The following is a 51,671-nucleotide window of genomic DNA, read 5'->3' as shown; positions in this document are numbered from 1 at the left end:
ACCAGTGTTCGGTGGCGGCAAACAGGCGCAGTACGTTGTGGTGCGCGAGCAACGCGCCCTTGGGCTTGCCGGTGGAGCCGGAGGTATAGATCACATAGGCCAGGTTGGCAGGGTCCAGCGAGAGTGCCGGGTTGTGCATGGCGAAGGCGCCGAAGTCATCGTCCAGCAGCAACGTGCGCACGCCTTGCGGAACTGGCAGTTGCAGGTGCGACTGGGCCAGCACCACGCTCAGGCCGCTGTCCTCCATCATGTAGGCCAGGCGGTCCTCGGGGTACGCCGGGTCCAGTGGCACATAGGCGCCGCCAGCCTTGAGGATCGCCAGCAGACCGACCACCATTTCCAGGCTGCGCTCGCAGGCCAGGCCCACCAGCACCTCAGGCCCGATGCCCTGGGCAATCAACGCATGGGCCATCTGGTTGGCACGCTCGTTGAGTTCGCGGTAGCTGAGCTGGGCGTCACCCAGGGTCAGCGCGATGGAGCCCGGCGCACGCGCAGCCTGGGCTTCGATCAGTTCATGGAGGCAGCGCTGGCTGGCGAACTGCGCAGGCGCCGGGTTCCATTGCTGGAGGTTGGCCTGTTGCTCGCTGGCGTCGAGCAACGGCAGTTCGCCGACGCGCTGTTGCGGGTCAGCGACAATCGCCTGCAGCAGGTTCTGCCAGTGCCGGGCCAGACGCTCGATGGTCGCGGCGTCGAACAGGTCGGTGGCGTAGACCAGAATCGCCGAAAGGCCATCGGCCGTTTCCGTGGTGTCCAGCGTCAGGTCGAACTGTGCAGTGTGGTTGTCCCAGTCCAGACGCTCCACCTCCAGGCCCGGCAGTCGCTCGATGGCGCGCAGTTCACCGGCATCTTCGCTGTGGTGGTTGAACAGCACCTGGAACAGCGGGCTGTGTGACAGGCTGCGGCCCGGTTCCAGGGCTTCCACCAGTTGCTCGAACGGCAGGTCCTGGTGGGCCTGGGCCTGCAGGGTGGTCTGGCGCACCTGCTGCAGCAGTTCGGCGAACGACAGATCGGCACCAATCCTCGCCTCCAGCACCAGCGTATTGACGAAGAAGCCGATCAGGCGCTCGGTTTCAAGACGGTTGCGGCTGGCCACCGGCACCCCGACCCGCACCTGCGCCTGGCCGCTGTAGCGGTGCAGCAGGGTCTGGAACGAAGCGAGCAACAGCATGAATGGGGTCACTCCTTCGCGCTGGGAAAGCGCGCGCAGGCTACGGGCCAGTGCGGCATCGAGCACGATGTTCAGCTTCGCGCCCTTGAAGCTGCGCGTGGCCGGCCGCGGTCGATCGCTCGGCAGCTCCAGCACCGGCTGCTCGCCGCCCAGTTGCCGGCACCAGTAACCGAGCTGGCGCTCGCGCTCGCCGGCCTCCATCCACTGGCGCTGCCACTGGGCAAAGTCGGCGTACTGGATCGGCAGGGCCGGCAACTGAACTTCGCGCCCCTGGCTGTAGCCCGCATACAAGGCGATCAGCTCGTCGACCATCACCTGCATCGACCAGCCATCGGAAACGATATGGTGCTGAACCAGTACCAACACATGGTCTTGCGCCGCCAGCCGCAGCAGCCTGACCCGCAGCAGCGGCCCCTGGTCCAGGGCAAACAGGCGGCCGTTCTGGGCCTCGATACAAGCCTGGATCTGCGCCGCCGGATCGTCCCCTGCATACAGCACCTGGAGGTCGATATCGACACGGGCCTGCTCGGCAATCAGCTGACGCGGCTCGCCCTGCACCTCGACGAATGTGGTGCGCAGGCTTTCGTGCCGCGCCAGCAGGCTGTCGAAACTGCGCTGCAGCGCCGCAACGTCCAGCGCCCCGCGCAGGCGCAGGGCGGCCGGCAGGTGATAGGCACTGCTCTGCGGGTCCAGCTGCCAGAGGAACCACTGGCGCTCCTGGGCATACGACAGCGGCAATGGCCGGCCGCGCTCGACACAGGTGAACGCGGGCTCGCCGGCGGTCTGCCGCCCCCCCAGCGCTGCCACGAAGTCGCCCAGCCGGCTGCGCTCGAACAGGGTACGCAAGGCAACCTCCAGCCCCAGCACCTGACGCACCCGCGACACCACCTGGGTGGCCAGCAACGAGTGCCCGCCGATCTCGAAGAACGCATCGTCCAGCCCTACCCGCTCCAGCTTGAGCACGTCCTGCCAGATCGCCGCCACCTGTTGTTCCAACGCGCTTTGCGGCGCCACGTAGGTGTGCTGGGCCTGGCTGGCATCGACCGGTGGCAAGGCCTTGCGGTCCAGCTTGCCGTTGGGGCTCAGCGGCAAACGCTCAAGAAACAGCAGGTACGCCGGCACCATGTAGGCGGGCAGCACCGCGCGCAAGTGTGCGCCGATCGCTTCGCGCAACGCCGCCTTGGCCTGCGCCTCCAGTGCCTGGCGGCTGTCGCCGGGCACCACATAGGCAACCAGCTGCAGGCCGTCGGCAGCGGGCTGGGCCAGCACCACCGCCTCGCGAATGCCCGGTTGTTCGAGCAGGCGCGCCTCGACTTCGCCCAACTCGATGCGAAACCCGCGAATCTTGACCTGATGGTCGATACGCCCGGCGTACTCGAGCACCCCTTCGGCATTGAAGCGGGCCAGGTCGCCACTGCGGTACAGGCGCCCACCCGGCTGCGCGGCGAACGGGTCGGGGATGAAACGCTCGGCCGTCAGGCCCGGGCGGTTGAAGTAGCCACGGGCGAGCAACTCGCCGCCGATCACCAGCTCCCCCACCACCCCTACCGGCGTCGGTGCGCCGCTTGCATCCAGCACATGGAGGCTGCGCCCGCCGAGCACCCGACCGATCGGCATGCTCAACGGGGTGCTGCGCACACCGCTGACATAATCATCGCATTCGAGGGTGGTGACACAGACCGTGGCCTCGGTGGGGCCATAGGTGTTGAGCAGCGCCACCTGCGACAATCCGGCCTGGCGCCAGGCTGCCACCCCTTCAGGTGGCATTGCCTCGCCGCCGATGTGCACGCGCCTGAGCTTGCCGTAATCGCGTGGGCCAGCGGCGGCAAAGTCCTTGGCCAGCAGGTTCCAGTAGGCGGTGGACAGATCGGAAACGCTGACCTGCTTGTCGATGACCTCGTGGTAGTAGCGTTCGCTGTCCCAGAGTTCCTGGCCGCGCAGCACCACGGCAGCGCCGCAGATCAGCGCAGGGTAGAACTGCTCGACGAAGGCATCGAAGTTGAAGGTGGCAAACTGCAGGATCCGGTCGTCCGGCCCGAGCCTGGAGAACTCACGCGCGACCTGCGCATGCCCGGCCAGCGCCAGGTGGCTGATGCCCACCCCCTTGGGGCGCCCGGTGGAGCCGGAGGTGAACATCACATACGCCAGGTTGTGCGCATGGGCGGTATTGGCCAGGTCGCTGGCGTCGAGCTGGCGCCAGGCCGCATCCTGGTCCAGGCACAGGCTGCGCACCCCGCACGGCAGGCCCAGGCGCGCCAGCAACGGGGTCTGGGTCAGCACCAGCGGCGTGGCGCTGTCCTCGATCATGCACAGCAGGCGGTCCTGCGGGTACTGCGGGTCCAGCGGCACATAGGCGCCACCGGCCTTGAGCACCGCCAGCAGCCCGACGATCATGTCGATGCCGCGCTCCACCGCGATGCCGACCGGCACCTCCGGCCCTACCCCGCACGCCACCAGGTGGCGCGCCAGGCGGTTGGCACGCTGGTTGAGCTCGGCATAGCTCAGTTGCGTCGACTCGAAGATCAGCGCCAGGGCCTGCGGGCGCTGCGCCACCTGCGCCTCGAAACGCTGGTGCACGCGCAGGTCGGGACAGGTCAGCGGTGCACGCCCCCATTGCTCGAGCAGACACTCGCGCTCCTCGCTCGAGAGCAACGCCAGTTCGTCGAGGCGACACGTCGGGGTGGCGACCACGGCCTGCAGCAGGGCCACCCAGTGGCGTGCCATGCGCTCGATGGTCGCGGCCTTGAACAGGTCGCTGGCATAGGTCCAGGCCACCTGCAACTGGCCGCCCTGCTCGTAGGTGTCCAGGCTCAGGTCAAACTCGGTGGTACGGCTGCGCCAGTCGAGCATCGACAGTTGCAGGCCCCCGGCCAGCTTGAGCGCGGACACATCGGCCACGTGCGGCTGGTGGTTGAACATCACCTGGAACAACGGCGAATGGCTCAGGCTGCGCTCCAGTTGCAACCCTTCGACCAGGCGCTCGAATGGCAGGTCCTGGTGCGACTGCGCGCCGCTCACCGTGTCGCGGGTAGCCTGCAGCAACTCGAGAAAACTCATGTGCCCTGCCAGCGGGGTGCGCAACACCTGGGTGTTGACGAAGAAGCCGACCAGGCCTTCCAGCTCGCTGCGATTGCGGTTGGCCACGGGGCTGCCGAAGCGCACGTCGGTCTGCCCGGTGTAGCGATAGAGCAGCACGTTGAAGACCGCCAGCAGCACCATGAACAACGACACGTTGTGTTGCCGGGCAAAGCCACGCACCTGCTCGGCCAGCCCTGCGTCCAGCGTCAGGCAATGGCGCTCGCCGTCGAAGCTGGGCGACGAGGGGCGCGGGCAATCGAGCGGCAGTTCCAGCACCGGATGCTCGTCGCCGAGTTTTTCACGCCAGTACGCCAGTTGCCGCGCCTGCTCGCCGGCCTCCAGCCAGCGACGCTGCCACAGGCCGTAGTCGGCGTACTGGATCGGCAGCGCCTCGAACTGCGGCGCAAGGCCTTGGGCACAGGCGTCATAGCTGCGCGCGAACTCGTCGATCAGGATATTCATCGACCAGCCATCGGCGACGATGTGATGCAAGGTCAGCAACAGCACGTGCGCCTGTTCATCCAGCTTGAGCAGGCGCAGGCGCAGCAGCGGGCCCTGTGCCAGATCGAATGCACGCAGCGACTCCTGCTGCGCCTCGTGCTGCAGCCGCGCTTCACGCGCAGCGGCCGGCACCGCGCTCAGGTCCAGTTGCTCCAGGCGCACCGCATGCTCCAACGGCACCTGCTGCACGCTGCCATCGGGCTGCGAGCGGAACACCGTGCGCAGCACCTCGTGACGCGCCACCAGCAGGCTGAACGCACGCTCCAGGGCCGCCACATCCAGCACGCCGTTCAGGCGTACCGCACCCGGCAGGTTGTAGGCGCCGCTGTGCGGGTCCAGCTGCCACAGAAACCACATGCGCTGCTGCGCATAGGACAACGCCTGGCGGTCCGGCACCTGGACCCCGGCAGGAATCGGGAACTGCGAAAAGTCCAGGCCTTCCTTGCTCAGGGCCTGCAGAAACAGGCTGCGCTTTTCCGGCGCCAGCTCGATGAAACGACAGGCCAGTTGGAGGGACTTCTCAGCATTCATCGAATGGTTTCCGTGCAGGGTGGATAGCGGGCAGCGCCCCGGTTATCCCTACGAAACGGATACACCCCAGGAAAAATTAAACACCGCCACGGCCCCCGTTCATTGCTCGCGGCTAAATCAGCCGTGCCGCTAGCCGTCTATCTAGGGAACCCGTAGCAAGAAGGTGCATGCCATGACTTCCGCCTCCTCCCTGACCCGCGCCGTCGGGCGCGGCCTGCGCAAGCTGGCCGGCGCACAGCCCGAGCGCGCCTACCGCCTGTTCGATGTCACCCTCAAGCAACGCATCCAACTGAGCCCGTCGCTGAGCCGCCTGGTGTTCACCGGCCCGGACGTGGCCCGGATGCACACCCTGGCTGCCGATCAACGGGTCAAGCTGTTCTTCCCCGCCGCCGACGGCAGCCCGCCCGAACTGCCCAACGACCTGCACTGGAATGAAGCCCGCCGCGCCCTGGCCGAGGCCAGCCGCCCGCCCATGCGCACCTACACCATCCGTGCCCTGCGCCGCGAACAGGCCGAGGTGGATATCGATTTCGTACTGCACGGGGTCAACGGCCCCGCCTCGGCCTGGGCCACCCACGCCCGCACAGGCGACCGTCTGCAGATCCTGGCACCCAACCTGGCCTTCGCCGGCGACCCCGGGGGCTACGAATGGAACCCGCCCGCCGGGGTGCGCAACATTCTGCTGGTGGGCGATGAAACCGCCTTGCCAGCCATTGCCGGCATTCTTGAAACCCTCGCCGGGCAAGATGACCAGCCCCAGGTCGAAGCCTATGTCGAGGTGCCGCTGCAACAGGACTGCCTGGCCCTGCGCTGCAATGCCAGCACCACCTTGCACTGGCTGCCACGCGACCAGCAACAGCGCATCCAGGGCCAGGCCATGGTGCATGCCGTGACCCAGCTGGCCACCCTGCCCGCCAGACGCCCGCCCGCCGACACGCGCCTCGAGGAGGTGGACATCGACCAGCAGATCCTCTGGGAACGTGCCAGCGCCAGCCACCAGAGCTTCTACGCCTGGGTGGCCGGGGAATCGGCTGCGGTGATGCAGATCCGGCGCTTTCTGATCAACGAACAGGGCCTGGACCGCAACGCGCTGACCCTGATGGGCTACTGGCGCGCCGGGCGTACGTTCGAGTAGCGCCAGCGGGGTTCAACAGGGCTCCCGGCGGCAGGTCGGGAGCCTTGGAAACATTTGCTTGCATTTTTTAGTGCAGGATTTCTGCTTCTCATTCGTCCTAACAATTACCACTGCACCCTTTCGAGCGAGCCTGAGCCCAGACACCCCGTGCTCCGGAACCTCATGCTCACCACACTCCGAATCGAAGTTGCCTGCCCAATGTCGAAAAAGTCACGTTCAAAACTCTGGTTTCTGGTCCACAGCTGGCTAGCCCTGCCGATCTGGTTCTTCGTGCTGATCGTCTGCTTCACCGGGACGCTGGCCGTGGTCAGCCAGGAAATCGTCTGGCTGGCGCAGCCCGAGGTCCGCGCCTCCAAACCCGACGGCGACCCGCCGATGCTGGGCTTCGACCAGGTGCGCGCCGCCGTCGAGGCCGCGCAGCCGGGGGTGTATGTCAGCACCATCGTGCGCCCGGACGAATCGCATTTCGCCCTGACCGTCAGCGTCACCTACCCCGACTCGCGCTCCACCACGCTCTACGTCAACCCGTACACCGGGGTGGTCCAGGGCGAGGCGGCGCAGTTCAACTTCCAGGCCTTTACCCGCGCCCTGCACGGCTGGTGGCTGGTGCCGTTCACCAATGGCTACAGCTGGGGCTGGTACCTGGTGTCGCTGCTGGGGCTGCCGATGCTGGCCTCGCTGGTCACCGGGCTGGTGGTGTACAAGCGCTTCTGGAAGGGCTTTCTCAAGCCAACCCTGCGCCTGAAGCACGGTGCGCGGATTTTCTGGGGCGACTTCCACCGCCTGAGCGGGATCTGGTCGATCTGGTTCATCGCGGTCATCTCGATCACCGGTACCTGGTTCCTGATCCAGGCGATTCTGTTCGACAACCAGATCTCGATTTCCAGCAACCAGGTGCTGCCGGTGATCGCCCGCGAGAACGTGCCCACCGCGCCCGCCGGCCAGCCGGCCCCGGTGCTGAGCCTGGATGCCATCGAAAAGATCGCCATCGAAAAGATCCCGGGGCTGGACGTGAGCTTCATCAGCCTGCCGAGCAACGCCTACAGCCACACCTCGGTGGGGGGGCGCAGCTGGTACCCGCTGATGTTCCAGACCGCATCGGTCAACCCCTACAGTGGCGTGGTCGAGGCCCATGAGCTGCTGTCCGACCGCAGCAAGCTCGAATTCGTCACCGAGTCGATGCGCCCGCTGCATACCGGCGATTTCGGGGGTATCTGGATCAAGCTGATCTGGTTCGTGTTCGGCCTGCTGCTGAGCATGATGGTGCTCAGCGGCCTGCTGATCTGGACCAAGCGCACCGCCATCGCCACGGCCACCGCCCTCAAGCGCAGCGAAAAACCGGCACGCGCCAAGCGCGCCGCCGCTGCCACCCCTACCCCTTCGGAGAGCCAGGCATGAGCAAGGCAATCGCTGCACAACCGCCTTCGCGCCTGCGCCAGTTCTGGCTGAAATGGCGTTTTCACATCAACATACTGCTGTTGTTGGTACCGCTGGGTTTCATGCCCAAGTACTTTGCTGATGCGGCCTTGTTTCGCGGTGACGTGGGCCTGGGCGAACGCGAGATCGGCGAGGTCCAGGTCGGCCCCTGGAGCCTGAAGCTGGCCGAGCTGCGCAACGAGGCACCGCGCCTGGATGGCGCAGCCGGCTACATGAAGAGCTTCAACGCCAGCCTGTGCGAAGCCTGTATCCCACAGGTCAAGGCCACCTACCTGCGTATTGGCAAGCCGCGCAGCCTGCGCGCCGCCGGCGGGATCTTCTTCGGTTCCCCTTACCGCATGGGCGCCACGGTGCCAATGCCGCTCAAGACCAGCCCCGACGCCGAACTGTGGGTGACCATGGAAGGCTGGGACGGCAGCATGCACCAGGGTTCGGTCCCGCTCAGCAAGGCCTCGCCAAGCACTGTCGCCTGGCTTCAAAAACAAGGAGGCAAATGATGCCTGTTTCTGACCTGCTGCGTCGCCTGGGTGGCGCGGCACTGCTCACTTCGCTCGCCACCTTCAGCAACCTGGCGCTGGCCCACAACCCGATCTGCGAATGCAAGCAGATCGAAGGCGGCCAGATCCAGTGCACCGGCGGCTTTTCCGACGGCAGCGGCGCCCCCGGCGTAACCCTCGACGTGATCGGCTACGACGAAAGCATCCTGGTGCCCGGCAAGCTGGGCGAAGACTCCAAGCTCACCTTCAAGCGCCCCGATGCCGAGTTCTACGTGCTGTTCGACGCAGGCCCCGGTCATGTGGTGGAAATCGACCAGGCCGACATCGAGGCACCATGAGCACCCCGACCACGACCCAGACCATCCGCCCGGCCGGTGCCGGCCATGAAACGCTGTATGTGCTGCTGTTTTGCGCCCTGGTGCTGCTGGTGGCCGGCGCGGTGGTCAGCTGGCGCGGCGAAACCACCGAAACCAGCGAAGTGGCGGCCCATCAGTTCGATGCGCGCCGCGACCTCACGGCCGGCGAGCAAGGGATATACGCCGACCTGCGGGTTACCCTGGAGGAGATCCAGCTGCGTCAGCAGGAAGAACAGCGCCTGCCCACCCCGGCCGAGCTGGATGCCGAGGGCTACGCCCCGTTCGCCCGCGACGCCAGCGCCGTGAGCCGTGGCGGCCACACCTGGCAGTTGCTCGAAGGCGGCGCCTACCTGGGGCTCAGCCAGGCCAGCGAAGTGGCCGGCTCGTTCCTGATGCGCCTGGGCGCACAGCCCGACAGCCCGGCCGATATCTGGCTCAACCGCAGCACCGACCTCACCGCCCCCCACGACCTCAGCGACGCCGCCTTGAGCGCTGCGGGCTGGCAACAGGTCGTCGCGCAATTCGATGCCGGGGTCACTCGCCAGCATCGGCACTGAACCCACGGATACACCTGAGAGAAGACCGCCTGCCCATGTCTATTTCATCGTTTCTGGTCAACCGCCGACGCATCCTGGCCGGCGTGCTCGCCCTGTGCCTGGCGCCCCTGGCGCACGCCGAAGAGGCCAAGCGCCTGCGTATCGGCATCACCCTGCACCCCTACTACAGCTACGTGGCCAACATCGTCGGCGACAAGGCCGAGGTGGTACCGCTGATTCCGGCAGGCTTCAACCCGCACGCCTACGAGCCACGCGCCGAGGACATCAAGCGCATCGGCACGCTGGACGTGGTGGTACTCAACGGCGTGGGGCATGACGATTTTGCCGACCGCATGATCGAGGCCAGCGAAAAGCCTGGCGTGGCCACCATCGAGGCCAACGCCAACGTGCCGCTGCTGGCGGCCACCGGCATCGCCGCACGCGGCGCGGGCAAGGTGGTCAACCCGCACACCTTCCTGTCGATCAGCGCCTCGATCGCCCAGGTCAACAACATCGCCCGCGAGCTGGGCAAGCTCGACCCGGCCAACGCCAAGGCCTACACCGCCAATGCCCGCGCCTATGGCAAGCGCCTGCGCCAGCTGCGTGCCGAGGCCCTGGCCAAGCTCACCAGCGCGCCCAATGCCGACCTGCGCGTGGCCACCGTGCACGCGGCCTACGACTACCTGCTGCGTGAATTCGGCCTGGAAGTCACCGCCGTGGTCGAGCCCGCCCATGGCATCGAACCGAGCCCCAGCCAGCTGAAGAAGACCATCAACCAGCTGCGCGACCTGGACGTGAAGGTGATCTTCTCGGAGCTCGACTTCCCGTCCACCTATGTGGACACCATCCAGCGTGAGTCCGGCGTGCGCCTGTACCCGCTGTCGCACATCTCCTACGGCGACTACAGCGCCGAAAAGTACGAAAAGGAGATGACCAGCAACCTCGATACCGTGGTGCGCGCGATCCAGGAGGCCGGGGCATGAGCGCCATCGAGCCGATCACCCTTGCCAGCCAGGGCCCCGGCGTGGAGTTCGACGCCGTTGGCCTGACCCTGGGCCGCACCACCATCCTCGACCAGGTGAGTTTCAAGGTGCGCCCTGGCAGCGTGCATGCGCTGGTGGGGCCCAACGGCGGCGGCAAGAGTTCGCTGATCAAGACCCTGCTCGGCCAGATGCCCCACCACGGCCGCCTGAACCTGCACTGGGCCGGCGCCCCCGGCTGCATCGGCTACGTGCCGCAGGCCCTGGAATTCGACCGTGGCCTGCCGATGACCGTGGACGACTTCATGGCCGCCATGTGCCAGCGCCGCCCGGCGTTCCTGGGGCTGTCGCGCCACTACGCGGCGAGCATCGGCCAGGCGCTGGAGCGCGTGGGCATGCAGGACAAGCGCAAGCGGCGCATGGGCGCCCTCTCCGGCGGCGAGCGTCAGCGCGTGCTGCTGGCCCAGGGGCTGATTCCGGCGCCGCAACTGCTGGTGCTGGACGAACCGATGTCGGCGCTGGATGAAGCCGGCATCCGCATCTTCGAACAACTGCTGCTGGACTGGCGCGCCAGCGGCACCACCGTGCTGTGGATCGAACACGACCTGGAGGCGGTGAAACGCCTGGCCGATCACGTCACCGGCCTCAACCGGCGCATCCTGTTCGACGCGCCGCCCGAGCAGGCCCTGCGCCCGGAGGCGCTGCTGCAACTGTTTTCCACCCACCCGCGCAGCGCTGCGGTGACCGGGAGCCACGCCTGATGAACTATGAAGAATTTCGCCTGATGATCCAGGGCCTGGCGTCCTCGGGCTACCTGCCCGAAGCCCTGGCCTATGGCTTCGTGGTCAACGCGCTGCTCGCCGGCCTGCTGATCGGGCCGGTGCTGGGCGGGCTGGGCACGCTGGTGGTGGTCAAGCGCTTTGCGTTCTTCTCCGAGGCGGTGGGCCACGCGGCCCTGACCGGGGTGGCCATCGGCATCCTGCTCGGCGAACCCTATACCGGCCCCTACGGCAGCCTGTTCGGCTATTGCCTGCTGTTCGGCGTGCTGCTCAACTACCTGCGCAACCGCACCGGGCTGGCCCCGGACACCCTGATCGGGGTGTTCCTGTCGGTGTCGCTGGCGCTGGGCGCAAGCCTGCTGCTGATACTGGCGGGCAAGATCAACGTGCACATCCTGGAGAACGTGCTGTTCGGCTCGGTGCTGACGGTCAACGGCAACGACCTGCTGGTGCTGGCCATCGTCGGCGCGCTGGTGCTGGGCCTGAGCCTGCCGCTGTACAACCGCATCATGCTGGCCAGCTTCAACCCGCAGCTGGCGGCAGTGCGCGGGGTGGCAGTGAAAACCCTGGACTACCTGTTCGTGGTGCTGGTGACGCTGATCACCGTGGCCGCGGTGAAGGTCATCGGCGCGATCCTGGTGGGCGCACTGCTGGTGATCCCGGCCGCTGCCGCCCGCCTGCTGAGCCAGTCGCTCAAGGGGTTTTTCTGGACCTCGGTGGTGATCGCCACCCTCAGCACCCTGAGCGGCATCCTGCTGCCGATCGTGTTCGACCTGCCGTTGCCTTCGGGCGCCGCGATCATCCTGGTCGCCGGCATGGCCTTCGCCCTGGCCGCCATCGCCCGTGGCACCCTGCCCAGCCTGAAAGGAAACATCGGATGAAGCCGACATTTCGCCAACTGACCCTGGTACTGGCCCTGAGCGGCGCCTTCAGTGTTGCCGCACAGGCCGCCGAAGCCGCGCGCCCGGTGCAGGTACTGGCGTCCCTGCCCATCACCTACGGCCTTGGCCAATTGCTGCTCGACGGCAGCGAGGTGAAGCTGCAACGCGCCGCCGCGGCCAACCTGCCCGGCTCGCGCCAGACCGCCTACTTCAGCGGGCGTGGGGCGCCGGCCCTGCAGAAGCTGGCCGTGAACGCCGATGCGGTGATCGGTCTGCGCTCGGTATGGGCGGACGACCCGCTGTACCCGATGGCGCGGCGCAGCAATATCCGCATCGTCGAAGTGGATGCCGCACGCCCGGTGGATGGCAGCCTGCCCGGCATTGCGGTGCAGCCGGGGGCGCCAAAGGACGGCCTGAACAGCCAGCCGTGGCTGTCGAGCAACAACCTGGGGCGCATGGCCGACGTGACCGCCGCCGACCTGGTGCGCCTGGCGCCGGCCGCCAAGCCGAAAATCGAGGCCAACCTGGCCACGCTCAAGCAGCAGTTGCTCAAGCTCAGTGCCGACAGCGAAGCGCGCCTGGGCGAAGTCGACAACCTCAGCGTGGTAAGCCTGTCGGAGCGCTTCGGTTACCTGATCGGCGGGCTGAACCTGGAGCAGGTGGCCTACAGCGTACCCGCCGAAGACCAGTGGACCCCCGAGGCACTGCAACAGCTGACCGCCCTGCTCAAGGACAACGACGTGGCGCTGGTGCTCGACCACCGCCAACCGAGCGAGGCGGTAGCTGCGGCAGTCGCCAAGGCCGGCAGCCGCCTGCTGGTGCTGGAGGGCGGCGGCGAAAACCCGGTGAGCGAACTGCAGGGCAGTATCGATGAAGTGATCAAGGCACTCGCCGCGAAGGCCTGAAGGCCGGTAAAAGCAAAGCCCCAGTGCGCAACGCCTGGGGCTTTTCAGTTGCGCCGAACGCCAGCGTGCGCGCGATCAGCGCGCCGGCAGCGGTTGCGGCACCGGCAGCGGCCTGCCAAGCAGCACACCGACCACCACGGCGAACACCAGCGCCGCCACCCCGGCGCTTTGCAGCACCGTCTCGAAGCCGCCGATGAAGGCGTGCTGCGCCAGCGGCGCGAGGGTTTCGCGCAGTGCCGGGTCGACCATAGCCAGCGCTGCCGGCAGGTCACCGGCGGCAACCCGGGTGGCCATGTCGCCGACCTTGTCCAGTTGCCCAGGCGCCACCCCTGCCACCGCCTCGCGCAGCAACTGCCCGCTGCGCGCCGCCAGGATACCGCCCAGAATGCCGATGGCCAGCACGATGGCACCAAAGCGCGTGGTAGTGCTCAGGCCCGAGGCCATGCCGGTGCGTTCTCGCGGCACGCAGGCCATGATGTTCTTCTGCGTGTCACCGTTGAGCAGACCGGCCCCGGCGCCCAGCACGATGCTGGCCAGGGCGAAGCTCAGGTAGCCGCCATAGCTGGCCGCCGCGCCGCACAGCAGGTTGCCCGCGCCCACCAGCAGCAGGCCCAGGGCGAACACCTGGGCGCTGCTCAGCCGCGCCGACAGGCGCATGCCCAGGCGCGGGGTCAGCAGCATCGCCAGGGCAAACGGCAGCATGCCCGCGCCGGCGGCCAAGGCCGACAGTTGCAGGCCGTTCTGCAGGTACAGCGGCAGCAGGGTCATCATCACCTGGGCGCAGGCGGCGTAGGCGAACATGCCCAGCAATGCACCGATGAAGCGTGCGCTGCGCATCAGTTGCAGGTCGATCATCGGCCGCGCCTGGTTGCGCTCCACCAGAATGAACAGGCCGAACAGGAACGCTGCGATCACCAGGCGCCCCAGGGTCTGGGCACTGCCCCAGCCGACCTGGTTGGCATCGATCAGCGCCCAGATCAGGTAGCCCAGGCTGCCGGCGAAGGTCAGGCTGCCAAACGGGTCCAGCCGCGCGGCGGCGCTGTCGCGGGACTCCTCGACACTGCGCCGCACCATCACCGCCAGCACCGCCACCAGCGGCAGGTTGATGTAGAAGATCCAGCGCCAGCCCAGGGTGCTGGCGATCAGCCCGCCCAGCAGCGGCGCGAAGGTGATGGTCGCGCCCATGCACGCGCCCCAGAACGCCCAGGCCCGCATGCGCGCCTCGGGCTCGTGGAAGCGGTGGCCGATGGCAGCCAGTGCCGAGGTCAGCAGCAACGCCGCGCCCACGCCCTTGGCGGCCCGTGCGATGTCGAGGAACACCAGGGTGGGCGCCGCGCCGCAGGCCAGCGAGGCGAGGCCGAACAGGCCCAGGCCCAGTTGCAGCATGCGCCGGCGCCCGAAACGGTCGGCCAGGCTGCCGGCGGGCAGCAGCAGTGCGGCGAAGGCCAGCAGGTAGGCGCTGACCACCCATTCGATGTCGGCGAACGAGCCGGACAGGTCGCGGGCGATGCTCGGCAGGCTGACGGCGACGATATTGGTGTCGAGGATGATCAGGGCGCACACGGCCGAAGCCGTGAACAGGGTGAAACGGGCGGAGGACATTGCAAGGCTCCCGTGCAAGGCGATCTGGGGCCGGTGTCGCAGTGGCCGAGCAGGCTGCCGCGACAGGGCCGGTGTAGCCACCGGATGCTCATAGGCGCAGCGGCTTTGCCGCCACGTCACGCATCTTGTAGTGTTACTACACATTACCGCCGCAACGGCCTGGCCTTGTTAGCCAGGATCGCCTGCGTCATTAGCCTGCAGCTAACGAGACCCCATGGAAATCCGCCATTTCCGCTATTTTCTCAGCGTCGCCCGCCTCGGCCACTTCACCCGCGCCGCCGAGCAACTGGGCATCGCCCCGCCGACCCTGAGCCGGCAGATCCAGGACATGGAAAGGCAGCTGGGCGTGCGCCTGTTCGAGCGCAGCCAGCGCGAGGTGTGCCTGACCGCCGCCGGCGAGGCGCTGCTGCCCGAGGCCGAACAGGCGGTGCGCCAGTTCGATGCCGCGCAGCTGGGCGCACAACGGGCCGGGCGCGGTGACGTGGGGCGTATCGAGTTGGGGTATGTGGCCTCGGCGGCCTTTTCGGGGCTGCTCCAGCAGCAGGTGACGCGCTTCAGCCAGTCGCACCCGGGGGTGGTGCTGAACATCCGCGAGCAACCCATGGCCGAGTCCCCCGCGCTGGTGCGTGACGGTGTGCTGGATATCGCCTACGTGCGCACGCCGATGGACCTGCCCGACGAACTGGTCGCGATGGACCTGCACGAAGAAGGCTTTGTCCTGGCCCTGCCGGCCAGCTCGCGATTGAACGAGCTGCCGCAGATCATGGCCGCACGCCTGGCCACCGAAACCTTCATCTTGCCCGAGCAGATCTCCGGCACCCTGGCCGTCGCCGCCCAGGGTGGCTTCGTGCCGCGCCTGGGGCCGCAGCCGGGTAGCCTGGTGGCGGTCATCACCCTGGTTTCGCTGGGCCAGGGCGTGGCGCTGGTGCCCGAGTCGGTGCTGCAACACATCACCCTGCCGCAGGTCAGCTACCGGCGCATCGCCGACAGCCAACCCACCTCGTGCCTCACCGTGCTGCATCGGCGTTTCGAGAAGGCGCCCGCGGTGATGCGCTACATCGAGGCCCTGCGCACCGGCCAGGGCTGATCGCACCCGCGCGCCTTACAGACGCTGCAGGGCCGCCGGCACGGCGCGGGCAAAGCGCTCGGCCACGTCGTCCACCTGCGCGGCGGTAATGATCAGCGGCGGCAGAAAGCGCACCACGCAACCGTTGCGTCCACCCAGTTCGATGATCAGCCCGCGCTTGAGGCATTCGTTCTGGATCAGCGAGGCCAGCTTGCCGAACCCCGGCGCATGCCCCAGCGCATCGGCGGCCCCTTGCGGGTCCACCACCTCGACGCCGAGCATCAGCCCGCGACCGCGAATGTCGCCCAGGTGCGGGAAGTCGCGCTGCAGCACCGCCAGGTGCTCGCACAGCCGTGCGCCCATGGCCTCGGCGTGGGCGGCCACGTCGTGTTCCTTGAGATAACGCATCACCGCCGAGCCTGCAGCCATGGCCATCTGGTTGCCACGGAAGGTGCCGGCGTGGGCACCCGGCAGCCAGGTGTCGAGCCAGTCGCGGTACACCACCACTGCCAGCGGCAGGCTGCCGCCGATGGCCTTGGACAGCACCACCACGTCCGGCACGATGCCGGCGTGCTCGAAGGCGAACATCCTGCCGGTACGGGCAAAGCCGCTCTGGATCTCGTCGACGATCAGCGCCACGCCCGCCTGCTCGGTGATGCGCCGCACGCCGCGCAGCCAGTCGAGGTCGGCCGGGATCATGCCGCCCTCGCCCTGCACCACCTCGACGATCACCGCCGCCGGCAACTGCACGCCGCCTTCGGGGTCGCTCAGCAGGTTTTCCAGGTAGCGCAGGTTGACCTGCACGCCCTGCTCGCCGCCCAGCCCGAACGGGCAGCGGTAGTCGTAGGGGTATGGCAGGAACTGAACGCCGTTGCCCAGCAGTGCGCCCATCGGTTTCTTAGGCCCCAGGCTGCCCATCAGGCTCAGCGCGCCCAGGCTCATGCCGTGGTAGCCGCCCTGGAACGACAGCACCGTGCTGCGCCCGGTGGCAGTGCGTACCAGCTTGAGCGCGGCCTCCACCGCATCGGTGCCGGTCGGCCCGCAGAACTGGATCCGGGCCTGGGCGCTGAAGGCCGGTGGCAGCAGGCCGAACAGGTCCTGCACGAACTGGTCCTTGACCGGCGTGGTCAGGTCCAGGGTATGCAGCGGCAGGCCGTCGGCCAGCACCTGCTGGATCGCCTCGATCACCACCGGGTGGTTGTGGCCCAGGGCCAGGGTGCCGGCGCCGGCCAGGCAGTCGATGAACTGGCGGCCCTCGACGTCTTCGACGTAAAGCCCCTGGGCATGCTTGAGCGCCAGCGGAATGCGCCGCGGGTAACTGCGTGCATTGGACTCCTGCTGCTTCTGTCGCGTCAGCAGCGGCGAATCTTCGAAGTGATAAAGCGTTTCGCCAGGCTCGTCGGCTGAAGAAGCCGGCTGTGCCTGGGCAAGGCAGGTAGCGACTGACATCGGAAGTAACCCTCGCAAGCAAGCGGATGGTCCCGCCACGCGCCGATGGCCAGCGTTGTGTCGGGATGTGTACTCGCTTGAAAGACGCATCAACTCCCTGCGGATTTAGCGCGCGGGGCGGTCTTCTAGAAGGTTTTGTGCATCAGTTGCAGGTGCAGGCCATGAAATCCCAGCGCCTCACCGCTGGGCGAATAACCCAGGCGTGCGAAAAAATCCTGGGCCGAGGCGGTGCTGTACAGCGATGCATGGGTACAGCCCCAGCGGCGCAAGGCGTGTTCCAGGTCCAGCACCAGTGCCCGACCGACGCCATGCCCGGTGTAGTCGCGCTGCACGAAGCACTGGCAGATCTCGCCGCTGCGCAAGGCCAGCGCGGTAGCCACCGGGCGACCCCGCCAGCGCCCCAGGTTCAGGTACAGGGCCGGGTCGCCCAGCCAGTCGGTGATCTGCGCACGCTGCTTGCTGCGCGACCAGGCGTCGATCACCTGCAGGTCGCCGTGATGGTCCTGGTCGGCTGTGGTGGCGATGCTCTGCTGCATCAGCCGCTCGATCAGGGCGGCCTCGGCCGGCCGGGCCCTGGCAATGCGAATCCGTTCGTCCATGAGTGCTCCCTGGTGCTGTGCGGTCCACACCTTACGGGGGCGACCGGCGCCTGACGAGGCCGGCGGGGTTACATTTGATGTGCACGCAACGGCATCTGCAGCAACACGCGCAAGCCGTCGGCGTGGCTGTCGAACGTCAGCGAGCAGGCGCAGCGCTGCACGATCGCCTGCACGATCGCCAGGCCCAGGCCACAGCCTTCGCTATGGCCATTGCGCCAGAAACGCTGGGTCACATGCTGCAGGTTCTGTGCATCGATGCCCGGCCCATGGTCGCGCACCAGAAAGCCCACGGTGTTCGCCTCGACCTGAACATGCAGCTCCACCGGCGCATCGGCGGCGCTGTGGCGCAGGGCGTTGTCCAGCAGGTTGCGCAAGGCCGCCACCGCCAGCGCCGCGGGCATGTCGGGAAACACCTGGGCCGCCGGCGCCGCAGCCTGCAGCACGATGCGCCGGTTGTCGCCCAGGCCCGCATCCTGGATGGCCTGGCGGGCGATCTGCTCGGCGCTGTACTGCACGCCATCATCGAACGACAGGCTGCCCTCCACCCGCGCCAGCAACAGCAGCTGCTCCAGGGTACGGTGCAGGCGATCGGCGCCCTGCTCGGCATGTTCCAGGGCCTGCTCGCGCACCTTGCCATCGGTCATGCGGGCCACTTGCAGGTGGGTCTTGATCGCCGTCAGCGGGCTGCGCAGCTCATGCGCGGCATCGCCGGTCAGGCGCCGTTCGCGCTCGATGGTCTGGCCGATGCGCTGGAACAGCTGGTTCTGGGTTTCGAGCAACGGCTGCAATTCGCTGGGCAGGGCACGCACCTGCAACGGCTCCAGCGAGTCGGGGCTGCGCCTGCGCAGCGCGTCGCGCATGCGGTTGAGCGGCGCCAGGCCCTTGCCCACCCCCAGCCACAGCAGCCCGAGGCTGCCCAGCAACGCCACCAGCACGGGTGCCGAGGCCGCCAGCAGGATCGAGCGGTTCAGCGCCTCGCGCTCCAGGTGCCGGTCGGCAGTTGTGATGCGCACATCACCGCGTGCATAGGTGAAGCTGCGCCACAGTGCGCCATCGATCATCTGGTCGTGAAAGCCGCTGCGCTGATCGTCGAGGGTCTGGTCGGCATGGTTGTGGCTGCGCGCCAGGATCTCGCCGCGCAGCGAGCTGACCTGGCAGGCCATGCCATCGGGGATGCTGAACTGGTCGGTGCTCAGGCGCGTGCCCTCGCCCTTGCTGGTCAGCGGCTGCGGCAACTGGTCGATCAGCCCGGCGACCATGCGCGCCGACGCCACCAGGCGCTGGTCGAGGGAGAACATCATCTGCTGACGCAGGTCGCACAGCATCCACGTCGCGGCCAGGGCCCAGATCAGGATGAAGGCAGTGCCCAGAATCAGGCTCAGGCGCAGGCGCAGGCTCATCGTTGCAACGCCTGCGGCACCTGGGCCGGCCCCAGGCGATAACCCAGGCCGCGCACGGTCTCGACGATGCCGTTGCCCAGCTTGCGGCGCAGGTGATGGATGTGCACGTTCAGGGCATTGCTTTCGACCTCGTCGCCAAAGCCGTAGACGCTGTCCTTGAGCTGCTCGCTGGACAACACCCGGCCGCGGTTCTGCAGCAGGGCCTGGAGCAGCGCCTGTTCGCGGCGCGACAGGTCCACCGGCTGACCGGCCAGGTGCGCTTCGCAGCTGGAGGGGTCGAAGCTCAACGGGCCGTGTTCGATGACGTTGACACAGCGCCCGGCCACGCGGCGCAGCAGGGTGTGCAGGCGCGCGGCCAGCTCGCGCAGATCGAAGGGTTTGAGCAGGTAGTCGTCGGCGCCGGCCTGCAGCCCGTCGACCCGGTCGGTGACCGCATCGCGCGCGGTCAGGATCAGCACAGGCAGGCTGTGGCCCTGCTGGCGCAGGCGTTGCAGCAGCTTGAGGCCGTCTTCGTCGGGCAGCCCCAGGTCCAGCACCATCACGTCAAAATGCGCGGCCTGCAGCATCGCCCGCGCCGCACTGGCGCTGGCCACGCGGTCGACGGTCAGGCCCTGGGCACTCAGGCCGGCAATGATGCCGCTGGCGATCAGGTCATCGTCTTCACAGAGCAGTACGTGCATGGGGCGGGCTCGGTCGTTGGCAGAAAGGCCCAGTGGGCCACAGGCGGATTAACCGGGGATTATGCCGCGCCCAGGCGCACACGTCGCCTGCAAGGCGACGGCTGCCCATCGGTTAACCCTGGGTTAATCCATGCCGGTCAGTCTTGCGGGCTTATCGCACTGCCAAGGCGTCGACATGCGCGTATTTCTGCTAGCCCTGCTGTGGCTGTTCAGTTCGCTGAGCCAGGCCCAGCCCTTCAACAACCCTTTTGCCCAGAGCGAATTCCTGCCCGTGGAAAAGGCCTTCGTGTTCAGCAGCGAGCGCCTGCCCTCGGGGCAGATGCGCCTGCACTGGCAGATCAGCGACGGCTACTACCTGTACCAGAAGCGTCTGAAGTTCGATGGCCTGGCCCCCGAGGCGTTACCACCACTGCCGCCGGCCCTGCCCCACAGCGACGAGTACTTCGGCGAAACCCAGGTGTACCGCGGCGAACTCGAGCTGCTGATACCGGCCAACGCCACCGGCCAGTTGCGCATGGGCTGGCAGGGCTGTGCCGACGCGGGGCTGTGCTACCCGCCCCAAACCAGCCCGGTCGACCTGGGCGGGCAGGCCGCAGGCGCCGAACAGGCCAGCGACCAGGCCCTGGCCGGCAGCCTCGGCGAACACCCGCTGGCCTGGAGCCTGCTGGCCTTCTTCGGCCTGGGACTGCTGCTGGCCTTTACCCCCTGTTCGTTGCCGATGCTGCCGATCCTGGCCGGGCTGGTGATGGGCAACGGCGCCAGCACCCGCCGCGGGCTGGTGCTGGCAGGCGCCTACGTACTGAGCATGGCGCTGGTGTATGCCGCCCTGGGCGTGGTTGCCGCACTGCTTGGCGCCAGCCTGCAGGCATGGCTGCAGCAGCCTTGGCTGCTGGGCAGCCTGGCCGCGCTGTTCGTGCTGCTGGCCCTGCCGATGTTCGGCGCCTTCGAGCTGCAGCTGCCCACCTTCGTGCGCGACCGCCTGGAGCGCGCAGGCCGCAACACCCGTGGCGGCAATCTGTATGGCGCGGTACTGCTGGGGGCCTTGTCGGGCCTGCTGATGGGGCCGTGCATGACCGCCCCGCTGGCCGGCGCGCTGCTGTACATCGCGCAGAGCGGCAATGCCGTGCATGGCGCGCTGGTGCTGTTCAGCCTGGGGCTGGGCATGGGCCTGCCGCTGTTGCTGCTGGTGACCGTGGGCAACCGCTACCTGCCACGTCCGGGGGCCTGGATGAACCGGGTCAAGGCGGTGTTCGGCTTCGTGTTCCTGGGCATGGCGCTGTACACCCTGCGCGCGGTGCTCGACCCTACGCTGTGGCTGGGCCTGTGCGGGGCCTGGCTGATTGCGCTGGCCTGGGGCGCCTGGTCCGCGGTTCACACCCTGCGCGCCCTGCAACCGGCCGTGCTGCTGGCGGGCCTGTGGGGCGTCTTGCTGGTGGTGGGCGCGGCCGGTGGCGCGAGCAACCTGCTGCAGCCCCTGCAACCCTATGCCGGTGGCACCGGCAATGCCGTGGCTGCGCCCCACGCCGACGCCTTCACCACGGTGCGCACCCCGGCCGAGCTGCAGGCGCAGCTGGACGCCGCCAAGGCCCAGGGGCAGTGGGTGTTCCTGGATTACTACGCCGACTGGTGCGTGTCGTGCAAGGTCATGGAAAAACAGGTGTTCGCCCGCCCCGACGTGCTCGCCGCGCTGGAAGGCGTGCGCCTGGTACGCCTGGACGTGACCGCCGATGCCCCGGCCAGCCAGCAGCTGCTGCAGCGCTACCAGGTGCCCGGCCCGCCGAGCATGCTGTGGATCGGCCCCGAGGGTGACGAGCGCCGGGCCAGGCGCATCACCGGTGAAGTCAACGCCGCCACCTTCCTGCAACACTGGACCGCCACCCGGAGCCAAGGCTGATGCTGACCGTTAACCTGGGCCCCCTGACCATCGCCCTCGACCACCTGCTGCTGCTCTGCGCCCTGGGCCTGGCCACGCTGGTGGGCTGGCGGGTGGCCAGGCGCGGCGGCGACAACCCCGAGGCCGCACTGTTTCGCCTGTTCCTGCTCGGCCTGCTGTGCGCCCGGCTGGGGTTCGTAGCGCGCTACTGGTCGATGTATGCCGAAGACCCGGTGCAGATCATCGACATCCGCGATGGCGGCTTTTTGCCCTGGGCCGGCCTGGTGGCGGTGCTGCTGGGGGCGGCCTGGTACGCCTGGCGCCAGGCGAGCCTGCGCCGGCCACTGGGCTGGGGCCTGTTCAGCGGCACGCTGTTCTGGTTGCTGGCCAGCTGGGCCAGCCACCTCTACGAGCAGGGCACGCAACTGCCGGACCTGGCCCTGCGCGATGCCCAGGGCCATTCGGTGGCGCTGCACAGCCACCGCGGCCGGCCGTTGGTGATCAACCTGTGGGCCACCTGGTGCCCGCCGTGCCGGCGCGAGATGCCGGTGCTGCAACAGGCCCAGCATGATTATCCGGACGTGACCTTCCTGTTCGTCAACCAGGGCGAAACCCCGCAGATCGTCACCAACTTCCTGGCCACCACCGGCCTGAACCTGTCCCATGTACTGTTCGATACCGGTGGCCAGCTGGCCCAGCAGGTCGGCTCCATGGCGCTGCCCACCACCCTGTTCTACGACGCCGAGGGGCGCCTGGTGGGCAGCCACCTGGGGGAGCTGTCCCGTGCCAGCCTGCGCCATGCCCTCGAATCCTTCGACCGCGATACCGCGCTCGCTCCCACCGTTCCAGCAAGGACGACACCATGAAAGTTTCCGCCATTACCCTCGCCCTGGGCATGTTCGCCACCCAACTGGCCGTCGCCGAAGAATTGCCCAAGGCCGTGCAGCAGATCGAGGCCAAGGGCGCCAAGGTCACCGGCAGCTTCGATGCGCCCAATGGCCTGAAAGGCTATGCCGCGCAGTTCCAGAACCGTGGCGTGGCCCTGTACCTGACCCCGGACGGCAAGCACGTGCTGGTTGGCAGCCTGTTCGACGAACAGGGCCAGGACCTGAGCGAGGCGCCGCTGGAGAAGCTGGTGTATGCACCCATGGCCAAGCAGGTGTGGGCCAAGCTCGACAAGACCGCGTGGATTGCCGATGGCAAGGCCGATGCACCGCGGGTGGTGTACCTGTTCAGCGACCCCAACTGCCCGTACTGCAACATGTTCTGGCAGCAGGCACGGCCGTGGGTGGACTCGGGCAAGGTGCAATTGCGCCACATCATGGTCGGCATCATCCGCGCCGACAGCCCGGCCAAGTCGGCCGCGTTGCTGGCCAGCGCCGACCCGCAGAAGGCCTTGCAGGCCCATGAAAGCGCGGGCAAGGCCAGCACCCTCAAGCCGCTGGCGAAGATTCCGGCGCAGGTGCAGGCCAAGCTGGATGCGAACCTGGCGCTGATGGAGGAGCTGGGGTTGTCGGCTACGCCGGCGATCTTCTACCTGGATGACAAGGGGCAGTTGCAGACCCAGCAGGGTGCGCCGCGGCCAGAGATGTTGGGGAAGATACTGGGCAAGCGTTGAGGTTGTTGGGACGACAAAAATCTGAAGCCGGGCACCAGGGCTGGCGACGCAAATCCCACAGGCCATGGCCTGCAGGATCGGTGTTGTCAGCCTTGTTTGTTCGGCCGAAGATCGCAGTAGGGCCATCATGGCCTTTGGGGGTTGGGGTGGCTTTACAGCATCACCAGCGTCAACACCACCAGCAACGGCAACAGCACCGCACACGACCACGCCATGTACCCGAAGAAGCTCGGCATCTTCACCCCGCGCTGCTCGGCTATCGCCTTGACCATGAAGTTCGGCGCGTTGCCAATGTAGGTCATCGCCCCCATGAACACCGAACCCATGGAGATCGCCAGCAAGGTCTGCGGCATGCGCTCCATCAACACCTGCGCATCCCCAGCCGCCATGTTGAAGAACAGCAAATAGGTCGGCGCATTGTCCAGGAAGCTCGACAAGGTCCCGCTCAACCAGAAGTACATGCTGTCGATCGGCTCGCCCTGTGCACCACTCACGCTCGCCACCAACCACGCCAACTGGCCGTCACTGCCGGCCCGCAATATCGCAATCACCGGGGCAATGGTGAGAAAGATGCCCGCGAACAACTTGGCCACCTCGACGATCGGCCCCCAGTCGAACTCGTTGGCAACCCGCAGGCCGCGCGGGGTGAACCACAACGACAGCAAGGCCAGTACCACCAGCAGGCCGTCACGCAACAGGTTCTGCACCTCGACCCGCGTGCCCATCAGCTCGACGCCAATCCCCGGTTTCCAGAGGCCCGACATCAATACCGCCAGCACCACGCCCGCCAACAGCAGGAAGTTGCGCTTGCCCAGCAGGCGCAACGGCGCATCCGGCGTCGGGTCTTCGGCCAGCATTTCGTTTTCGCGGCGATAGTAGTAGCGGTCGATCAGGTAGAACACGCCCAGCAACGGCACCGCCAGCAGCACCACCGGCAAGGCCATGTGCTGCAGGGTCCAGGCAAAGCTCACACCCTTGAGAAAACCCAGGAACAACGGCGGGTCGCCCAACGGGGTCAGGCCGCCGCCGACGTTGGCCACCAGAAAGATGAAGAACACCACCACGTGCGCGGTGTGCTTGCGGTTGTCGTTGGCACGCAGCAGCGGGCGGATCAGCAGCATCGCCGCCCCCGTGGTGCCCATCACCGAGGCCAGCACCGCCCCCAGCGCCAGCAACCGCGTGTTGAGCCACGGCGAGCCATGCAGGTTGCCCTCCACCACGATCCCGCCCGAAATGGTGAACAGCGCAAACAGCAGGATGATGAACGGCAGGTACTCGGCCAGCAGTACGTGCACGCCCAGCCCCAGGCTGGCGTGCCAGCCGAAGGCAAAGCAGAACGGCAGCGCGAACAGCAGCGTCCAGCCCAGGGTGATCTTGCCGAAATGGTGATGCCACAGCGGTGCGGCCACGATGGGCAGCAAGGCGATGCTCAGCAGGATGCCGGCAAACGGCACGCCCCACAGCAGGCCCATGCGCGCGCCATCGACCTCGGCGGCGCTGGCGATGCCCGGCAGGCACAGCAACAAGAGGGCCGCCAGCAGCGACAGACAGGAACAACCACGAAACAAAGCAGGGAAAAGGCGCATCGATACCGACCGTGTGCAGATGAACAGCAGCGCGCCAGCCCGAAGGCTGGCGCGCATGAGCGAAGCATGGATGCTAAACCAAAATGCCCCGCTCGGCTGCCTACAACGCCTCCAGCGAAGCCATCAGGTCACTCAGCCGGTCGACCTTGTCGTCGCTCAGCACCGTGGCCTCGAGGCCCTCCACATAGATCGCCAGTTCCTCCACGCTGCTGCATTCGAACATGGCCCGCAGCGGCACGTTCAGTTGCAGCACCTTCTGCACCCGCGAAGCAATCTGGGTGGCCAGCAGCGAATGCCCGCCCAACTCGAAGAAGTTGTCGCGCACCCCCACCCGCTCGACCTTGAGCACATCGGCCCAGATGTCAGCCAGTTGCTGCTCCAGTTCGCTGCGCGGCGCCAGGTAGGCCTGGCTGTGCTGCTGGCCGAACTCGATGGCCGGCAGCGCCTTGCGGTCGAGCTTGCCGTTGGCGTTGCGCGGCAACTCGGCCAGCCACGCCCAGTGCAGCGGCACCATGTACTCCGGCAGTTCGGCGCGCAGGCGCTGGCGAACCTGTTCCAGCAATGGCGCCGTGTCGGCACGGCTGTCGGCCGCCACCAGGTAGCCGACCAGGTGCTTGCCGTTGGCACCCTCCTGCACGCCCACCGCCGCGTCACGCACCTGGACCTGTTCATGCAGGCGTGCCTCGATTTCGCCCAGTTCGATGCGGTAGCCGCGAATCTTCACCTGGTGATCGATGCGCCCCACGTACTCCAGCACCCCGTCGGCACGCCGGCGTGCCAGGTCGCCGGTGCGGTACAGACGCTCGCCCGGGGCGCCGAACGGGTGCGGGATGAACGCCTGGGCCGTGCGCAGCGGGTCGCCCACGTAGCCGCGCCCTACCCCGGTGCCGGCCACGCACAGCTCGCCCACCGCGCCCAGCGGCACCAGCTCGTGATCTTCACCGAACAGGTACAGGCGGTTGTTGTCGGTCGGCGTGCCGATCGGCAGGTAGCTGCCCTGGGTGGAGGCCGCATCGACGCGAAAGAACGCCACGTCATCGGAGCACTCGGCCGGGCCGTAGGCATTCACCAGGCCGACCTGCGGGTAGCGCTCCAGCCACTGCCAGGCCAGCTCCGGCGGCATCGCCTCGCCGGTGGGCAGCATCCAGCGCAGGCCGCTCAGGTGCTGGCGCTCGTTGCCCAGCATGCCCTGGATCAGCGACGGCACGCTTTCGAGCACCGTGATGCCGGCGGCCTGCACATGCTCCAGCAGCCCTTGCGGATCGTGCGCGATGGCATTGGGCACGATCGCCACCTGCGCGCCGAACAGCGGCGCGGCAAGGAACTGCCACACCGAGATATCGAAACTCTGCGAGGCGGTCTGCGCGATCACGTCCGCTTCGCCCAGTTGCAGGTACGGCACCTTGCTCAGCTGGTTGTTGAGCATGCCGCGCTGCTCGACCATCACGCCCTTGGGCAGGCCGGTGGAGCCGGAGGTGTAGATCACGTAGGCGAGGTTGTCCGGCGCGCTGTAGATGCCCGGGTTGGCTTCGCTGCCGTCGCCGGCCTGAATGTCCTCCCACACCAGCAGGCGCGGCCGCCCGGCACACCCCAGTTCGTCGATCAGGGCCTGTGCCTGGGCCAGGCAGGCCCGGGTGCAGACGATCACCGGGGTGCGGCTGAGCTCGACGATGCGTTGCAGACGCGCGCCGGGTAGGCCCGGGTCCAGCGGCAGGTAGCCGGCGCCGGCCTTGAAGCTGCCGACGATCATGCCCAGCAGCGCCAGCCCGCGCTCGGCCAGCAGTGCCACCGGCTGGTCGACCTGCACCCCGGCCGCCACCAGGGCATGCCCGAGGCGGTTGGCCTGGCAGTTCAGCTCGGCGTAGCTGCACTGCTGTTCGAGGCAGCGTGCGACCACCCGATCGGGATGCGCCGCCACCCTCGCCTCGAACAACGCCGCGTAGCTCTGCTGCAGCGGATAGGCATGCTCGCTGCGGTTGCAGTCCTGCAGCAGGAAGCGCTGTTCCTGCTCGCCCAGCAGTGCCAGCTGCGCCACATCGCCGTGCAAGCCCTCCATCAGCGCCAGCAGCAGGCGCTTGAATTCGCCCAGCAGGCGTTCGACTGTGGCGCGGTCGAAGTAGCGCTGGTCGAACGACAGGTGCAGGCCCAGGTCGTCGCCGGGGTAGCACACCGCCGTGAGCGGGAAGTTGGTGTGGGTGCGGCCCGAGTCGGAGGTTGCATTCAGGCTCTGGGCGCGGTCCAGCACCGCCACTTCGACCGGGGCGTTCTCGAACACGAACAGGCTGTCGAACAGCGGCTGGCCCTTGGGCAGTTCGCTGCATTCCTGGATGTTGACCAGCGGCAGGTACTCGTACTCGCGCACCTCCATGTTGCGTTCCAGCAGGCCCTGCAGCCACTGGCGCACCGAACACCGCTCGCCGGGGGCCGGCAGGGTGACACGCAGTGCGATGCTGTTGATGAACAGGCCCACGGTGTGCTGCATCTGCGGCAGGCTGACCGGGCGCCCGGCCACGGTCACGCCGAACACCACGTCACGCTCGCCGCTGAAGCGGCTGAGCACCAGCGCCCAGGCCGCCTGGGCGAAGGTGTTGACGGTCAGCTGATGGGCCTGGGCCAGCTCGCGCAGGCGTACCCCGTCCTCCACCGCCAGGCGCGTGTAGCAGTCGCCCACCTGCATGCCGCCGTGATCGCCCGCGTGCTCGCGCAGCAGCGGGCGGTCGCTTGGAAGGTAGGTGGTGCGCTCGAAGCCCTGCAGGTTCTGCCGCCACCACTGGCGCGCCTCGTCCAGGCTCTGGTGCTGCAGCCAGCCTATGTAGTCGCGGTAGCGCGGCGGCGTCGCCAGCTGCGCCTCACGGCCCTCGCCCAGGGCCAGGTAGAGCTCGAAGAAGTCGTTCATCAGCAGCGAGCGGCACCAGGCATCGATGAGGATGTGGTGGTTGCTCATCATGAACCAGTACTGCGCCTGGCCCACGCGGATCAGGCGCAGGTGGAACGGCGCCTGCTGCAACAGCTCGAAACCGGCCTCGCGCTCCTGCTTGTGCAGGGCCTGCAGACGTGCTTCGTGATCGGCCTGCGGGTCGGCGCTCCAGTCCTGATAGTCGATGGGCGTGGTGCCGGGCTTGTGGATGATCTGCAGCATGCCTTCGCCGGCATTCCAGCAGAACGAGGCGCGCAGGGCTTCGTGCCGCGCCACCACCGCCTGCCAGGCCTGGGCGAAGCGCTGCGGGTCGATCTCGCTGTTGATGCGGTAGCGGTCCTGCATGTAGTAGATGCCGGTGCCCGGTTCGAGCAGGGTGTGCAGCAGCATGCCCTCCTGCATCGGGGTCAGCGGGTACACGTCCTCGATCTGCGCGGCGGGCACCGGCAGGCTGTCGATCTGTGCCTGGGTCAGGCGCGCCAGCGGGAAGTCCGACGGCGTGAAGCTGCCGTTGGCGTCATCCAGGCAATGGACGATCAGGCTCGCCAGCTCGCCGAGGTAGGCGCGGGCCAGCTCTTCGATGGTCTGGGTGTCGAAGCGCTCGCGGCTGAAGGTCCAGCGCAGCTGCAACTGGCCGCCGTACACCTGGCCGTCGACGCTCAGCCAGTTGGGCAGCGGTGCGTCGAGGTCGTGGGCCAGGCCCGCGGGTTCGTCCACCGGCTGATACAGCGCCGCACTGCCGAACTGCTGGTCGAACTGGCCCAGGTAGTTGAAGGTGATGCGCGCCTGGGGCAGCGCGGCCATGGCTTCGCGGGTGGCGTCATCGGCCAGGTAGCGCAGTACCCCATACCCCAGGCCCTTGTGCGGCACGCTGCGCAGTTGCTCCTTGATCGCCTTGATCGAGGCCGCCTGCCCGGCGGCCTCCTCGATGTTCAGCGGGCTCAGGCGCAGCGGGTAGGCGCTGGTGAACCAGCCGACGCTGCGGCTCAGGTCCATCTCGTCGAACAGGGTTTCGCGGCCGTGCCCTTCGAGCTGCACCAGCACCGAGGTATCGCCGCTCCAGCGGCACAGCACCCGGGCCAGCGCGGTCAGCAACAGGTCGTTGACCTGGGTGCGGTAGGCCGCGGGGGCCTGCTGCAGCAACTGGCGCGTCTGCCCCTGGCTCAGTTGCGCGCTGACGGTGTGCGCCTGGCGGTGCAGGTTGGCACCCTGGGGGTGGTCGCACGGCAGCTCGCGGGTGGCGGCACTGAGCTGCGCCTGCCACCAGTGCTGCTCGTCACGCAGCGAGTCGCTGCCGGCATAGGTGGCCAGGCGTGCGGCCCAGTGGCTCATCGCGCTGGTCTTGGCCGCCAGCGGCTGGCCACGGTACAGCGCCTGCAGGTCTTCGAGTAGCACGCGCCACGACACGCCATCCACCACCAGGTGATGGATCGCCAGCAGCAGGCGCTGGGCGCCCTGCCCGTCCTCCACCAGCAGCGCACGCAGCAGCGGGCCGTCGGCGAGGTCGAGGCTGCGCTGCACATCGCTGTACAGGGCCTGGCAATCCTGCAGATCGGCCACCGAGGCCTGCCACAGCAGTGCGCGCGTATCGGCCGGGGCGTAGCTGGCGCGGCCCTCGCAAAAGCGCAGGCGCAGTGCATCGTGATGCGCCACCAGCGCCTGCAGGGCCTGTTCCAGCGCGTCGCTGGCCAGGCGTTCGGCAGGCGCCAGCAGCACGGCCTGGTTCCAGTGCTGCGGTTGCACCACGTCGCTGTCGAAGAACCAGTGCTGGATCGGCGTGAGCGCTGCAGCGCCGCTGAGCGGGCCCTGTTCGATCAGCGTGACCTGGCTGCGGCTGACCACCGTGGCCAGGGTCTGCACGGTCTGCTGCTGGAACAGGTCGCGGGCGCTGAAGTGCAGGCCCAGCTGGCGGGCGCGGCTGACCACCTGGATCGACAGGATCGAGTCGCCGCCCAGTTCGAAGAAGTTGTCCTGCAGGCCCACGCGCTCGACGTTGAGCACATCGCGCCAGATCGCGGCCAGTTGCTGCTCCACCTCGCTGCGTGGCGCCTCGTAGTGCTCGCGGCTCTGCTCCCTGTCCGGCAGCGGCAGTGCGTGGCGGTCGAGCTTGCCGTTGCCGGTCAGCGGCATCTGATCCAGCAGCACCAGGTGGGCGGGCACCATGTAGTCGGGCAGGTTCACCCGCAGTTGCGCCTTGAGGCTGTCGCGCAGCGCCGCCTGCTGTTCGGCGCCGGCCTGTGCCTGCTCGCACACCAGGTAGGCAGCCAGTTGCTTGCCGCCGGGCATGTCCAGCGCCAGCACCACGGCCTCGCGCACGTCGGCATGTTCCAGCAGGCGGCTTTCGATCTCACCCAGTTCGATACGGAAGCCGCGGATCTTCACCTGATGGTCGATACGCCCCATGTACTCCACCAGCCCGTCGGCGCGCTGGCGCACCAGGTCGCCGGTGCGGTACAGGCGCCCGCCCCGCTGGCTGAACGGGTCGGCGACGAAGCGTTCGGCGCTCAGCCCAGGTCGATCATGGTAGCCCTGGGCCAGGCCTGCGCCACCGATGTACAGCTCGCCGATGGCGCCCTGCGGCAGCAGCGCCAGGTCGGCATCGAGGATGTACGCCACGCGGGCGCCGATCACCCGGCCGATCGGTACGCTGCCGACGCCCGCTTCAAGGGCCGGCGGTGCCAGGCAGGCCAGCGGCATCACCACGGTTTCGGTGGGGCCGTAGGCATTGAAGAACTGCGCCGGCTTGAACGCCTCGCGAATGCGTTGCAGGTGCTCGCCGGTCAGTGCTTCGCCGCCGGTGATGCACAGGCGCACCGGCAGCTGTTCGTCGCGGCTGGCCAGCCATTGCGCCAGCTGGCTGCCGTAGCTCGGCGTGAAGCCCAGCACGCTGACCTGCTGCTGGCGGATCAGCGTGCAGATTTCCTCGGCGCCCCACTGCCCCTGGGCGCGCAGCACCACCCGTGCGCCGCTGAGCAATGGCACCAGCAGGCGCTCGGTGGCCGCGTCGAAGTTGATCGAATAGAAGTGCAGCTCGCAGTCGTCGCTGCGCATGCCGAACGCCTCGATCACCGCCAGGCAGTGCATGGCGATCTCGCCATGGCTGACCACCACGCCCTTGGGCTTGCCGGTGGAGCCGGAGGTGTAGATCAGGTAGGCCTGGTGACCCGGCAGGCTGAGTGACGGCAAGGCCTCGGCGCTGTAGCCGTGCAGCGCCGCCGCGTCGTCGTCCAGGCACCAGCGGGCCACGCCGGGCGGCAGCTCGCCCAGCCTGTCGAACAGCGCGCGCTGGCCCAGCAGCAGGCCGATGCCGCTGTCCTGGATCATGTACTGCAGGCGTTCGAGGGGGTATTCCGGGTCCAGCGGCACGTAGGCGCCGCCGGCCTTGAGGATCGCCAGCAGGCCGATCACCAGCTGCGCCGAACGCTCCAGCGCCAGGCCCACCCGCACCTGCGGGTCCACGCCACGTTCGCGCAGCACCCGCGCCAGGCGGTTGGCCCGGGCATCGAGCTGGGCGTAGCTCAGGTGTTCGCCGGCAAAGGTCAGTGCCAGTGCATCCGGGGTGCGCTGGGCCTGTGCACTGAACAGGTCATGCACGGTGCGGTTCAGGCCCGGCGCTGCGGGGTCGCCGGCCAGGTTGTCGAACAGGGCCTGGCGCTCGCCCTGGCCCAGCAGCGGCAGTTCGCACAGGCGTTGCTGCGGGTCGGCCAGCAAGGCGTCGAGCAACCGCTGCCAGTGCGCCGCCATGCGCGCGATGCGCGGCGCGTCGAACAGGTCGCAACTGTAGGTCAGGCAGCAGCCCAGGCGACGGTCGAGGTCGGTGACTTCCAGGTTGAGGTCGAACTTGGTCGCCCGGGCGTCGTTGACCAGGTACTCCACCTGCATGCCGGCCAGTTGGCGGCTCTGCTGGAATTCCCAGCGCTGCACGTTGCACATCACCTGGAACAGCGGGTTGTAGGCGGCGCTGCGCGGTGGCTGCAAGGCTTCGACCAGGTGGTCGAACGGCAGGTCCTGGTGCGACTGGCCGTCGATCACGGTCTGGCGCACCTGCTCGATCAGGTCGGCCACGCGCATCTGCCCGTCCAGCTGGCAACGCAGCACCTGGGTGTTGAGGAAGGCGCCGATCAGCCCCTCGCTTTCCGGGCGGATGCGGTTGGCCACCGGTGCGCCGATGCGCAGGTCGGTCTGCCCGCTGTAGCGGTACAGCAGCAGCGCCAGGGTGGCGGTCATGGTCATGAACAGGGTCAGGCCATGCTCGGCATTGAAGGCGCGCACCCTGGCGGCCAGCTCATCGCTCAGGTCGAAGCGGTACAGCTCGCCGCGGTGGCTCTGCACCGCCGGGCGCGGACGATCGGCGGGCAATTCCAGCACCGGGTGTTCATCGCCCAGCTGTGCGCGCCAGTAGTCCAGCTGGCGCTGGCGCTCGCCGGCCTCCAGCCACTGGCGCTGCCACACGCTGTAGTCCAGGTACTGCACCGGCAGCGGTTCGAGCGGCGAATCGCGGTCGTCCAGAAACGCTTCGTACAGCTCGCCCAGCTCGCGGGCAAAGATGTCCATGGCCCAGCCTTCGGTGACGATGTGGTGCAGGGTGAGCACGAAGTAGTGCTCCTGCTCGCCGGCCTTGACCAGGCAGGCACGCAGCAGCGGCCCGGTCTCCAGGTCGAACGGCTGGTGCGCCTGCTCGTCGGCCAGGGCCTGCAGGCGCTGCACCTGGTCGTGGGCCGAAAAATCCAGCCAGTTCATCACCAGCCCGGTGTCGGGCGAAACGGCCTGGTACGGTACGCCATCGATGCTCGGGAAGGTGGTGCGCAAGGTCTCGTGGCGCACGATCAGCGCCTGCAGGGCCTGTTCGAAGCGGCTGACGTCCAGCACCCCGCTCAGGCGTGCCATGCCGCCGACGTTGTAGGCCGGGCTGTCCGGCTCCATCTGCCAGAGGAACCACATGCGCTGCTGCGAGTACGACAGCGGCACCGGCTGGCTGCGGTCGATGCGCGTTATTTCGCCTTGCAGGTTGTGCTGCCCGGCCAGTTGCAGGGCCTCGATGCGCGCGGCGAAGGCGCCCAGCGCGCTGGCTTCGAACAGGGTGCGCAGTGGCAGTTCGACGTCGCAGGCCTGGCGCGTGCGGGCGATGATCTGGGTGGCCAGCAGCGAGTGCCCGCCGAGGGCGAAGAAGTCATCGTCCAGGCCGACCCGCGCCAGGCCCAGCACATCGCGCCAGATGGCGGCGATCTGCTGTTGCAGCGGCGTGACCGGGGCAACATGCACGCGCTGCTGCCAGCTCGGCTCGGGCAGCGCCTTGCGGTCGAGCTTGCCGCTGGGGCCCAGCGGCATCTGCGCCAGGTGCACCAGTTGCGCGGGCACCATGTAGGGCGGCAATTGCGCCGCCAGTGCGCTCAGCAATGCTTCGCCGCAGTCGTGCGCGTGGGTGTAGTAGCCGACCAGTTGCGGGCCGGCCGCCGTGTCGCGTACCAGCACCACGGCCTGCTCCACGCCCGGCTGGGCCAGCAGGCAGGCCTGCACCTCTTCGGGCTCTACACGAAAACCGCGCAGTTTGACCTGCTGGTCGATGCGGCCCAGGTATTCCAGTGCCCCCAGGTCGGCCAGCCAGCGCGCACGGTCGCCGCTGCGGTACAGGCGCTGGCCGTCGGCGCCGGGCACGAAGCGTTCGGCGGTGAGGCCCGGCCGGCCCAGGTAGCCACGGGCCAGGCCCGCACCGCCCAGGCACAGCTCACCGGGCACCCCCACAGGCGAAAGCGCCAGCTCCTCATCGAGCACCTGGCACTGCACGTTGGCCAGGGGCCGGCCGATGGGCGAGCGCAGGCCGTCTTCACGGCGGCAGTGCCAGTGGGTGACGTTGATCGCGGTTTCGGTCGGCCCATAGCGGTTGTGCAGTGCCACGTGCGGCAGTACCTGCAGCACACGGTCGCGCAGCGCCGCCGGCAACGCCTCGCCGCCGGAGAACACCCGGCGCAGGCTGGTACAGGCGGCCGCCAGGGGCTCCTGCACGAACACCTGCAACAGCGGCGGCACGAAGTGCAGCGTGGTCACGCCATGCTGCTGCACCAGTTCGGCGATGCGCTGCGGGTCGCGGTGCTCGCCGGGGCCGGCCAGCACCAGCGTGCAGCCCTGGGCCAGCGGCCAGAAGCATTCCCACACCGACACGTCGAAGCTGATCGGGGCTTTTTGCAGCAGCACGTCGTGTTCGTCCAGCGCATAGGTGGCCTGCATCCAGTGCAGGCGCTCGGCCAGGGCCGCATGGGTGTTGCCCACGCCCTTGGGCTGGCCGGTGGAGCCGGAGGTGTAGATCACGTAGGCCAGGTTGTCACCGTGCAGGTGCAGGCCCGGCGCCTGGCTGGGCCAGGTGTCCAGGTGCAGGGTGTCCATGGCGATGGTACTCACGCCCTCGACCTGGGGCAGGCGTTCGAGCACCTCGCTGTGGCTGAGCAGCAGGCTTGCGCCGCAGTCGGCGAGCATGTAGGCCAGGCGCTCGGCCGGGTAGTCGACGTCCAGCGGCACGTAGGCACCACCGGCCTTGAGAATCGCCAGCAGGCCCACCAGCAGCTGCGGCGAACGCTCGGCGGCAATCACCACGCACACGTCCGGGCCCACGCCCTTGTCGCGCAGGTAATGGGCCAGGCGGTTGGCCTGGGTGTGCAGGCTCGCGTAGTCCAGGCTGCCGCCGGCCCATACCAGCGCGGTGCGCTGCGGGGTGCTGCGCGCCTGTTCGTTGAGTTGCTCCACCAGCCACTGGCCGGGGGCCGCTGCCGGGGCCTGGCCCCAGTCGAGCAGTTGGGCGCGGCCCGGGGCGTCGAGCAGGTTCAGCTCGGCCAGCGGCAGCTGCGGCGCGCTGCTCACCTGCTGCAGCAGGCTGACCAGTTGCGCGGCCAGGCGCTCGATGCTGGCAGCGTCGAACAGCTCGTCGGCATAGTCGAAGGAAAGGCTGATGCGGCCCTGGTGGTCTTCTTCGCTGTGCAGTTGCAGGTCGAACTTGGCCTCGCGGCTGTGCCACGCCAGTTCGTCGGCCAACAGCCCCGGCAGGCGGCGCAAGGCGCCGAGGTCGCGCTGCTGGTGGTTGAACATGACCTGGAACAGGCCCTGCTCGCGGGCCTCGGGGAAGGCTTCGACCAACTGCTCGAACGGCAGGTCCTGGTTGGCCTGGGCTTCAAGGGTGCGCTGGCGCACCTGGGCCAGCAAGGCACTGAAGGGCTGGCGCGGGTCAAGCTCGGCACGCAGCACCTGGGGGTTGATGAAGAAGCCGACCAGGCCCTGGGTTTCCAGGCGCGGGCGGTTGGCATTGGGCACGCCGACACGGATGTCGCGCTGGCCGCTGTAGCGGTGCAGAAGGGTTTGCCAGGCCGCCAGCAACAGCATGAACAGGCTGGCATCGTGGGCCTGGGCCACCTGGCGCAGTGCAGTGCCCAGCGCCGGCTCAAGACGCAGGCTCAGGCGCGTGGCACTGTTGCGCTGCTGCACCGAGCGCGGGTGATCGGTGGGCAGGTCGAGCACCGGCTGCGCATCGCCGAGCAAGGCCTTCCAGTAGGCGAGCTGGCGGGTACTTTCCCCCTGGGCCAGCCACTGGCGCTGCCAGCTGGCATAGTCGGCGTAATGCACCGGCAACGTATTCAGTCGCGCCTGCTGGCCCTGGCAGGCGGCGGCATACAGGCGCGCGAATTCGTCCAGCAGAATGTTCATCGACCAGCCGTCGGCGATAATGTGGTGCAGGGTCACCCACAGCTGATGGGTTTCGTTGCCCTGGCGTACCAGGGTGACCCGCAGCAGCGGCCCGCGCTCCAGGTCGAAGGGTTGACGCGCCTCGTCTTCGCGCAACTGCTGAACGCGGGCCGGGGTTTCGTGCCCCAGGTCCAGGCTGTGCACCTGCAACGCCAGGTTCGCCAGCACGCGCTGCACCGGTTGGCCGTGGTGGTCGGCAAACACCGTGCGCAGCGCTTCATGGCGGGCCACCAGCGCCTGGAAGCTGCTGCGCAGCGCAGCCTCGTCCAGTTCGCCGCGCAGGCGCAGGCCACCCGGGATGTTGTAGGCCGCACTGCCAGGCTCCAGTTGCCACAGCAGCCACAGCCGGGCCTGAGCCAGCGATTGCGGCAGCGCCTGTTCGCGGGGCAATTGCGCGATGGCGCCCTGGGCCACCCCGCCGTCGATGTGCAGGCGGGCCACCTGGGCAGTGAAGCCGGCCAGGGTCGGCGCTTCGAACAGCAGGCTCAGGCTCAGTTCCAGCCCCAGTTCGTCACGCAGGCGCGCCGTGAGCTGGGTGGCGGCGATGGAGTTGCCGCCGAGCAGGAAGAAGTGATCGTCGTCGCCCACCTCGGCCACGTTCAGTTGCTCGCACCACAGCCGCGCGATCAGCGCCTGCAACCCGTCGCCGCTCGGCGCCGCGTGGCGTGCGGCAGGCGCCTGAGCCTCCGGGAAGCGGGCGTAGCAGTCCAGGCTGCCATCGTGCAGGCGCAGGCGGCAGGCCGAACGCTGCAACTTGCCGCTGGAGGTCTTGGGCAACGCACCGGGGTTGAGCAGCAGCACCACCGCCGGGGCCTGCTGGCAGGCATCGGCGATGACCTGGCGCAGGGTGCGGATCAGGTTCGCCGGCTCGATGACCTTCTGCACGTTGCGGCTGATCTCCACCGCGATGCCGATGCCCTCCTCGCCCTGGTCGTCAACGGCGAACACCGCCACGCGCCCCTTGCGCAGCACGTCGACTTCGCGCTCCAGGGTCTTTTCCAGGTCCTGCGGGTAGAGGTTGTGCCCGCGCACGATGAGCATGTCCTTCAGGCGCCCGGTGACGAACAGTTCGCCGTCACGCATGAAGCCCAGGTCGCCGGTGCGCAGCCAGGTGCGCCCGCCGTGCTCGACGAAGGTCTTTGCGCTGGCCTCGGGGTTGCGCCAGTAACCGTGGGCGATGCTCGGGCCGGCGGCCCAGATCTCGCCCACCTGGTTGTCGCCCAGCACAGCCAGGGTGTGCGGTTCGACGACCTGCACCGCGTGCAGCGGCTGGCTGAAGCCGCAGCTCATCTGCACGCTGCCCTCGCCTGCTTCGGCGCGGTTGTGCGCCAGTGCCGCGCTGTCCAGCGCCAGCGCGGGGATACCGCCGCCGCGCACGCTGCCACTGACGAACAGGGTGGCTTCGGCCAGGCCGTAGCTGGCGAAGAAACTCGAGGGCACGAAACCGCACGCGGCGAATTTGTCGGCAAAGCTGTCGAGGCTGTCCTGGCGGATCGGCTCGGAGCCCGAATAGGCCACGCGCCAGCAGCTCAGGTCGAGGCTGGCCAGCGCCGCACTGCTGACGCGCTCGTTGCACAGGCGGTAGGCGAAGTCCGGCCCGCCGCTGATGGTGCCGCGGTAATCGCTGATCGCCTGCAGCCAGCGCTGCGGCCGCGCCAGGAAGTAGGCCGGGGCCATCAGCACGCAGGGCACGCCGCTGAAGATCGGTTGCAGCAGGCCGCCGATCAGGCCCATGTCGTGGTACAGCGGCAGCCAGCTGACGATCACGTCGTCGGGGTTCACGTCGATGCCGAAGCCGTGGCGGATCAGCACTTCGTTGGCCACCAGGTTGCCGTGGCTGACCTGCACGCCCTTGGGCAGCGCGGTGGAGCCGGAGGTGTACTGCAGAAAGGCGATGTCGTCCGGCTTGAGCGACGGGGCCTGCCACTGCTCGCCCAGGCCGGCGTCGAGGTGATCGACGCTGAGCAGCTGCGGCGCATCCTCGCCCTTGAGTGCATCCAGGGCCAGCAGGCTGTTGTGCAGGTTGTCGACGGTCAGCAGCAGGCGCGGCTGGGCGTCCTCGATGATCGACAGCAGGCGGGCCTGGTGGTGGGTGCGCGAGGATTCCGGCGGATAGGCCGGCACGGCGATCACCCCGGCATACAGGCAGCCGAAGAACGCGGCGACGTAGTCCGGGCCACTGGGGAACAGCAGGATCGCGCGGTCGCCCGGCACCGCACGCGCCTGCAATGCGGCGGCGATGCTGCATGCACGCAGGTGCAGGTCACGGTAGCTGAGCACGGCCTGGTCGCGGGCGTCTTCGGCGAGAAAGCGCAAGGCCACCCGCTCAGGGGTCAGCGCAGCACGCTGGGTGAGGGCCTGGACCAGCGTAACCGGGAGTTCGAAGGCGTCCGTCATGGAAAGTTCCTGCCAGTGTCTGTACGTGAAAATCGGCATCGCGGGGCGCAGGGAGCCGGGTGTTCGGGCACCGGCACACGCCCTTCAGGGGCCGAGGATGTACACAGGGGAACGGATGAACGGGTGAAATAATTAGGCGCCACTGTGGCGCGGCGACCGGTGATTTTCGAAGCGGATCACGGGGTGGTGCTTAGAACCAAAAAACAGTTTGAAGTATTACTTTTCGCATTTGACAATAATTATCATTAAGAATAGCTTGTCGCACGTCGTAGGAAGCATCTCCTCGCGGAGTGCTTCGCTTCCCTCTTCGAGAACAAGGTGAAATTTCCATGGCGGAACAACTGTCCACAAGTAAGTGCGATTCACCGTTACTCCAAGCGTTCGTCGACAATCGCAGCATTCTGGTGAAAATTGCCGCCCGGATCACCGGGTGTCGCTCACGCGCCGAGGATGTCGTGCAGGACGCTTTCTTCCGGCTCAGTGCAGCCCCGCAGATCACCTCGTCGTTCAAGGCGCAGTTGAGCTACCTGTTCCAGATCGTGCGCAACCTGGCCATCGACCATTACCGCAAGCAGGCGATGGAGCTGAAGTATTCCGGCAGCGAAGAGGAAGGTCTGAATGTGGTCATCCATGGTGCCTCGCCCGAAGCCACGCACATCAATTTCGCGACGCTTGAGCACATTGCCGATGCGCTGAGCGAGCTGCCGGAGCGCACCCGCTATGCGTTCGAGATGTACCGCCTGCATGGCGTGCCGCAGAAGGACATCGCCAAGGAGCTGGGCGTGTCGCCGACCCTGGTGAACTTCATGATTCGCGATGCGCTGGTGCATTGCCGCAAGGTGTCGCTGGCGCGGGGTGAGGTGGCCTGAAGGGGCCACCCTGCGCCGCTGCTGCCCTGTAGGAGCCGGCGTTGCCGGCGATCCTCCCTCCAGGCCAGATGCCGGGTGTCCGGCAGCACGAGCGCCTTGTGCTGGTTCGCCGGCAACGCCGGCGCCTACAGGATCGGTTGCCGGCCTATACCAGCCTGCAGCGCTCGAAGAAGCGCTCGCGTCCCAGGATCATCAGCGCCGCGCGCTTGTGCGGGAAGTCGAATTCCTTCTCGCAGTGAAAGCACTGGTCGTGCATGTAGCCGATCATCTTGGCATTGTCGGCCCGAGGCTCGGCCACCACGCGCTGGGTGCGCGGGTCGTCCAGGAACAGGTAGTGCACCAGCGCCGACAGCCAGCTGGCCACCTTGTGCGGCCCGCGGTGCGTCTGCTCCCCTACCAGCATGTGAATGCCGCGGTCGTAGTCGTCGGCCGCATAGAACGGTGCAATCCGGTCCTCCTTGGCCCAGTAGGCTTCGAAGTAGGCAAACGGCTGGTCGTCGAAGCAGCCGATCAGGGTCAGTGTGTGCGGGTCGGCCTCAAGCTTGCTCAGGTAGTCGCGGTGCTGTTCGAGGCTGCCGCCCTCCTGCCAGAAGCTCAGCACCCGCGGGTTGTTCTGCCAACGGTTGAAGCGCTCCAGGTCGTGGTCGATTTCCAGGGTCCGCAACGAGATCCAGGCCCCCAGCCGCGCATCGAAGCGCCGATATACTTCCCCCCGCGGCTTGGGCGCACGGCGCGGATGACGCTTGCCGGCACTGATCTGCATCTGCTGCGGGTACACGCCCGACAGCGATTCGCCCAGCCACGGTTGCGGCAACTGCCAGAACAGCGTGCGTTCGCAGCGGTAGCGCCCCGCCTGTTCGTCGGCCACCAGCAGGCCGCTGGCCAGTGCCGCCTCGGGCACCTGCGCCAGATGCCAGCACAGGCGCTGACACCCCGGATCGCGGGAAAACAGCCAGTAGCACGCGGCCCACAACGCCTGCTGTGGGCGCTCGGGGCAGGTGTATTGCAGGTGCACGTTGAGGTCATCACCGCGCTCCAGACGCAGGCGCACCAATGGCGTGTCTTCGAGCACCAGGCTCAGGTGGCAGTCGGTTTCATCGGCGCTGAGGCTGCGCCAGCGCGGCAGGGACAACGCGCAGGTTGCGGTATCGGAAGGCATGGTCTTGGGCTCACGAAGTGGAAGAGACAATCTCACTGCTGTTGACGTGAAAACCGTGGGCGAATTTAGGGCGAATGGGCCGCGCTGACACCGATCTGGTAAGGCCCGAAGATGTCCTGCAACTGACCGTTCTCGTGCAGTTGCTGCAACAGACGGGCAAAGGCCTCGCCACTGATCGGTGCCTGGGGACGCAACAGTGCATAATGGTGATAGGTCTGGTCGGTACGCTCGGAGGCCAGGAACTGGCCTCGGTAATCCTCGTGGCGCGCCAGAAAGTCGTACAGGTACGAACGGGTCACCAAGGCCACGTCGGCGCGGTCGCGCTGCACCATCATCAGGTTGCTGTCGTGGGAATAGGTCAGGGTGGCGCCGAATGTTTGCTGCAGGTACCTGGCGTCGGCATTGAAACCGGCGAAGGCGTAGTGATAGCCGCTGTACAACGCCAGGCGCTTGCCCTGCAGGCTGTCGAAGTAGCCCTGGCCGCGGCCTTCGATATTGTGCGTGACGAAGACTTCGGCATCTTCGAGGCCGAGATCGACCTTGACGAAGTCGATGCCTTTCCAGCCCCAGTCAGGGTTTTCGAAGATCGCCATGTCGATGCGACCCTCGTTGAAGTCGCGAAAGCGTCGCGGTATGGAGGTGGGCACCAGCGTGAAATGGTAGGTGTCCTGAAGCGCGTTCAAGGCCTGGATCAACTGCGCCAGCAGGCCGCTGCCGGTATCGCGTTCGGGATTGACGGTGTACGGGGGAAAGTGCGCTGCGCCGATCCTGATCTGCTCCTGGGCACACGCCGGTGTGGTCAGCCACGCCACCGCGAGCATCGACAGGGAGAGCACGACCTGTGGCAGTGACGCTGAACTCAAGGCAACACACTCTTTACGGGTTCGCGCCTAAACTAGGCGTTTTCCTACGCTTGCACAACTGGCAGAACCATCAGGCAAATGGCCACGGGATACCGCACAGGCCACAGATTGGCTACGCTCAGGCGAGTATCTGTCAAGGAGCCTGCCATGGGCCACTGGTTGGTGATCGACCTGGAAGCTACCACCGACGAGGGTGGCTGGCCGATCGAAGACATGGAAATCATCGAGATCGGCGCCAGCCTGGTCAACCGCGAAGGCCGCGAGGTGGACCACTTCCAGCGCTTCGTCAAACCCCGGCGGCGCCCGCTGCTGACGCCCTTTTGCCGTGAGCTGACGCATATCGCCCAGGCGGACATCGACGCCGCCGCCTCCTTTGCCAAGGTGTGGGACGGGTTCGAGCACTGGCTGCAGCATCAGCAGGCGCACCTGCAGGGCTGGGTCAGCTGGGGCGACTACGATCGCCGCCAGCTGCTGCAGGAATGGCAGGTGCACCAGGTGCACAGCCTGCTGGCCGACACCTGCCACCTCAACCTCAAGCAGCGCTTCGCCAAGGCCCGCCACCTGAAACGCCCGCCCGGGCTCAAGGGCGCGCTGGCCCTGGCCGGGCTGCAGTTTGTCGGGCAGCAGCACCGCGCCCTGGAAGATGCGCGCAATACCGCACGCCTGCTGCCGCTGAGCCTGCCGGCCCAGGGCGCCTGAAAGCGGATGACGCCACCGGGAGGCTTGGGCATACTGGCCAGCCCTTTTTTGCCCCTTTCAGGAGTCGCCCATGTTTAAGGTCAACGAGTACTTTGATGGCACGGTCAAGTCGATCGCCTTCACCGGCGCCGAAGGCCCGGCCACTGTCGGCGTGATGGCCCCGGGCGAGTACGAGTTCGGTACGGCCAAGCGCGAGATCATGCACGTGGTGTCCGGCGCCCTGATCGTCAAGCTGCCGGGCAGCGACAACTGGGAAACCTTTACCGCCGGCAGCCAGTTCAATGTGCCGGCCGACAGCAAGTTCCAGCTGCAGGTGAAGGTCGATACCGCCTACCTGTGCGAATACCGCGACTGATTCAAAGGCTTCGCCGGCAAGGCCGGCTCCTGCAGGGGACTGCGGTCGTTGCAGGAGCCGGCCTTGCCGGCGAAGCGGCCATCAGCGTAAAAACGCCACGATGCTGTCCGCCGCCGCCCCCAGGTGGTGCGCATGGCTGAACCCCGAGGCCTTCAGCGGCTTCAAGTCATGATCCCCTGCCACCAGCCAGCACAGCTCGATGGCTGACGACAGTGCATACCCCTCCACCGTCTCGCGATTGCCCAGCGCATCACGCTCGCCCTGCACGATCAGGGTTGGCGTCTTCAGTTCGGCCAGGTGCGCCACCCGCGGCTTCTCGGGCTTGCCTGCGGCATAGAACGGATACCCCAGGCACACCAGCGCATCCACCCCCAGTTCGTCCGCCACCAGGCTGGCCATGCGCCCGCCCATGGACTTGCCGCCGATCACCAGCGGCCCAGCGACCAATGGTCGCACCTGGGCCACCACTTCGCGCCAGCAGTCGAGCAGGCGGGCCTGGGGGTTTGGCGGCCTTCTGCCACCATCGAGCCGGCGCTGGGCCATGTAGGGAAACTCGAAGCGCAGTACCGCCAGCCCTTGCGCGGCAAGCCTCTGCGCCATGTCGGTCATGAACGCGCTGTCCATGGGTGCGCCCGCGCCGTGGGCCAGGATCAGGCACCCCAGGGGCGACGCATCTGCCTGATTTTGCGGGGCATCGTACAACCAGCCGCGTTGTTCGACCCACTGCGCCCATTGATCCCCGTCAATACCGGCCACTTGCCCATTACTCATGCTTGCCTCGCTGTTTAGCCTGCCTATAACCGTGGATGGGAACCCATACATGAACACAACCAGCAGTACCGCCTACAACTACCAGGTGGTCCGCCAATTCGCCATTATGACGGTGGTGTGGGGAATCGTCGGGATGGGGCTCGGCGTTTTTCTCGCCGCGCAGCTCGTCTGGCCTTCACTCAACTTCGACCTCCCGTGGACCAGCTTCGGGCGCCTGCGCCCCTTGCACACCAACGCGGTGATCTTCGCCTTCGGGGGCTGTGCACTGTTCGCCGCCTCCTACTACTCGGTACAGCGTACCTGCCAGACCGTGCTGTTCTCGCCACGCCTTGCCGCCTTTACCTTCTGGGGCTGGCAACTGGTGATCGTGCTCGCGGCCATCAGCCTGCCGCTGGGTTATACCAGCTCCAAGGAATACGCCGAACTGGAATGGCCGATCGACATCCTGATCACCATCGTCTGGGTGGCCTACGCCGTGGTGTTCTTCGGCACCCTGATGAAGCGCACCACCAAGCACATCTACGTGGGTAACTGGTTCTTCGGTGCGTTCATCATCACCGTGGCGATCCTGCATATCGTCAACAACCTGGAAATCCCGGTCAGCCTGACCAAGTCGTACTCGCTGTACGGCGGCGCCACCGACGCGATGGTGCAATGGTGGTACGGCCACAACGCCGTAGGCTTCTTCCTGACCGCAGGCTTCCTGGGCATGATGTACTACTTCGTGCCCAAGCAGGCCGAGCGCCCGGTGTACTCGTATCGCCTGTCGATCGTGCACTTCTGGGCCCTGATCACCCTGTACATCTGGGCCGGCCCGCACCACCTGCACTACACCGCCCTGCCCGACTGGGCGCAGTCGCTGGGCATGGTGATGTCGCTGATCCTGCTGGCGCCCAGCTGGGGCGGCATGATCAACGGCATGATGACCCTCTCGGGCGCCTGGCATAAGCTGCGCAGCGACCCGATCCTGCGCTTTCTGGTGGTGTCGCTGGCGTTCTACGGCATGTCGACCTTCGAAGGCCCGATGATGGCGATCAAGACCGTCAACGCCCTGTCGCACTACACCGACTGGACCATCGGCCACGTACACGCCGGCGCCCTTGGCTGGGTAGCGATGATCTCGATCGGCGCGCTGTACCACATGATCCCGAAAGTGTTCGGCCGCGAGCAGATGTACAGCCTGGGCCTGATCAACGCGCACTTCTGGCTCGCCACCATCGGCACCGTGCTGTACATCGCCTCGATGTGGGTCAACGGCATCGCCCAGGGCCTGATGTGGCGTGCAGTCAACGCCGACGGCACCCTGACCTACTCCTTCGTCGAAACCCTGGTGGCCAGCCACCCTGGCTTCATCGTGCGGTTCGTGGGCGGTGCGATCTTCCTCACCGGCATGTTCCTGATGGCCTGGAACACCTGGCGCACCGTGCGTGCCCCAGCGGGCGAGACCGCCAACGCCACTGCGCAGCTGGCCTGAGGAGAACCTGATGAAACACGAAGTAATCGAGAAGAACGTCTTCCTGCTGGTGCTGTTGATGGTGTTTGCCGTCAGCATCGGCGGCCTGACCCAGATCGTCCCGCTGTTCTTCCAGGACGTCACCAACAAGCCGGTCGAAGGCATGAAGCCCTACACCGCGCTGCAGCTGGAAGGCCGCGACATCTACATCCGTGAAGGCTGCGTACAGTGCCACTCGCAGATGATCCGTCCGTTCCGCGCCGAAACCGAACGCTACGGCCACTACTCGGTAGCCGGTGAAAGCGTGTGGGACCACCCGTTCCTGTGGGGCTCCAAGCGTACCGGGCCTGACCTGGCCCGCGTCGGCGGCCGCTACTCCGACGACTGGCACCGTGCGCACCTGTACAACCCGCGCAACGTGGTACCCGAGTCGAAGATGCCGGCCTATCCGTGGCTGGTGGCCAACCCGGTCGACAGCAGCCATACCGAGACCAAGCTGCGCGTGATGCGCACCCTGGGCGTGCCCTACAGCGACGACGATATCACCGGCGCCGTGGCCTCGCTCAAGGGCAAGTCCGAGATGGACGCGCTGGTCGCCTACCTGCAGGTGCTCGGCACCGCGATCAAGAACAAGAGGTAAGCGCCATGGACTTCACACTGGATATCGGCCAGTTGCGCGGCCTGGGCACCCTGCTGGTAGCCATCGCCTTCATCGGCCTGGCGCTGTGGGTGTTCAGCGGCCGGCGTGACCGCGAGTTCGCCGAAGCGAGCCTGCTGCCGTTCGCCGACGATCGCCTTGTACCTGCCGCCAAAGAATCCGAATCGAGGAGTAACGGGCAATGACCACCTTCTGGAGTACGTACATCTGCGTACTGACCATCGGTAGCCTGATCGGCCTGACCTGGCTGCTGCTCAGCACCCGCAAGGGCCAGAGCAAGGGCACCACCGACCAGACCATGGGCCACAGCTTCGACGGCATCGAGGAGTACGACAACCCGCTGCCCAAGTGGTGGTTCTGGCTGTTCGTGGGCACCCTGGTGTTCTCGGTGGGCTACCTGATCCTGTACCCGGGCCTGGGCAACTGGAAAGGCATCCTGCCCGGCTACGAGAACGGCTGGACCGGCGCCAACGAGTGGCAAAAGGAAATGGACCGCGCCGACGCCAAGTTCGGGCCGATCTTCGCCAAGTTCGCCGCCATGCCGGTGGAAGAAGTGGCCAAGGACCCGCAGGCGCTGAAAATGGGCGGTCGCCTGTTCGCCTCCAACTGCTCGGTGTGCCACGGCTCGGACGCCAAGGGTGCCTACGGCTTCCCCAACCTCACCGACAATGACTGGCGCTGGGGCGGTGACCCGGAAACCATCAAGGCTTCGATCATGGGCGGTCGTCACGGCGTGATGCCGGCCTGGGCCGAAGTGATCGGCGAGCAGGGCGTGGCCGATGTGGCCGGGTTCGTGCTGACCAACCTCGATGGCCGCAGCCTGCCCAAGGACGCCAAGGCCGACGTGGAAAACGGCAAGCAACTGTTCGCCACCAACTGCGTGGCCTGCCACGGACCGGAAGGCAAAGGCACCCCGGCGATGGGCGCACCTGACCTGACCCACCCGCAGGCATTCATCTACGGTTCGAGCTATGCCCAGCTGCAGCAGACCATCCGTTACGGCCGTCAGGGCCAGATGCCGGCGCAGCAGGAGATTCAGGGCAACGACAAGGTCCACCTGCTGGCGGCCTATGTCTACAGCCTGTCGCAACCGGCAGAGAACGTAACTGCCAAGTGAAACGATGATGTAACTGAGCCTTGACTCAAACCGCCGCATCGACAACGGTGCGGCGGTTCCCACCGCCCCTTGCGACCAAGTGTCGCACCCCGCCGCACACCCGCCTTGCACCCCCCCTGATCGAGACTAAGCTTGTTGCCACAGTGGCTTGAAGTCTTGCACCTGAATGCACCTTTTTGGCGCACTTTCTGTTCGCGAGCCACCACCAAAGGCTGATGGATCCCGGCCCAAGTGCGAATTGCCTGCCCTGACCACGCAGGACGATAGTGCCAAGGCAGCTTAATGCGTGCACAACGAAAGCGGAATAATGGTGCACATTATCGCCTTGCGATTGTGTACACTTCCCACCGCCAATCGGCTGGAAACGCCGTAAAATCGGCCTTCGCAAGGTGCGGCGCGATTTCCATCGCGTTGCAATAACCACACGGTTTATACATACTTGCGCCGATTTTTTAACCAACAAAAACACCCAAACCGTGGAACCTTAGAATGAGCACAGCAATCAGTCCGACTGCTTATAACTATAAGGTCGTCCGCCAGTTCGCCATCATGACGGTGGTCTGGGGGATCCTTGGCATGGGCCTCGGTGTCTTCATCGCCTCGCAACTGGTCTGGCCTCAGCTGAACCTGGACCTGCCGTGGACGAGCTTTGGACGCCTGCGCCCCCTGCACACCAACCTGGTGATCTTCGCCTTCGGTGGGTGCGCACTGTTTGCCACTTCCTACTATGTCGTGCAGCGAACCTGCCAGACGCGACTGATTTCCGACAGCCTCGCGGCCTTCACCTTCTGGGGCTGGCAAGCGGTGATCGTCGGCGCGCTGGTCACCCTGCCGCTGGGCTACACCACGACCAAGGAATACGCAGAACTGGAATGGCCTATCGCCATTTTGCTGGCCATCGTGTGGGTTACCTACGGTGCGGTGTTCTTCGGCACCATCGTCAAGCGCAAGACCAAGCACATCTATGTGGGCAACTGGTTCTACGGTGCCTTCATCGTGGTGACCGCGATGCTGCACATCGTCAACCACGCCTCGCTGCCGGTCAGCCTGTTCAAGTCGTACTCGGCCTACTCGGGCGCGACCGACGCGATGATCCAGTGGTGGTACGGCCACAACGCCGTGGGCTTCTTCCTGACCACCGGCTTCCTGGGCATGATGTACTACTTCGTACCCAAGCAGGCCGAACGCCCGATCTACTCGTATCGCCTGTCGATCGTGCACTTCTGGGCGCTGATCACCCTGTACATCTGGGCAGGCCCCCACCACCTGCACTACACCGCACTGCCCGACTGGGCGCAGTCGCTGGGCATGGCGATGTCGATCATCCTGCTGGCCCCGAGCTGGGGCGGCATGATCAACGGCATGATGACCCTGTCGGGCGCCTGGCATAAGCTGCGCACCGACCCGATCCTGCGCTTTCTGGTGGTATCGCTGGCGTTCTACGGCATGTCGACCTTCGAAGGCCCGATGATGGCGATCAAGACCGTCAACTCGCTGTCGCACTACACCGACTGGACCATCGGCCACGTACACGCCGGCGCTCTGGGCTGGGTAGCGATGATCTCGATCGGCGCGCTGTACCACATGATTCCGAAAATCTATGGCCGCGTGCAGATGCACAGCGTGGGCCTGATCAACGCGCACTTCTGGCTGGCGACCATCGGCACCGTGCTGTACATCGCCTCGATGTGGGTCAACGGCATCACCCAGGGCCTGATGTGGCGCGCCATCAACGACGACGGCACCCTCACCTACTCCTTCGTCGAAGCGCTGCAGGCCAGCCACCCGGGCTTTATCGTGCGTGCACTGGGCGGTGCGTTCTTCGCCTCCGGCATGCTGCTGATGGCCTACAACGTTTGGCGCACCGTCCGCGCCTCGCAGCCGGCCGAAGCTGAAGCCGCCGCTCAGATCGCTGTCGTTGGAGCTCACTGATGAAGCACGAAGTAGTCGAGAAGAATATCGGCCTGCTGGCCTTCTTCATGGTCATCGCCGTGAGCATCGGCGGCCTGACCCAGATCGTCCCGCTGTTCTTCCAGGACGTCACCAACAAGCCGGTCGAGGGCATGAAGCCCCGCGTCGCGCTGGAGCTGGAAGGCCGCGACATCTACATCCGTGAAGGCTGCGTGCAGTGTCACTCGCAGATGATCCGTCCATTCCGCGCCGAAACCGAGCGCTACGGCCACTACTCGGTAGCCGGTGAGAGCGTGTGGGACCACCCGTTCCTGTGGGGCTCCAAGCGTACCGGGCCTGACCTGGCCCGCGTCGGCGGCCGCTACTCCGACGACTGGCACCGCGCGCATCTGTACAACCCGCGCAACGTGGTGCCGGAGTCGAAGATGCCGGCCTACCCGTGGCTGGTGGAGAACACCCTCGACGGCAAGCTGACCGCCAGGAAAATGGAAGTGTTGCGTACCCTCGGCACGCCCTACACCGACGAGGACATCGCCGGTGCCCGCGACGCGGTCAAGGGCAAGACTGAAATGGACGCTCTGGTTGCCTACCTGCAAGGGCTGGGCACCATCATCAAAAGCAAACGGTGACCTTGATGGATATCGGGATGATTCGTGGCCTGGGCACCGTCGTGGTGATGGTGGCCTTCATCGGCCTGGCGTTGTGGGTATTCAGTTCTCGGCGCAAGTCCGAGTTCGACGAAGCGACCATGCTGCCCTTCGCGGATGATCCCGAAGCCAGCAAGCACGTCGAGCAAGCGCAAGCGAGCGCTTCTAGGAGTAACAAAGAATGACTACCTTCTGGAGTCTGTACGTCACCGTTCTGAGTCTGGGTACCATCTTTGCCCTGACCTGGCTGCTGCTGTCCACCCGCAAGGGCCAGCGCAGCGAAACCACCGAAGAAACCGTGGGCCACGCCTACGACGGCATCGAGGAATACGACAACCCGCTGCCCAAGTGGTGGTTCATGCTGTTCGTGGGCACCATCGTGTTCGCCCTGGGCTACCTGGTGCTGTACCCGGGCCTGGGCAACTGGAAAGGCCTGCTGCCGGGCTACCAGTACCTGGACAACGAAAACAAGGTGGCCTTTGCCAACGGCGAGTCGGGCTGGACCGGCGTGCACGAGTGGGAAAAGGAAATGGCGCGTTCGGATGCCAAGTTCGGGCCGATCTTCGCCAAATTTGCAGCGATGCCAATTGAAGAAGTGGCCAAGGACCCGCAAGCCCTGAAGATGGGTGGCCGCCTGTTCGCCTCCAACTGCTCGGTATGCCACGGCTCCGACGCCAAGGGCTCCTACGGCTTCCCCAACCTGACCGACGACGACTGGCGCTGGGGCGGCGAGCCCGAGACCATCAAGGCCACCATCATGGGCGGTCGTCACGGCGTGATGCCGGCCTGGGCCGAAGTGATCGGCGAGCAGGGCGTGGCCGATGTGGCCGGGTTCGTGCTGACCAACCTCGATGGCCGCACCCTGCCCAAGGACGCCAAGGCCGACGTGGAAAACGGCAAGAAGCTGTTCGCCGCCAACTGCGTGGCCTGCCACGGGCCGGAAGGCAAAGGCACCCCGGCGATGGGCGCGCCCAACCTGACCCATCCGCAGGCGTTCATCTACGGCTCGAGCTACGCCCAGCTGCAGCAGACCATCCGTTACGGCCGCCAGGGCCAGATGCCGGCGCAGCAGGACATTCAGGGCAACGACAAGGTCCACCTGCTGGCGGCCTATGTCTACAGCCTGTCGCACCAGCCAGAGAAAACCGCCGAAGCGCAGTGAACATGCCCCGGCTGTGAAAAGGCCCCGCCAGTGTTGCTGGCGGGGCCTTTTTATTGGCGCAGGCCCCTTCTGCCGGCTAGCCGGCCAAGGGGCCGGATCTGCCACCCACGTGACTCAGGTCAATTGACAAGCTCCACTACACTATCGCCCGCCACTAACCAACGCGACCAAAGGTCGCACTGCACCCTGTACCGCAATGACAGGCGTATCATGCGCCCTAGAGCAGCAACAACTTCTGACTGCGGTCGGCATGTACTGGCCGCGGCACTTTTCCACTGCCGTGGGACTCAATGATGAGCAAACAGATTCCAGTACATGACGTCACCCCACCTGCCAAGAAAGATGCCGGCGGCGTCGACCTCTATGCCGCACGGGAAAAGATCTACACCCGCGCCTTCACCGGCCTGTTCCGCAACCTGCGCATGGCCGGCGGGGCCCTCCTGTTCCTGCTGTACTTCGGTACCGTCTGGCTGAACTGGGGCGGGCACCAGGCCGTGTGGTGGAACCTGCCCGAGCGCAAGTTCTACATCTTCGGCACCACCATCTGGCCCCAGGACTTCATCCTGCTCTCGGGCATCCTGATCGTCGCGGCCTTCGGCCTGTTCTTCATCACCGTGTTCGCCGGGCGCGTGTGGTGCGGCTATACCTGCCCGCAAAGCGTGTGGACATGGATCTTCATGTGGTGCGAGAAGGTCACCGAAGGCGACCGCAACCAGCGCATCAAGCTCGACAAGGCGCCCATGAGTGCCAACAAGCTGGTGCGCAAGCTGGCCAAGCACAGCCTGTGGCTGAGCATCGGCTTCGTCACCGGCATGACCTTCGTCGGCTACTTCAGCCCCATTCGCGAACTGAGCATCGAATTCTTCACCGGCCAGGCCGACGGCTGGGCCTACTTCTGGGTCGGCTTCTTCACCCTGGCCACTTACGGCAACGCCGGCTGGCTGCGTGAGCAGGTGTGCATCTACATGTGCCCGTATGCGCGCTTCCAGAGCGTGATGTTCGACAAGGACACGCTGATCGTGTCGTACGACCCGCGTCGCGGCGAAACCCGCGGCCCGCGCAAGAAGGACATGGACTACAAGGCCAAGGGCCTGGGCGACTGCATCGACTGCACCATGTGCGTGCAGGTGTGCCCGACCGGCATCGACATCCGCGACGGCCTGCAGATCGAGTGCATCGGCTGCGCCGCCTGCATCGATGCCTGCGACACCATCATGGACAAGATGGAGTACCCGCGCGGGCTGATCAGCTACACCACCGAGCACAACCTGTCGGGGCAGAAGACGCACATGCTGCGCCCGCGCCTGATCGGCTACTTCGTGGTGCTGCTGGTGATGATCGGCCTGCTGGCCACCGCCTTCCTCATGCGCCCGCTGGTGGGCTTCGACGTGAGCAAGGACCGCGTGCTGTACCGCGAGAACGCCCAGGGCCGCATCGAGAACGTGTACAGCCTCAAGGTGATGAACAAGGACCAGCGCGACCACGTGTACGTGCTCGATGCCTCCGGCCTGCCGGACCTCAAGCTCGAAGGCGCGCGGGAGATCCGCGTGGCGGCCGGCGATATCGTCAGCCTGCCGGTACAACTGTCGATGGCACCGGAAGATCTGCCTTCGACTGCCAACGAAGTCACCTTCACCCTCAAGGACGCCGACGACAACGGCACCCAGGTCGAAGCCAAGAGCCGTTTCATCGGCCCCAACATTCGCTAAGAGAGTAGAGACATGCCTGCAAACGCCTCCAGCCCCTGGCACCACCACCTCTGGCCGTGGATCATCATCGGCGTGCTGGCCACGTCGGTGACCTTGAGCCTGACCATGGTGACCATCGCGGTGAACAACCCGGACAACCTGGTCAACGACAACTACTACGAGGCTGGCAAGGGCATCAACCGCTCGCTGGACCGCGAGCTGCTGGGGCAGAGCCTGAAGCTCAAGGCCAGCGTGCACCTGGACGAGCTGACCGGCGAAGTGGACCTGCGCCTGAGCGGTGACAGCCAGCCGCAGACCCTGGAGCTGAACCTGATCTCGCCGACCCAGCCGGAGAAGGACCGCAAGATCATGCTGACCCGCAGCGAAAGCGAGCCCGGACGTTACCTGGGGCAGTTGAGCGACAAGGTCGAGGGCCGGCGTTTCGTCGAGCTGCTGGGTACCGAAAAGGGCCAGGTATGGCGCCTGTTCGAAGAAGAGCAAGTGGCGCACGACACCACGCTGATGCTGGGTGACGAGGCGCTGCAAGGGGCTGAACACCTCGAGAAATGAGTCGACTGCAATCGCGGGTCAAGCCCGCTCCCACAGGTTCTCGGTGCTCA

37 protein-coding genes are annotated in these 51,671 nt (G+C 66.7%); 26 read left to right on the top strand and 11 right to left on the bottom strand.

Going from position 1 to position 51,671, the window contains the following annotated elements; translation table 11 throughout:
• Nucleotides 1-5,278 (bottom strand): non-ribosomal peptide synthetase (locus NJH59_RS22045; RefSeq protein ID WP_253087313.1); only part of this gene is annotated, 5,278 nt, incomplete at its 3' end.
• Between the two features lie 172 nt (nt 5,279-5,450).
• Here NJH59_RS22045 and NJH59_RS22040 point away from each other — a divergent pair.
• The 9 genes from NJH59_RS22040 to NJH59_RS22000 all read left to right on the top strand — a co-directional run bounded on the left by NJH59_RS22040 (nt 5,451) and on the right by NJH59_RS22000 (nt 12,784).
• Nucleotides 5,451-6,413 carry a siderophore-interacting protein gene (locus NJH59_RS22040; RefSeq protein WP_253087312.1) on the top strand — a complete coding sequence of 321 codons (963 nt, stop codon included), beginning with the start codon at nt 5,451-5,453 and terminating at the stop codon, nt 6,411-6,413.
• A 198-nt stretch (nt 6,414-6,611) separates the two neighbouring features.
• Entirely contained in the window at nt 6,612-7,811 is a 1,200-nt protein-coding gene (locus tag NJH59_RS22035; RefSeq protein WP_253087311.1) for a PepSY domain-containing protein, read from the top strand.
• The gene (locus tag NJH59_RS22030) at nt 7,808-8,347 is read left to right on the top strand and encodes a thiamine pyrophosphate-binding protein (protein ID WP_253087310.1); all 540 of its coding nucleotides are present in this window, start codon (nt 7,808-7,810) and stop codon (nt 8,345-8,347) included. The genes NJH59_RS22035 and NJH59_RS22030 overlap by 4 nt, the downstream gene beginning before the upstream one ends.
• Nucleotides 8,347-8,685: a hypothetical protein gene (locus NJH59_RS22025; protein ID WP_043862411.1), complete on the top strand. Its 339-nt coding sequence runs from the start codon at nt 8,347-8,349 to the stop codon at nt 8,683-8,685. The genes NJH59_RS22030 and NJH59_RS22025 overlap by 1 nt, the downstream gene beginning before the upstream one ends.
• Nucleotides 8,682-9,260 (top strand): DUF6162 family protein, encoded by a 579-nt coding sequence (locus NJH59_RS22020; protein ID WP_253087309.1) that lies wholly within the window; start codon nt 8,682-8,684, stop codon nt 9,258-9,260. Before NJH59_RS22025 ends, NJH59_RS22020 begins: the two co-directional genes overlap by 4 nt.
• Nucleotides 9,261-9,295: 35 nt before the next feature.
• On the top strand, nt 9,296-10,222 hold the full coding sequence (locus NJH59_RS22015) for a metal ABC transporter substrate-binding protein (protein WP_043862409.1): 927 nt from the start codon (nt 9,296-9,298) through the stop codon (nt 10,220-10,222).
• The gene (locus NJH59_RS22010) at nt 10,219-10,980 is read left to right on the top strand and encodes a metal ABC transporter ATP-binding protein (protein WP_058542016.1); all 762 of its coding nucleotides are present in this window, start codon (nt 10,219-10,221) and stop codon (nt 10,978-10,980) included. The genes NJH59_RS22015 and NJH59_RS22010 overlap by 4 nt, the downstream gene beginning before the upstream one ends.
• Nucleotides 10,980-11,879 (top strand): metal ABC transporter permease, encoded by a 900-nt coding sequence (locus NJH59_RS22005; RefSeq protein WP_043862407.1) that lies wholly within the window; start codon nt 10,980-10,982, stop codon nt 11,877-11,879. Before NJH59_RS22010 ends, NJH59_RS22005 begins: the two co-directional genes overlap by 1 nt.
• Nucleotides 11,876-12,784, top strand: a complete 909-nt coding sequence (locus NJH59_RS22000) for a zinc ABC transporter substrate-binding protein (RefSeq protein ID WP_043862406.1) — start codon at nt 11,876-11,878, stop codon at nt 12,782-12,784. The genes NJH59_RS22005 and NJH59_RS22000 overlap by 4 nt, the downstream gene beginning before the upstream one ends.
• Nucleotides 12,785-12,859: 75 nt before the next feature.
• Here NJH59_RS22000 and NJH59_RS21995 read toward each other — a convergent pair whose 3' ends face one another.
• Entirely contained in the window at nt 12,860-14,386 is a 1,527-nt protein-coding gene (locus NJH59_RS21995) for an MFS transporter (RefSeq protein WP_054915568.1), read from the bottom strand.
• Nucleotides 14,387-14,600: 214 nt separating this feature from the next.
• Here NJH59_RS21995 and NJH59_RS21990 point away from each other — a divergent pair, with 214 nt between their 5' ends.
• Nucleotides 14,601-15,473 (top strand): LysR family transcriptional regulator, encoded by an 873-nt coding sequence (locus NJH59_RS21990; protein ID WP_100634398.1) that lies wholly within the window; start codon nt 14,601-14,603, stop codon nt 15,471-15,473.
• A 15-nt stretch (nt 15,474-15,488) separates the two neighbouring features.
• Here the strand turns inward: NJH59_RS21990 and NJH59_RS21985 are convergent, their stop codons facing one another.
• The 4 genes from NJH59_RS21985 to NJH59_RS21970 all read right to left on the bottom strand — a co-directional run bounded on the left by NJH59_RS21985 (nt 15,489) and on the right by NJH59_RS21970 (nt 19,580).
• The gene (locus NJH59_RS21985) at nt 15,489-16,901 is read right to left on the bottom strand and encodes an aspartate aminotransferase family protein (protein ID WP_253087308.1); all 1,413 of its coding nucleotides are present in this window, start codon (nt 16,899-16,901) and stop codon (nt 15,489-15,491) included.
• Nucleotides 16,902-17,026: 125 nt separating this feature from the next.
• Complete coding sequence (locus NJH59_RS21980; RefSeq protein ID WP_253087307.1) at nt 17,027-17,500, bottom strand: GNAT family N-acetyltransferase; 474 nt, start codon at nt 17,498-17,500, stop codon at nt 17,027-17,029.
• Between the two features lie 68 nt (nt 17,501-17,568).
• Entirely contained in the window at nt 17,569-18,900 is a 1,332-nt protein-coding gene (locus NJH59_RS21975) for an ATP-binding protein (protein WP_043862401.1), read from the bottom strand.
• Nucleotides 18,897-19,580, bottom strand: coding sequence for a response regulator (locus tag NJH59_RS21970; protein ID WP_043862400.1), 684 nt, complete (start codon nt 19,578-19,580; stop codon nt 18,897-18,899). The genes NJH59_RS21975 and NJH59_RS21970 overlap by 4 nt, the downstream gene beginning before the upstream one ends.
• A gap of 175 nt (nt 19,581-19,755) precedes the next feature.
• On the opposite strand from NJH59_RS21970, the gene dsbD reads away from it, so the two are divergent.
• The 3 genes from dsbD to dsbG are packed head-to-tail and all read left to right on the top strand — an operon-like array spanning nt 19,756 to nt 23,071.
• Nucleotides 19,756-21,474 carry a protein-disulfide reductase DsbD gene (gene dsbD / locus NJH59_RS21965; protein ID WP_253087306.1) on the top strand — a complete coding sequence of 573 codons (1,719 nt, stop codon included), beginning with the start codon at nt 19,756-19,758 and terminating at the stop codon, nt 21,472-21,474.
• Nucleotides 21,474-22,319 (top strand): TlpA disulfide reductase family protein, encoded by an 846-nt coding sequence (locus NJH59_RS21960; RefSeq protein ID WP_213607237.1) that lies wholly within the window; start codon nt 21,474-21,476, stop codon nt 22,317-22,319. Before dsbD ends, NJH59_RS21960 begins: the two co-directional genes overlap by 1 nt.
• Nucleotides 22,316-23,071 (top strand): thiol:disulfide interchange protein DsbG, encoded by a 756-nt coding sequence (gene dsbG / locus NJH59_RS21955; RefSeq protein ID WP_043862397.1) that lies wholly within the window; start codon nt 22,316-22,318, stop codon nt 23,069-23,071. Before NJH59_RS21960 ends, dsbG begins: the two co-directional genes overlap by 4 nt.
• Nucleotides 23,072-23,223: 152 nt before the next feature.
• Here dsbG and NJH59_RS21950 read toward each other — a convergent pair whose 3' ends face one another.
• Both NJH59_RS21950 and NJH59_RS21945 read right to left on the bottom strand, forming a co-directional pair.
• Nucleotides 23,224-24,597 (bottom strand): sodium:proton antiporter, encoded by a 1,374-nt coding sequence (locus tag NJH59_RS21950; protein WP_229590412.1) that lies wholly within the window; start codon nt 24,595-24,597, stop codon nt 23,224-23,226.
• 160 nt (nt 24,598-24,757) lie between these two features.
• Nucleotides 24,758-37,699, bottom strand: coding sequence for a non-ribosomal peptide synthetase (locus NJH59_RS21945; protein WP_253087305.1), 12,942 nt, complete (start codon nt 37,697-37,699; stop codon nt 24,758-24,760).
• A 329-nt stretch (nt 37,700-38,028) separates the two neighbouring features.
• Between NJH59_RS21945 and NJH59_RS21940 the strand changes: the two genes are divergently transcribed.
• The gene (locus NJH59_RS21940) at nt 38,029-38,568 is read left to right on the top strand and encodes an RNA polymerase factor sigma-70 (RefSeq protein ID WP_253087304.1); all 540 of its coding nucleotides are present in this window, start codon (nt 38,029-38,031) and stop codon (nt 38,566-38,568) included.
• Nucleotides 38,569-38,713: 145 nt separating this feature from the next.
• Here NJH59_RS21940 and NJH59_RS21935 read toward each other — a convergent pair whose 3' ends face one another.
• Both NJH59_RS21935 and NJH59_RS21930 read right to left on the bottom strand, forming a co-directional pair.
• Complete coding sequence (locus NJH59_RS21935) at nt 38,714-39,727, bottom strand: GNAT family N-acetyltransferase (protein WP_054915575.1); 1,014 nt, start codon at nt 39,725-39,727, stop codon at nt 38,714-38,716.
• A 65-nt stretch (nt 39,728-39,792) separates the two neighbouring features.
• Complete coding sequence (locus NJH59_RS21930) at nt 39,793-40,548, bottom strand: ABC transporter substrate-binding protein (RefSeq protein ID WP_043862419.1); 756 nt, start codon at nt 40,546-40,548, stop codon at nt 39,793-39,795.
• 189 nt (nt 40,549-40,737) lie between these two features.
• Here NJH59_RS21930 and NJH59_RS21925 point away from each other — a divergent pair, with 189 nt between their 5' ends.
• Nucleotides 40,738-41,289 carry an exonuclease domain-containing protein gene (locus NJH59_RS21925; RefSeq protein ID WP_043862393.1) on the top strand — a complete coding sequence of 184 codons (552 nt, stop codon included), beginning with the start codon at nt 40,738-40,740 and terminating at the stop codon, nt 41,287-41,289.
• Nucleotides 41,290-41,359: 70 nt separating this feature from the next.
• Nucleotides 41,360-41,644: a pyrimidine/purine nucleoside phosphorylase gene (locus NJH59_RS21920; protein ID WP_088515639.1), complete on the top strand. Its 285-nt coding sequence runs from the start codon at nt 41,360-41,362 to the stop codon at nt 41,642-41,644.
• Between the two features lie 81 nt (nt 41,645-41,725).
• On the opposite strand, the gene NJH59_RS21915 is transcribed toward NJH59_RS21920, so the two are convergent.
• On the bottom strand, nt 41,726-42,415 hold the full coding sequence (locus NJH59_RS21915) for an alpha/beta family hydrolase (protein WP_043862391.1): 690 nt from the start codon (nt 42,413-42,415) through the stop codon (nt 41,726-41,728).
• Nucleotides 42,416-42,464: 49 nt separating this feature from the next.
• Here NJH59_RS21915 and ccoN (NJH59_RS21910) point away from each other — a divergent pair, with 49 nt between their 5' ends.
• From ccoN (NJH59_RS21910) to NJH59_RS21865, 10 genes are all read left to right on the top strand, one after another.
• Nucleotides 42,465-43,889 carry a cytochrome-c oxidase, cbb3-type subunit I gene (gene ccoN / locus NJH59_RS21910; RefSeq protein ID WP_123753608.1) on the top strand — a complete coding sequence of 475 codons (1,425 nt, stop codon included), beginning with the start codon at nt 42,465-42,467 and terminating at the stop codon, nt 43,887-43,889.
• 10 nt (nt 43,890-43,899) lie between these two features.
• Nucleotides 43,900-44,508, top strand: coding sequence for a cytochrome-c oxidase, cbb3-type subunit II (gene ccoO / locus NJH59_RS21905; protein ID WP_043862389.1), 609 nt, complete (start codon nt 43,900-43,902; stop codon nt 44,506-44,508).
• A gap of 5 nt (nt 44,509-44,513) precedes the next feature.
• A complete protein-coding gene (locus NJH59_RS21900) occupies nt 44,514-44,711 on the top strand; it encodes a CcoQ/FixQ family Cbb3-type cytochrome c oxidase assembly chaperone (RefSeq protein ID WP_043862388.1) in 198 nt (65 codons plus the stop codon).
• On the top strand, nt 44,708-45,643 hold the full coding sequence (ccoP, locus tag NJH59_RS21895; RefSeq protein WP_116053297.1) for a cytochrome-c oxidase, cbb3-type subunit III: 936 nt from the start codon (nt 44,708-44,710) through the stop codon (nt 45,641-45,643). The genes NJH59_RS21900 and ccoP (NJH59_RS21895) overlap by 4 nt, the downstream gene beginning before the upstream one ends.
• A gap of 489 nt (nt 45,644-46,132) precedes the next feature.
• Entirely contained in the window at nt 46,133-47,575 is a 1,443-nt protein-coding gene (gene ccoN, locus NJH59_RS21890) for a cytochrome-c oxidase, cbb3-type subunit I (RefSeq protein ID WP_043862386.1), read from the top strand.
• Entirely contained in the window at nt 47,575-48,183 is a 609-nt protein-coding gene (gene ccoO / locus NJH59_RS21885; RefSeq protein ID WP_043862385.1) for a cytochrome-c oxidase, cbb3-type subunit II, read from the top strand. Before ccoN (NJH59_RS21890) ends, ccoO (NJH59_RS21885) begins: the two co-directional genes overlap by 1 nt.
• A gap of 5 nt (nt 48,184-48,188) precedes the next feature.
• The gene (locus NJH59_RS21880) at nt 48,189-48,386 is read left to right on the top strand and encodes a CcoQ/FixQ family Cbb3-type cytochrome c oxidase assembly chaperone (RefSeq protein WP_043862418.1); all 198 of its coding nucleotides are present in this window, start codon (nt 48,189-48,191) and stop codon (nt 48,384-48,386) included.
• The gene (gene ccoP / locus NJH59_RS21875; protein WP_043862384.1) at nt 48,383-49,363 is read left to right on the top strand and encodes a cytochrome-c oxidase, cbb3-type subunit III; all 981 of its coding nucleotides are present in this window, start codon (nt 48,383-48,385) and stop codon (nt 49,361-49,363) included. The genes NJH59_RS21880 and ccoP (NJH59_RS21875) overlap by 4 nt, the downstream gene beginning before the upstream one ends.
• 293 nt (nt 49,364-49,656) lie before the next feature.
• Nucleotides 49,657-51,072 (top strand): cytochrome c oxidase accessory protein CcoG, encoded by a 1,416-nt coding sequence (ccoG, locus tag NJH59_RS21870; protein ID WP_058542067.1) that lies wholly within the window; start codon nt 49,657-49,659, stop codon nt 51,070-51,072.
• 12 nt (nt 51,073-51,084) lie between these two features.
• Nucleotides 51,085-51,621, top strand: coding sequence for a FixH family protein (locus NJH59_RS21865; RefSeq protein ID WP_043862382.1), 537 nt, complete (start codon nt 51,085-51,087; stop codon nt 51,619-51,621).
• Nucleotides 51,622-51,671: the final 50 nt, after the last annotated feature.

Origin of the sequence: Pseudomonas sp. VE 267-6A, from assembly GCF_024126555.1 — a bacterium.
GTDB classification, from domain to species: domain Bacteria; phylum Pseudomonadota; class Gammaproteobacteria; order Pseudomonadales; family Pseudomonadaceae; genus Aquipseudomonas; species Aquipseudomonas palmensis.
This window is presented reverse-complemented; position numbering and strand designations above follow the sequence as displayed.

Bases quoted from the DNA above. Each gene is read 5' to 3' on its own strand.
- ccoO (WP_043862389.1), top strand. From the start codon at position 43,900: ATGAAACACGAAGTAATCGAGAAGAACGTCTTCCTGCTGGTGCTGTTG.
- NJH59_RS21995 (WP_054915568.1), bottom strand. From the start codon at position 14,386: ATGTCCTCCGCCCGTTTCACCCTGTTCACGGCTTCGGCCGTGTGCGCC.
- NJH59_RS21930 (WP_043862419.1), bottom strand. From the start codon at position 40,548: ATGCTCGCGGTGGCGTGGCTGACCACACCGGCGTGTGCCCAGGAGCAG.
- NJH59_RS21945 (WP_253087305.1), bottom strand. From the start codon at position 37,699: ATGACGGACGCCTTCGAACTCCCGGTTACGCTGGTCCAGGCCCTCACC.
- ccoP (WP_116053297.1), top strand. From the start codon at position 44,708: ATGACCACCTTCTGGAGTACGTACATCTGCGTACTGACCATCGGTAGC.
- dsbD (WP_253087306.1), top strand. From the start codon at position 19,756: ATGCGCGTATTTCTGCTAGCCCTGCTGTGGCTGTTCAGTTCGCTGAGC.
- NJH59_RS22035 (WP_253087311.1), top strand. From the start codon at position 6,612: ATGTCGAAAAAGTCACGTTCAAAACTCTGGTTTCTGGTCCACAGCTGG.
- NJH59_RS21915 (WP_043862391.1), bottom strand. From the start codon at position 42,415: ATGAGTAATGGGCAAGTGGCCGGTATTGACGGGGATCAATGGGCGCAG.
- NJH59_RS21980 (WP_253087307.1), bottom strand. From the start codon at position 17,500: ATGGACGAACGGATTCGCATTGCCAGGGCCCGGCCGGCCGAGGCCGCC.
- ccoN (WP_043862386.1), top strand. From the start codon at position 46,133: ATGAGCACAGCAATCAGTCCGACTGCTTATAACTATAAGGTCGTCCGC.
- ccoP (WP_043862384.1), top strand. From the start codon at position 48,383: ATGACTACCTTCTGGAGTCTGTACGTCACCGTTCTGAGTCTGGGTACC.
- NJH59_RS21925 (WP_043862393.1), top strand. From the start codon at position 40,738: ATGGGCCACTGGTTGGTGATCGACCTGGAAGCTACCACCGACGAGGGT.
- NJH59_RS21990 (WP_100634398.1), top strand. From the start codon at position 14,601: ATGGAAATCCGCCATTTCCGCTATTTTCTCAGCGTCGCCCGCCTCGGC.
- NJH59_RS21920 (WP_088515639.1), top strand. From the start codon at position 41,360: ATGTTTAAGGTCAACGAGTACTTTGATGGCACGGTCAAGTCGATCGCC.
- NJH59_RS22040 (WP_253087312.1), top strand. From the start codon at position 5,451: ATGACTTCCGCCTCCTCCCTGACCCGCGCCGTCGGGCGCGGCCTGCGC.
- NJH59_RS22005 (WP_043862407.1), top strand. From the start codon at position 10,980: ATGAACTATGAAGAATTTCGCCTGATGATCCAGGGCCTGGCGTCCTCG.
- NJH59_RS22000 (WP_043862406.1), top strand. From the start codon at position 11,876: ATGAAGCCGACATTTCGCCAACTGACCCTGGTACTGGCCCTGAGCGGC.
- NJH59_RS21960 (WP_213607237.1), top strand. From the start codon at position 21,474: ATGCTGACCGTTAACCTGGGCCCCCTGACCATCGCCCTCGACCACCTG.
- NJH59_RS22025 (WP_043862411.1), top strand. From the start codon at position 8,347: ATGCCTGTTTCTGACCTGCTGCGTCGCCTGGGTGGCGCGGCACTGCTC.
- dsbG (WP_043862397.1), top strand. From the start codon at position 22,316: ATGAAAGTTTCCGCCATTACCCTCGCCCTGGGCATGTTCGCCACCCAA.
- ccoO (WP_043862385.1), top strand. From the start codon at position 47,575: ATGAAGCACGAAGTAGTCGAGAAGAATATCGGCCTGCTGGCCTTCTTC.
- NJH59_RS21985 (WP_253087308.1), bottom strand. From the start codon at position 16,901: ATGTCAGTCGCTACCTGCCTTGCCCAGGCACAGCCGGCTTCTTCAGCC.
- NJH59_RS21940 (WP_253087304.1), top strand. From the start codon at position 38,029: ATGGCGGAACAACTGTCCACAAGTAAGTGCGATTCACCGTTACTCCAA.
- NJH59_RS22015 (WP_043862409.1), top strand. From the start codon at position 9,296: ATGTCTATTTCATCGTTTCTGGTCAACCGCCGACGCATCCTGGCCGGC.
- NJH59_RS22010 (WP_058542016.1), top strand. From the start codon at position 10,219: ATGAGCGCCATCGAGCCGATCACCCTTGCCAGCCAGGGCCCCGGCGTG.
- ccoN (WP_123753608.1), top strand. From the start codon at position 42,465: ATGAACACAACCAGCAGTACCGCCTACAACTACCAGGTGGTCCGCCAA.
- NJH59_RS21880 (WP_043862418.1), top strand. From the start codon at position 48,189: ATGGATATCGGGATGATTCGTGGCCTGGGCACCGTCGTGGTGATGGTG.
- NJH59_RS22020 (WP_253087309.1), top strand. From the start codon at position 8,682: ATGAGCACCCCGACCACGACCCAGACCATCCGCCCGGCCGGTGCCGGC.
- NJH59_RS22030 (WP_253087310.1), top strand. From the start codon at position 7,808: ATGAGCAAGGCAATCGCTGCACAACCGCCTTCGCGCCTGCGCCAGTTC.
- NJH59_RS21970 (WP_043862400.1), bottom strand. From the start codon at position 19,580: ATGCACGTACTGCTCTGTGAAGACGATGACCTGATCGCCAGCGGCATC.
- NJH59_RS21975 (WP_043862401.1), bottom strand. From the start codon at position 18,900: ATGAGCCTGCGCCTGCGCCTGAGCCTGATTCTGGGCACTGCCTTCATC.
- NJH59_RS21935 (WP_054915575.1), bottom strand. From the start codon at position 39,727: ATGCCTTCCGATACCGCAACCTGCGCGTTGTCCCTGCCGCGCTGGCGC.
- NJH59_RS21865 (WP_043862382.1), top strand. From the start codon at position 51,085: ATGCCTGCAAACGCCTCCAGCCCCTGGCACCACCACCTCTGGCCGTGG.
- NJH59_RS21900 (WP_043862388.1), top strand. From the start codon at position 44,514: ATGGACTTCACACTGGATATCGGCCAGTTGCGCGGCCTGGGCACCCTG.
- ccoG (WP_058542067.1), top strand. From the start codon at position 49,657: ATGAGCAAACAGATTCCAGTACATGACGTCACCCCACCTGCCAAGAAA.